We start from the raw sequence: 56,423 nt of genomic DNA on the forward strand, positions 1-56,423 counted from the left end.
CCTGGAAGCTCTACAAACCGATCGTTTCAATTGAGCTTTGGTGCCTTCCTGGGCCGGGAGGCCCCGTCTTCGGGCATCGCGCTGCTGCCTTCTTGCTATCCTCGTGCCTCGGATTGGCTCACGCCACCGCAATAAGTCAAAGGCGCTCAACCCAAAGACTGTGATCTTTCTACTATTTAACTGCAACAATAGTGTGAGACTGCTTGCTTCGACATTGATCGTGGTTATAGTTTCGTAGGGACAGGTCGCGACCTGTCCGTGGATAGGCTGCAACTATATAGTTATCCTTTCAACTATAGCAAAGGCTTAAACTCCCTCTCCTGTTAGGAGAGGGCTGGGGTGAGGTAAAACAGCACCTATAAAACTATAAACCCAACTATAGCCAAGACAGAAAACTCCCCTCTCGGGAGGGGCAGGGGTGGGTTGAAACGCTAACTATAGACCTATAGATCAAACTATAGCAATAGCAGTAAAAACTCCCCTCCATGGACTACCGAGAAGCGAATTTGAAGGTAGCGAGCGTAGCTCTGAGTGGGTAAGGGTGGTTTGACCACAGTAGCTTATAAAACTATAGCCAGCGCTATTGCAGAGCTTCTCCCTGCCGGGCCAGTTAAGTCAGAGACTCAACATTCACTATAAGCCACGAGTCTGGAGGCTCGCGCCAGCAAAATAATTGGGGGTTATAAACTCCCTCTTCTGTTTTTGGGAGAGGGCTGGGTGAGGTATAATCCTGAAAACCCTAAAAATCTTAGTCCTACTTTAACGGCACATACACCACTTTCTTCGTCTCAAAAAACTCTTCGGTAAAGTAATCGCTGAGGTTATATTGTTTTGAAATAAGGCCTGACTCGGCAATTTCTTCTTCCAAGTCTCCGCCTTTTAAATAATACAGCCCCTCAATTGGGGAGCCGGTCTTTTTAAAGCTGTTCATCACCCATGGCCAGAAATTAGCAAGACGGGTAACAGCACGGCTCACCACAAAATCAAATTTATCACGCACCTGTTCGGCCCGCACATGGCTGGCGGTAACATTCTGCAAATGCAGCTCACGGGCTATCTCCTGCACCACATGTATCTTTTTGCCTATTGAATCTACCAAATGGAATTTCACATCCGGGAACATGACAGCTAATGGCAGACCTGGCAAGCCACCACCTGTACCCACATCCAATACCGAGGTATGCGCCGGAAACTGAACCACTTTAGCTATACCCAGCGAATGCAGTATATGATGCTCGCCAATATGGTCCATATCCTTGCGCGAGATAACGTTTATCTTCTGGTTCCACTCCTGGTATAGTTCGCCCATGCGCTCATACTTTTGCAACTGGTCTTCGGTAAGGTCCGGAAAGTAACCTGATAGCAGTGTTCGGATAGCGGTCATGTTTATAGTTAGAAAGTTAAAAAGTTAGAAAGTTATACGGTGGTAAAATACAGCACTATAGTTACCAGCCCAACTACAGCTACTACGGCTAAGGCCATTAAAACATCAAACAGCAGCATAAGCCCGGCGTTACGGTACTGGCCTCCGTATTTTATAGTCAGCTCCCTTTCAACTGCAGATTTATTACGCAAGCGTAGCTGCAGGTATAGTTCTCCTGTTTTTGCCAGCAACCTTTCACCAATCCGAACTTTCATATCAACTATAGCTTACGAGCTGCAAAAGTATAAAATAAGTACGGGATAGGCATTAAAACTATAAAACCCCTGCCGCACTCAGGCAACAGGGGTCTTAAAACGAAATCAATATTTTAAATTCAATGGTTAAATGGTTGTATTGTTAAATGGTTAAAAAAATCAACAATCAAACAATTTAACCATCAACCATTAAATAAGGTGTTTCTTGTTCTTCACCATGTCATATAGCAATTCGCGGGCGCGGTGCAGCTGGGCTTTTACAGTTCCAAGCGGTGCGTTCAGCTCCGTAGCTATCTCTTCATAGCTTAGCTCGTTAAAGTAACGCAGTGTTACCAGGCGCTGGTATTTCTCGGGCAGCTTGGCCACTACGTACTGCATGATCTCGATCTTCTGATTTTTGATTGCTTCCTCCTGTGGGTTCAGGTTCTTGTCCTTAAAGTCTATGGTTATCTCGTCGCCATTATCAATTTTTATGGCTGAGTCGATACTCATCGTTTTAATGCGGTTCTTGCGGATAAAGTCGATACAGTTGTTTGTTGCGATACGGAACAACCAGGTACTGAAAGCATACTCCGGGTTAAACTTGTGCAGGTTTCGGAACGCCTTCGCAAAAGCTTCTATCGTTAGGTCTTCGGCATCATCGGCGTTGCGCACCATTTTAAGCACAACGTGGTATACAGGCTTTTTATAGATACTCATCAGCTCAGCATACGCTTTCTCGTCGTTGTCTTCAACGGCTGCTTGTATCAGCTTGAAATCGTGTTTAGCTTTCGCTGAGAATTGTTTATTTACTTCCATCTGATTCGTTTATACAGTAGTACAGATATACCAAGGAACAGGTAATTAAAAAAGTACACAATGTCTAGTACTGGCAATAAAAACAAGGAGAGCTTGTCGTTTAGTCTGCGTGCTACTGATGCATACGCGGTAAACATTACAATGTACCGCAAACCGACTATAGCGGCTAATATAGCTAAATGACTATTTACGACAAGAAGAATGATAGCTAATACGTAAAAAAAGATGTTAGAGATTACGAATGCGCCAATTTTTCTTTTATCATTTGCTTTATACTGCTTTCCTGCAGATAAGTGCCTTCTCTTCTGGATGATCCATTCCCGAAACGTCTTTTTGGGAATACTCCAGGTCTGAGCCTCTTTGTCTATAACAATATTTACTTTGCTATTGTTGACGGCATCTCTAACAAATAGGTCATCGTCGCCGCCGGTTGTTTTGATATGAGAGGCAAACCCTTTGTTTCTAAAGAAACACGTTTTGGTGTAAGATAAGTTTCTACCCACCCCCATGTAGGCGTGTCCTTTATTTGCCTGAGACAGATACTGAATAGCCGTCAGTAATGTTTCATATCGGATAAGATGATTTAAAAATCCTTTTAATTGTGCATACGGAGAGTAGCCAAGTACCACATCAGCCCCTGTTACGTACCCGCTCTGCATCTTTTCAATCCATTTAGGACTATAAGGCCGGCAGTCAGCATCGGTAAAAAGCATGTGCTCGTATTTGGCAGCCCGTATACCTAAGGCTAACGCATATTTTTTAGAATTAAGATATTCCGGCGTCTTTTTTATAGTTACCACCTTAAAGTTAGGGAACTGTTTTTCCAGTTCGTACAGGTAAAACTCGGTGTCGTCGTCGGAACGGTCGTTCACTACCAGCACTTCAAACTCAGGGTGCTCCTGGTCAAGCAACATGGGCAGTAGCTCAAACAGGTTGTCCTGCTCGTTATGGGCAGCAACTATAACCGATACCGGAACGTGCTGCGTTATGGCAGGGTCCTGGTGGCGGCTTAACGGGAAAAAATAAACTAGGGCAAAATATAACTGCACCAGCACACAAAGGCCGAGCAGCGCTAAAAGTACAAGTGAAATCAAAGTAAAAGTTTAATTATCAGATTATCGGATTTCTAAAATGAACAATAAGTAAAATTGACTCCTTTATCCTGCCCATACAAAGGCATCACTATAAGCCATTCTACAATTATATCTCAAAAATAGCTATTCTGTGGGCATTTCCGAATGCTGATTGTAATTAATAAATCTTTAAGGTTTGTACTGCACTTGTTCGTATCTTTGCGGCTTATTTCTTTAAATCATAATAATCTGCTGGTGAGCAACTATAGCCGGCAGCCGCTTCTTTAACCGGGGAGCATTTAGCGCACACTATGCAATTTTCGTTAGTAGTAACAGATAAACAATCCAAAGCACGCGCAGGCGTGGTGCAAACCGACCACGGCGCCATCGAAACGCCTATTTTTATGCCCGTTGGCACAGCCGGCACTGTTAAGGCCGTACACCAGCGCGAACTGAAAGAAGATGTTAAAGCTGAGATCATACTGGGCAATACCTATCATTTGTACCTTCGTCCGGGCCTGAAAGTGCTGGAGCAGGCTGGTGGCTTGCATAAATTTAACGGTTGGGATAGGCCCATTTTAACAGACAGCGGGGGTTACCAGGTTTTTTCGTTATCCGGCACACGCAAGATAAAAGAAGAAGGTGTAAAGTTCCGGTCTCATATAGATGGTTCTGCGCTTGATTTTACGCCTGAAAACGTAATGGATACGCAGCGAACGATTGGCGCTGATATTATCATGGCCTTTGACGAATGCACCCCCTACCCTTGCGACTATAGTTACGCCAAAAACTCGATGGAGCGCACGCACCGCTGGCTGCAGCGCTGTGTGGATAGGTTTGACAGCACCGAACCAAAGTATGGGTATAATCAAACGCTGTTTCCTATAGTTCAGGGTAGTACTTACAAAGACCTCCGTGTAAAGTCTGCTGAAACGATTGCCAGCTTTGGCCGCGAGGGCAATGCCATTGGCGGTTTGTCGGTGGGTGAGCCGGCCGAGATGATGTACGAGATGACCGAAGTGGTGTGCGATATACTGCCTGCTGATAAGCCGCGTTACCTGATGGGCGTAGGCACTCCGGCCAACATACTGGAGAACATTGCGCTGGGCGTAGATATGTTTGACTGCGTGTTGCCAACCCGTAATGCCCGCAACGGCATGCTGTTTACCACGCAAGGCATTATTAATATCCGGAACAAAAAATGGGCCGACGACTTTACGCCAATAGATGCGGAACTGGGCGGTTATGTAAGCACGTTTTACACCAAGGCTTATCTGCGCCATCTGGTGCACAGCACCGAATACCTGGCCGGCCAGATCGCCAGCGTGCATAACCTTACCTTCTATTTATGGTTGGTAAAACAGGCGCGCCAGCAAATTATAAACGGCACTTTCCGCGACTGGAAAGACGTAATGGTAAAGAAATTAATGACACGTTTATAGTTAGAAAGTTGGGAAGTTAGAAAGTTAAAAAGTTGTTCTTTCTGTTCCCGTAACTTTCTAACTTTCTAACCTTTTAACTTTCTAACTTTTGAAGATTCTCGACTGGTACATATTGAAGAAGTTTCTCACCACGTTTGTGTTCGCGGTGCTGATACTTGTATCCATTATCCTGGTAATCGACTTTACGGAGAAGAACGATGACTTTATACAGGAGAAGGTACCATTAGCCGAGATCATTTTCGATTACTACATCAACCTGATTCCGTTTTACGCTAACATGCTGAGCCCGATTACGGTGTTTATTGCTACGGTGTTTGTTACGGCAAAACTGGCCTCGCATACCGAGATTGTAGCCATGCTGAGCAGCGGTATCAGCTTCAGAAGGTTGCTGGTACCGTATGTGGTTGGTGCTGCGTTTATCGGGGTTTCTATTTTCGGGCTAATTGGCTGGGTTATTCCGAATGCTAACAAAAAGAGCGTAGCCTTCCAGGTAAAGTATGTTAAAAGCCCTTATACCTACGATAGCCGCAATATCCACATCAAAATTGCTCCCGATGCATATGTGTTTATGGAGAGCTATAACAACAATGCACATATCGGGTATAACTTTGCTCTCGAACAGATTGATGGTACAATCTTAAAAAGCAAAATCACATCCAACAGCGTGTCCTGGGACGAAGAGGCTGGCAAGTGGCACATGGATTTTTATACCCTGCGCACATTTAACGGCGAAAAGGAAACGATCTATAAAGGCCAGGACCTGGACACCACCCTGAACATGCAGCCCAAAGATTTTGAAAGCACTTACAAACTGGAGCAGACCCTTACCCTGCCCGAACTGAACAGCCTGATAGCAGAAAAAAAGATGCGGGGTGCCGATGATATCGAGATTTACCTGGTGGAGAAGTATGAGCGCTTCAGTTACCCGTTTGCTATTATTATACTTACTGTAATTGGTGTTATAGTTAGTGCCCGTAAGGCCCGTGGGGGGGTTGGGGTACAGATTGCGCTCGGTTTTTTCCTGGCGTTCGTATTTATAGTTTTCGTTATTACCAGCCGAAGCCTGGCACAGGTCGGCGATATTCCGCCACACATTGCAGCCTGGATCCCAACTATAGTTTTCACGGGCATCGGCTTTTTACTTTACCGTTACATACCGCGCTAATGCCACGCTTAAAAGATTTTATAGAGCTTCATTTTGTTATTTTTCTGTGGGGCTTTACCGCTATACTTGGTAAACTGATAACTATACCCGCTGTAGAGCTGGTAGCTATCCGTACATTAATTACCGCCATTGCGCTGGGCCTTATTATCTACAAAACCAAGGCCCCTTTCTGGCTGGGCAGGGCAACAGGCCTTAAAATGCTGGGTGTCGGTTTCCTGATAGCGGGGCACTGGATATTGTTCTTCGCAGCAGCACGCGTATCGTCGGTATCTATCTGTTTAATAGGTATGGCCACTGCCAGCCTCTGGACCTCGTTCCTGGAGCCTATGTTTACGAGTAAGAAAATAAAGCCTTACGAAGTGTTCCTTGCCTTGCTCATTATACTTGGCCTGTATATCATCTTCCGGGAGGAGACAGATTTTAAGAGCATCCTGGGTATAAGTATGGCGATAGGCTCCGCATTGCTGGCCTCTATTTTTACGATCATCAATGCGGGCTTGGTAAAAAAGATACCTTCCACCACGATAACCTGCTACGAAATGGGCGGGGCGTTCCTGGGCACTATTCTGTTTTTACCGGTTTATACCCTATATTTTGCGGAAGGCAACCAGCTTAACTTTAACCTTATCCCAATGGACTGGGTTTACCTGGCTATACTTATACTGGCTTGTACGGTGTATGCCTATACTGCCGGTGTACGGTTAATGCAGCGCATCTCGGCCTTCACCATGAACCTGACCGTAAACCTGGAGCCTGTGTACGGCATTATCCTGGCTATTTTTATTTTTGATGAAAGCAGCCAGCTATCGCGGGAGTTTTACATTGGGGCTGGTGTGGTATTGTTGAGCGTGTTTATTTACCCGGTCATCAATACTATAGCGGAGCGTCGCAAAAAACTACAGAAGGCCTTTCCAGACGAGGTAATTTTGCGGGAAGATTAAATCCGGGGCATCGCCTTTAAAAATACCATACACTGCAGAGCCCGATCCCGTCATGGAGGCATATGCTGCGCCAGCTTCGTACAAATTTTCTTTAAGCCGGGCCAACTCCGGGTACTTCGGGAACAGCGACTTCTCAAAATCGTTGTGCATAATGTCTTTCCATAGTTTAATATCCTGCTTCAGAACCATTTCCATGGTGCAGGTTGGCTTTTCGGGGGTAACGCCGGCATAAGCTTCGGCAGTGGTGATATGGATGCCCGGGTAAACTATAACACAACTATAGCCTTTCAGGTCAATAATAGCCGGCTCAAAAACATCGCCCCGCTCCACAGCAATTACCGGTTTGTTCTCCACAAAAAAAGCGCAATCGCTGCCCAACTTACGTGCATAGCCCTGCAGAGCATCTACTGCTAGTTTAAGGTCGAAAAGCTTATTCAGGATGCGTAACACAAAAGCTGCGTCCGAAGAGCCACCACCTAAGCCCGCTCCCATTGGTATAACCTTGTGCAGGTGCATGTGTACGGGTGGCAGGTTATACTCCTGTTCCAACAGTTTATAGGCTTTCAGGCAAAGGTTGGTTTCGGGGTTGCCGGGCACAGGCAGGCCACTCATGCTAAACCTGTTTTCCGGGGCAGGCAACATCTCGAGGGCATCGCACCACTGTACCGGGTAAAAGCACGACTCCAGGTTATGGAAACCATCGGGGCGTTTTGAGATAATCTGTAAACCTAAATTTATTTTTGCGTTCGGAAAATCAAGCATCGGTGTAAGTATAATTGCTGCAAGTAAGCAAATAACGGGTATTGTGTGTACTTGTTCTGAAGAGTTTTTAATTGATCCTGGTTTAAAAACTACTACGCCCAACCAAACATACTGAAAACTGAATACGTATCGGTTAGCTGCATGCCTGGCAAGTATACGCTTGTCTGATAAAAACACCATCTGTTTTAACAATAAAAGAACGTATAAACGTTGGCATAACTATAGTGCATGATTACCTTGCGTGCCGGTAACTTTCCGGTAGGCACTTCAACAGATTTTCGCTTACTTGTATAGCAGTAACTGCCACCACCCTCATGAAGCAACTAAATTACAGACCGGGTCGCATCTTTTTATCGGTGCCGCACATGGGCGGGCATGAGCGCAACTATGTGCAGAAAGCACTTGAAGATAACTGGGTTACCACTGCAGGCCCTAACATTCCGGGGTTTGAGCACGACGTATGCCAGCACACCAATGCGCAACATGCCGTAGCCCTGAGCTCCGGTACAGCTGCACTACACCTGGCCTTGCGTGTGCTGGGCGTTAAAGCCGGCGATGAAGTGATCAGTTCTACCTTTACGTTTGTGGCATCGGCAAACCCTGTACTATACCTGGGGGCTACGCCAGTTTTTGTTGACAGCGAACCAGAAACCTGGAACATGGACCCCGAACTGCTGGAGAAAGCCATACAGGATAGTATAACCCGTGGTAAAAAGCCTGCCTGTATTTTAGTAGTGCATTTGTATGGTATGCCTGCCAAAATGAAGGAGATTATGACTGTGGCAGACCGGTACGAGATTCCGGTACTGGAAGATGCTGCCGAAGCCCTGGGCTCCAGGTATAGCGGGCACCAGGTTGGTACGTTTGGGAAGATCGGGGTATTCTCTTTTAACGGAAATAAGATTGTAACTACATCCGGTGGTGGTGTGCTGGTAACTGCCGATGCTGCACTGGCAGAAGAAGCTGCTTATTTAGCGAACCAGGCCAAAGACCAGGCTCCCTATTACCTGCATTCGCAAATGGGCTACAATTACCTGCTAAGCAACGTGAGCGCCGGCATTGGCCGCGGGCAGCTGGAAGTGTTGGAGAAAAGGGTAAAACAACGCCGCGAAATCTATAGTTACTACAAAGAGCAGCTGCGCGATATAGAAGGGTTGACCTTTCTGCCGGAACCGAAAAGCTGCTTCTCTAACCGCTGGCTCACAACTATACTTTTACCCGAAGGTTTTAAACCGGAACAAGTTCGCCAGGAACTGGAACACGATAACATCGAAACCCGCCCCCTCTGGAAACCCATGCACCAGCAACCGCTTTTTGCGAACTATACTTACCACGGCAATGGCACCAGCGATCGCCTTTTTGAGCGTGGCCTTTGCCTGCCAAGCAGCAGCAGCCTGACCGAAGAAGATCTGGAGAAAGTAGTTAGAGCCCTGAAACAGGCACTGGAAGAATAACTATAGTTTATATTTTACTTAATCCGCGTTCCAGGTCTGTAAGCAACTCTTCAGGCTCCTCTATCCCTACTGATAACCGGATAACGCCAATTGTAATCCCTATTTTCTGTTGCTGCTCTGCCGTAAGCGCGCGGTGCGAGGTACCTAACGGGTAAGAAATGGATGTACTCACTCCCGCCAGCGACGGGGCAAACGGAATCTCTTCCAGGCCTTGCATAAACCGGTTTACAGCTTCAGCATTATCCTTTATCCGAAAACTCAGCATACCGCCAAACATGCCACAGCCCTGATCTTCAGCTAATGCATGTTGCGCATGCGCTTCTAAGCCAGGGTACCAAACCTGTTCTACCTTCGGATGCTGCTGTAGAAACTCAGCTATAGTTTGGGCATTGCTGCAGTGCTGCTTCATGCGCAGGCGCAGGGTTTTTAGACCGCGTGCTGCCAGCCAACTCTCAAACGGGCTTAGGTTCAGGCCATAGGTCAGCATTACTTTCTGTACACGTTGCAGGTCTTCCTCGCTCTTACAGATCACAACACCTGCTGTTACATCGCTATGCCCCGATAAATACTTTGTAACACTATGGATCACGATGTCAGCACCCAGGCTAAGCGGTTTGGTAAGTATAGGTGTGGCAAAAGTATTATCGATTACCAGCTTTATGTTATGCTTCTTAGTTTCTTCAGCCAGTCGTTTAATGTCGAAAACCAATAGCAATGGGTTACTCATCGTCTCGGCTAAGAACAGCTTTGTAGTTGGCTGTACCAGTGCGTCAAAACTATAAGTTTCAGCTGATGGCACATACGTTACACTTATACCTATCCGGCTCAGCTCCTGCGTCAGTAACGACGACGAACCACCGTAAATCTCTTCGGCACACAATACATGGTCGCCAGCCTTACACACCGCCAGTATTGCCGCCAATATCGCCGACATGCCCGACGAGGTAACTATAGCTCCTACGCCACCTTCCAGTTGGTTTACTTCATTGGCCAGCTCATCCGAGTTTGGGTTGGCATAACGCGAATACATGTAGCGCTGGCCCGGCTGTTCAAAGTATAGCTCCAGTTCGTTCAGGTCGTCAAACGTAAAAACAGAGGTCTGAAAAATAGGTGTGGCTTTGGGTTTTATGTGCGGCATAGGTCAGGTGTAAATCGAGCTTTAAGTTAAGCAGGAAATACCAAACTATAGAATACCGCTTCTCAATTTCTGAACCCGCATACCTTAAAATTTTAGCTTTCGTTTAATGATTTTATAGCCTGGTTATAGTTGCGTTAATCCGGCTACCTATTTTCTGTTCACACATCCATCAACTATAAAGCTTAAAACTATGGCAAAATCTGCAACCGATTTAGTAAAAGAAGCGAAACAAAACATCGAGAACCTGACGCCGCAACAGGTGCATGAAGAATTAAAAAATGGCAAGGCAACGCTTATTGATATCAGGGAAAGCGAAGAGCTGAGCCAAAACGGTAAAATAGATGGGTCGGTACATGCACCTCGCGGCATGATCGAGTTCTATGCCGATGAAACGCAGCCTTACCATAAACCGGAGTTCGATAAGAACAAACGATTGATACTGCATTGCGCCGGCGGAGGCCGTTCTGCATTGGCTACCACTACACTACAGCAAATGGGCTACAACAATGTGGCGCATTTAGATGGTGGCTACAAAGCCTGGAAAGAAAGCGGTTTCCCGGTGAAAGAATAACTATAGCCACATTAAATAAAAACGCCTTCTGCTCACTTAGAACAGAAGGCGTTTTTGCTATTGTAGATAGATCTCGTTACTCGATCACAGATTCGGCAAGTACAATAATCTTATTATTCAGTACTTCTACCACACCGCCATCCACGGTAAAGAACTCTTGTCCCTTTTTGGTAGTTACCCGGATTCTGCCTCTTTCCATGGTGCTGATAAGTGGAGCGTGCAGGTTCAGTACTTCAAAAGAGCCGTTAGCTCCCGGAAACTGGGCTGCATCTACCTCACCGGCAAAAACCTTTTTATCTGGTGTGATTATCTCTAAATACATCTTTATTAGTTAAGAGTTTAGAGTTAAGAGTTATAAGGTATAGTGGCAGAACCAACTTCTAACTTTTAACTCTTAACTTTTAACTATAAAATCTATTTTGCTTCGGCCATCAACTTCTCACCTTTCGCAACGGCATCTTCAATTGTACCTACAAGGTTGAAGGCAGCCTCAGGAAGGTGGTCATATTTACCGTCCATGATCTCGTTAAAGCCTCTGATAGTGTCTTTGATATCAACAAGTACACCTGCAAGACCTGTAAACTGCTCTGCTACGTGGAACGGCTGAGACAGGAAACGCTGTACACGACGTGCTCTTGATACAACCAGCTTATCTTCGTCAGAAAGTTCGTCCATACCAAGGATAGCGATGATATCCTGAAGTTCTTTGTAACGCTGCAGGATCTCCTTAACGCGCTGTGCTGTGCCATAGTGATCTTCACCCAGAACGTCAGCAGAAAGAATGCGTGAAGTAGAGTCCAGAGGGTCTACTGCAGGGTAGATACCAAGCTCAGCAATTTTACGCGAAAGTACTGTAGTTGCATCCAGGTGAGCGAAAGTCGTTGCTGGAGCAGGGTCAGTTAAGTCATCCGCAGGTACGTAAACCGCCTGTACCGATGTAATTGAACCACGCTTGGTAGACGTGATACGCTCCTGCATGGCACCCATTTCAGTTGCCAGCGTTGGCTGGTAACCTACCGCTGATGGCATACGACCAAGAAGAGCCGATACCTCAGAACCTGCCTGCGTAAAGCGGAAGATATTATCGATAAAGAAAAGGATATCACGACCAGCGCCGGTACCATCACCATCACGGAAGTTTTCAGCGATAGTAAGACCAGACAGGGCCACACGTGCACGCGCCCCAGGAGGCTCGTTCATCTGACCGAACACCAGTGTTGCCTGAGATTTCTCCAGCTCAGCCATGTCTACTTTTGTCAGGTCCCATCCACCTTCTTCCATCGAGTGCTTAAACTCTGCACCGTAACGGATGATGTCAGACTCAAGGAATTCGCGAAGCAAGTCGTTTCCTTCACGGGTACGCTCACCTACACCGGCAAACACCGAAAGACCTGAATAAGCCTTTGCAATGTTGTTTACCAGCTCCATGATCAATACTGTTTTACCTACACCGGCACCACCGAAAAGACCAATTTTACCACCTTTTACATAAGGGGCAAGCAAGTCGATTACTTTAATACCAGTATACAGGATTTCAGATGAAGTTGCCAGGTCTTCGAAACGCGGCGCAGCGCGGTGAATTGGCAAACGGGAAGTAGCAGCGGGCTGTGGTATACCATCAATCGCTTCGCCGATCACGTTGAACAGACGACCGTTGATAGCATTACCAGTAGGCATTGTTATTGGGCCACCCAGGTCATTTACCTGTGCACCACGGGTAAGGCCTTCGCTGGAATCCATCGCAATGGTACGTACACGATCTTCGCCGAGGTGCTGCTGCACTTCTAGCACGATGCGCTGACCGTTTTCTTTAATTACCTCAAGTGCATCGAGGATATTTGGAAGTTTTGCGTTTTCACCCGCAAAGCTAACGTCCACAACCGGACCGATAACCTGGGTAATTCTGCCAATATTCGCCATTTGACTTTTTATATTGATTAACTTGTATAACGGAGTTATTTCAGGGTGCAAAACTAATGTATAAATCTCTTATATCCATGCAACACCTCAAAAAGTTTTGCCTTGCTGGTATACTATAGTTCGATACAGCTAACATAAGCTATATTTTATTATTGCCGCTGTTAAACTTTAGGGCACTTTACCTGTCTAAAGCACGCTATTACTATTAAAAGTTGTTAAACTAGCTCTTTTTAAGCTGAGTAGCGCCTAAATACAAACCACCAACACACTTTATTATCTAATCTTTTAGCCTAACATGAGAAAATTTTACCTCCTGTCGCTTCTCCTGCTATTCTGCTTGGGGGCACAGGCACAGTCGCCAGCTAAAGGCAACTACCAGTTAGCGTCACGCTTCTCACCCAAAAAATTGCAAAAGCTTATTTTCAGTACAACTATAGACCCACACTGGCTAAAACAGTCAGACAGGTTCTGGTATGAGTACGAGACTAGCAATGGCAAGAACTGGTACATTGTAGACCCTGCCACCAAAACCAAAAAGCAGCTTTTCGACAAGGATAAGCTTGCTTCTGCCATCACCATGATCGTGCAGGACCCGTTTGATGCACAGCACCTGCCAATCGAGAACCTGAAGTTTTTACCGGGCGAGCAGAATATCCAGTTCGAAGTTAAAAGTACGCTGGATGAAGTAAAGAAAGACCGAATTGATAAGACCGCTCCGGATTCTTTGCAGAAAAAAACATTCTACTTCCGTTATAACCTTGTGACCGAGCAGCTGCAGGAGCTGAAAGACTACGAAAAACCAAAACCTAAAGCACGCTGGGCCTCCATCTCCCCGGATCAGAAAACAGTAGTATTTGCCCGTAAGCACAACCTGTACTGGATGGATATGGCCAATTACCAGAAGGCCCTGAAAAACGAGAAAGACACCACTATAGTAGAGCACCAGTTAACTAAAGATGGTGTAGAATACTATAGTTACGGTGATAGCAGAGGCGAAACCAACGCCGAGCGCGAGAAAAATAAAAACAACCGCAACGCGGCACGTGTACTTTGGTCCCCGGATTCTAAGTATTTTGCTTTTATCCGAACAGATGAGCGTAAAGTAAAAGACCTGTGGGTAATACACAACACGGCCAAAGGCAGACCCGAACTGGAAACCTATAAATACCAGATGCCAGGCGAAAAAGAAGCCCCTATCAGAGAGCTTATGGTGTTCGACTTTGCCGCTAAAACATCTAAGAAGATTAACACTGCTTCTTTTAAAGACCAGGAATTAGGTTTGTGGAATGCACCTGACCTGAAAAAGAACCGCGACGACGAACACCGCCCGGACATCTGGCATGGCACCAACAACAAACTATACTTTACCCGCACCAGCCGCGACCTGAAGAAGATCGATATCTGCGAGCTGGATGTAACTACCGGTAAAGTAACACCAGTTATTAACGAGCGTTTCAACACCTATGTAGAGGTACAGCGTGTTGGCCTGGTTAAAGGTGGCCAGGAGCTAATCCATTGGTCGGAGCGCGATGGCTGGGGACACTTTTACTTATATGATGCTGCCGGTAAACTTAAAAACCGCATCACAACAGGTTCTTATCACTGCGAAAGTATAGAAGGTATAGACGAGAAAAACCGTGTACTATACTTTACTGCCAATGGCCGTGAGACAGGCGAAGACCCTTACTTGCTGCACTTATATCGCATTAACTTCGACGGCTCAGGACTGACACTGCTGAACAAAGGCAACTTCGACAACTTTGCTAACCTGAACGATGGCAACAGCTACTTTGTAAACACAGCTTCCCGAGTTAATACAGTTCCGGTATCAGCGCTGTATAACAGCAAGGGCAAAAAGGTAATGGATTTGGAGAAAGCAGACCTGAGCCGCCTGATGACAACCGGTTACAAATTCCCGGAGCCGTTTATGGTGAAAGCTGATGATGGTATTACAGACATTTATGGTGTGATGTATAAGCCATTCGATTTCGACTCTACCAAAACGTACCCTGTTATTGCTTATGTATACCCTGGCCCACAAACCGAAGCAGTAAACAAATCGTTTGGTCGCAGCATGGACCGCATTGACCGTTTGGCGCAACTTGGTTTTGTAGTGATAACAGTTGGTAACAGAGGTGGCCACCCGGCCCGCTCTAAGTGGTACCATACCTATGGCTACGGCAACCTACGCGACTATGGCCTGGCCGATAAGAAAGCAGCTATTGAGCAGCTGGCAGACCGCCACAAATTCATCAACATAGATAAAGTAGGTATAACCGGGCACTCTGGTGGTGGTTTTATGTCTACGGCAGCTATGCTGGTTTACCCTGATTTCTTTAAGGTAGCTGTATCAGGTGCTGGTAACCATGAGAACAACATCTATAACCGCTGGTGGAGCGAAAAGCACCATGGTGTAAAAGAGATGATCTCTCCAAAAGGCGACACCTCTTTTGTATACAACATCGAGAAAAACCCTGACCTGGCGAAGAACCTGAAAGGCAACCTGCTATTAGTAACCGGCGACGTGGACAACAACGTGCACCCGGCCAACACCATCCGCATGGCAAACGCCTTGATCAAAGCTAACAAGCGTTTTGATTTTATGCTGATGCCAGGGCAGCGCCACGCTTTCGGCGACATGACGGAATATTTCTTCTGGCTGATGGGCGATTACTTTACCAAACATTTGCTAGGCGACTTCTCGCAACCTGTGGATATACAGGAAATAAACCGGGAGATTGAGAACGGTGGCGAGAAAAAGAAAGGCGCCATTACCGGCACAGGCACAGGAGGTGGCCGAATTGCCGAAGAGTAGCCAAACTATAGTTTAACGTAAAAACAAAAGATCGCAGCCAGGACTAACCTGGCTGCGATCTTTTGTTTTTTACAAAGTGTAGATTGCCTGCTACACGCCTGCCACCTGGCTATAGTTGCTTCAGCAGCTCTATCTGGTCATCGTTAAGCAAAATGTACCTGTTGTTAAAAGGGTTGGCGTAAAACTTCTCTGCAATTACGTACTCGCCGGTTTTTAGCTTATGAATGTTGTAGCTGAACAGGCTGTTGGAACGTTCAATTACCCGTTCTGTCGTGCTCAGATCGAGTTGGCGACCACAGGTTGTTGTGATCATTTCGCGGTTAAATGTTGTAGTAGGCATAATAATAAGGATAAGGGAGTTCCTACTTTACGAAACTGCTAGCAGTTGGTGACACTTCAGAAAAAATAAACCGGATTTTTTTTCCTGGGTTAGCCGATTGTTACTGCAGGTCTGCTTTCAACCCCACAAAAGTACATCAACTATAAAATCCGTAATTCTGCTGTGCTCTTAAACTATAAGTTCCTACTTTTGCTAATCCGTTACATCAACCCAGACAAAACGTGGAAAATCAACTGACAACAGTCGAAACTGCTCAGAAGCTTGGCCTTCTGGAGGAAGAATTTGAAAAGATCAAACAGATTCTGGGCCGCACGCCCAATTTCACCGAGTTAAGTATCTTCTCCGTAATGTGGTCGGAGCACTGCTCTTACAAAAACTCCATTGTCTGGCTTAAAACGCTGCCAAAAGACTCGCCACGCATGCTGGCAAAAGCCGGTGAAGAAAATGCCGGCCTTGTCGATATCGGCGATGGTTACGCCTGCAGCTTCAAAATAGAATCGCACAACCACCCGTCAGCCATAGAGCCTTACCAGGGCGCTGCAACCGGCGTGGGCGGTATAAACCGTGATATCTTTACGATGGGTGCCCGCCCAATTGCGCAGCTTAACTCCCTGCGTTTCGGCAACCCTAATTCCGAGAAAACAAAAGGCTTGCTACGCGGTGTTGTAAAAGGCATCAGCCACTATGGCAATGCTTTTGGTATACCTACTGTTGGCGGCGAGCTTTTCTTTGACGAATGCTACAACATAAACCCGCTGGTAAATGCTTTCTCGGCAGGTATAGTTAAAGTAGGCGAAACGGCTTCGGCTACCTCTTATGGCGTAGGCAACCCGGTGTTTATAGTTGGTTCTGCTACCGGTAAAGATGGTATACACGGTGCCGCATTTGCATCTAAAGACATCAACGAAGATTCAGCCAAAGACCTTCCATCTGTGCAGGTGGGCGATCCGTTCCAGGAAAAACTGTTACTGGAAGCTACATTGGAGATCATCCAGTCGGGCCACGTAATTGGTATGCAGGACATGGGTGCGGCCGGTATCACTTGCTCTACTTCTGAGATGAGTGCCAAAGGCGAGCACGGTATGGATATCTGGTTGGATAAAGTTCCTACCCGCCAGGCCAACATGATGCCTTTTGAGATTTTGCTTTCTGAGAGCCAGGAGCGCATGCTTATAGTTATGAAAAAAGGCTATGAGCAAACTATAAAAGACATCTGTGATAAGTGGGACCTGTACTGTGAGCAGATAGGTGTAGTAACTGAAGGTGGCCAGTTACGCTATTACCAAAACGGTGAGTTAGTAGCTGAAGTACCTGCCAATGACCTTGTGTTAGGTGGAGGTGCGCCAGTATATCATCGTGAGTATCGCGAACCAGCTTACTTTGCTGAAAGCAAGAAATTTAACATCGACCAGGTTGCTGAGCCAGAAGATTACCAGAAAGTAGCTGAGTTTTTAGCCACACACCCGAACATTGCCTCTAAGCGCTGGGTATACCGCCAGTATGACTCTATGGTGGGTACTGCCACCATGACGACGAACGCCCCTGCTGATGCCGCTATAGTTAAAGTAAAAGGCACTGATAAATCGATTGCGGTAACCGTGGATTGTAACAGCCGCTACGTGTATGCCGACCCGGAAGAGGGAACCGCTATTGCTGTAGCCGAAGCTGCCCGCAACATCGTTTGCTCTGGCGCCGAGCCGGTAGCCATAACCAACTGCCTTAACTTCGGCAACCCCTACGTGCCGGAAGTATACTGGCACTTTGTAGGCGCCATTAAAGGCATGGGCAAAGCCTGCACCGCATTTGGTACGCCGGTTACAGGTGGTAACGTAAGTTTCTATAACCAGTCATCCGACGAAGGCCCTGTGTTCCCGACGCCAACTATAGGTATGCTGGGTATACTGGAAGATAAAGCAAATAAAATGACGCTGGCTTTCCAGAACACTGGTGACATCATCTATATGATCGGCGATGCACAGAATAACATTGCTTCTTCGGAGTACCTATACTCTTACCACAACGTGAAACTCTCTCCTGCTCCATACTTTAACATGGACGAGGAAGTAAAGCTACAGGAAACTATAAAAGAGATCATCGCAAACAAGCTGGTTAATTCGGCGCATGACGTAGCAGATGGTGGTTTATATATCGCGTTGTTAGAGTCGGCGATGCCAAACGAATTGGGCTTTGATATCGAAACAGATAAAAATTTCAGAAAAGACGCATTTTTATTTGGCGAAAGTCAGAGCCGCGTAGTGGTGTCGGTTTCGCCGGAACAGCAGGCTGCTTTTGAAAGTGCGCTAAAAAATAACGGTGTGAATTTCACTAAATTAGGTGCCGTAACTACCCACGATTGCCACATTGATGGTGAACTTTTCCATGGCATTACAGTAGCCAAAAAGCACTACGATACCGCGCTGGAGCAGATTTTAGACTAATTTTTTTCGATTTTTTTTCGGGAAATGTTTGCAGTTTAAAATCGTCTCTCTATCTTTGCATCACTGAACGACGAAGGGGCTTCCACCCTGAAATCTAGTAAGTAACTTGTCCGATGGTGTAACTGGCAACACGTCTGATTTTGGTTCAGAAGAGTCCAGGTTCGAAACCTGGTCGGACAACGTTTAAAAAGCCCTTAGCAAACGCTAAGGGCTTTTTTGTTTTACAGCTTTTTTACTTTACTCTTCTGCCTGTTAACTATAACCGGTTCGTTTTATAGTATGGCTCCAGCAAGGCACCTGTTGCTTTTGTGCTACGTTACAGTTTATAAATTATAGCCCGTACTTTAAACTATAACTGCTGCGTTACTAAAATACAAGGGTACTAAGCGTTATAGTTTTAGAAAATTGCCTGCATAATTATCCGTATAATCAGGTATCGCTAACAAGTTATTTCGTAGCTTTGCAGGCATATTAATCTTAACCTAAACCCTTCATTTAGCTTTAAGTAAGACTATGCCCCAGGTAAAAATCTTTTCCGGATCGGCCTCCCAGTATTTAGCTGAGAAAATTGCTACTGCCTACGGCACTAAGCTCGGCGACCTAACTATTTCCCGCTTCAGCGATGGTGAAATTGGCGTACACTATAACGAGTCGGTGCGTGGTGCCGAAGTCTTTATAGTTCTCTCTACGTTTCCGCCGGCTGATAACCTGATGGAACTTATGTTGCTGGTAGATGCTGCTAAGCGTGCATCGGCGCACAAGGTAATTGTGGTAATGCCTTACTATGGCTATGCCCGCCAGGACCGTAAAGACAAGCCACGTGTTTCTATCGGGGCAAAAGTGCTGGCCAATGCCGTGCAGTCCTGCGGTGCCGACCGCCTGATGACCTGCGACCTGCATGCCGGCCAGATACAAGGTTTCTTCGATATTCCGGTAGATCATCTGGATGGATCAGCCATATTTGTGCCTTACCTGCGCAGCCTTAACCTGGGCGAGAACCTTATCTTTGCGTCTCCGGACGTGGGTGGTGTGGTACGTACAAGATCATTTGCCAAGAACTTTGGTGCCGAAATGGTAGTTTGCGACAAGCACCGTGTGCGCGCCAACGAAATTGCCTCGATGCAGGTGATCGGTAACGTGGAAGGCCTGGATGTAGTGTTGGTGGATGACATGGTAGACACTGCCGGAACGATAACCAAAGCAGCGCAGCTGTTAAAAGAAAAAGGTGCCAGATCAGTTCGTGCTATTGCCACGCACCCGGTGCTTTCGGGTCCGGCTTACGAGCGCATCGAGAACTCGGTACTGGAGGAACTGGTAGTTTCTGATACCATTCCACTTAAGCAGGCTTCTTCTAAAATAAAGGTGCTTACGTTCTCCGAACTGTTTGCACGCGCTATTAACAACGTAGTTACGCACGAGTCTATAAGCTCGCTGTTTATATAAGCTGAATTGTTAAATGGCTGAATGGTTAAATTGTTAATATTTTTTTAGAACAAATTTCAACAATTAAACAATTTAGCCTTCAACAATTAAAATAAAAGGTCTACCTTTGTGGCTCGAAAAATTTTAACAAATTCATTTTATGAAAACTTTAGAGATTATAGGGTTTAAAAGAGCAAATCTCGGCAAAGCGCAGACAAAAGAACTGCGTAATGAGTCTTATGTACCAGGTGTATTATATGGCGGCGCTGAGCAAGTTCACTTCTATGCACCAGCTATCCTGTTCAGAGACTTAGTTTATTCTCCGGAAGTATACGAAGTAGACTTAAATATTGAAGGGACACACTACAGAGCAGTAATGCAGGATGTACAGTTCCACCCGGTTAACGAAATGCTGTTACACGTTGACTTCCTGGAGCTACAGGATGACAAGCCAGTGAAAATGGAAATTCCGGTTAAAATGGTTGGTACTTCTCCAGGTGTTATAGTTGGTGGTAAACTTGTAACGAAGCTGCGTAAGCTTAAAGTAAAAGCGCTTCCTGCAAACCTGCCAGACTATATCGAAGTTGATATCTCTGAACTTGAGCTTGGTAAGTCAATCAAAGTTAGCAAGATCAACACTGGTGGTAACTACGAGATCCTTACAAACGCATTAGCACCAGTTGCAACAGTAACTATCCCTCGTGCGCTTAAGAGTGCTCAGATGGAAGAAGCCCGCGCTGGTAAAAAATAAGCTTTGCTTCTCAGCAATCAAATCCTGCCCTGCTCCAAAGCGGGGCAGGATTTTTTGTTTATGATGAGAGGTTTAATTGTTCAATGGTTTAATTGCTAAATTGCTGTTTGTTGATTGGTAATTGCTGGTTGTTGCCTGAACCTGGATAAATAGAGAATTTTATGATTAACAAGGTTTATAGAGATCGTACTTCTCACGATTGAAGGTTTGTCTGAACTATAGTTTACAGAACCATTTAACAATTAAGTCATCAACAAGTTAACAATCAAGCAATTGAGCACTTCAACTATAGATACTATAAAACAATGGCTGGGGCTGGCACCAAAAGCTCCTGCCCTACCCGAAGATACAAGCATGAAATACCTTATAGTTGGCTTGGGCAACATAGGTCCCGAATACGCCGAAACACGCCACAACATCGGATTTATGGTGCTGGACTATCTGGCTAAAAAGCATGATGCCAAATTTGATGTGAGCCGCCATGCATTTGTAGCTGAATTTAAAGCGAAAGGCCGCACCTATGTGCTGGTAAAACCTACTACCTACATGAACCTGAGCGGCAAAGCTGTAGGCCATTGGCTAAACTCTTTAAAGCTAAGCCCGGAGCAAATGCTGGTGATAACCGATGATATTGCCTTGCCATTTGGCACCTTGCGCATCCGGATGAAGGGCAGCGCCGGTGGGCATAATGGTTTAAAGAATATTGAGCAGACGCTGGGCCACAACAACTACCCACGCCTGCGTTTTGGGGTGGGCGATGCGTTCCATAAAGGCAAGCAGGTAGACTACGTCCTCAGCAACTTCAGTAACGACGAACAGGCCGAACTACAGACCCTGATCGAGAAATCAGCGGATGCGGTGCTCTCTTTTGGCACCATCGGGCTGGAGCGTACTATGAATACCTTTAACACCAAGTAAGCAGCTCAACTATAAAATGGCAGTGCAGCAACTCAAACAAGCTCCCTCCAGAGTAACCTCACTCGATTATGTGCGGGGGTTGGCTGCATTTGGTATTTTGCTGTACCACTTCCAAAGCTGGACACTGGGGCACATGGAGGCTGAGAGTTTCTGGGGACGCATTGGCTTGTATGGTGTTGCTATATTTTATGTACTGAGTGGCCTTACCCTTTACCATGTGTACGAAACCCGCCTGCAACTACAGAAAGCCCCGTTAACAGACTTTTACCTGAAGCGCATTTTCAGGCTATTCCCGCTACTATGGCTCATCATGCCGGTATACTTGCTCATCGACCCTACCCTGCGCGACTGGGACCGGATAGTGCTGAATTTTACTGGCCTTTTCGGTTTTGTGAACTGGGACGAGCCGATTGGGGTTGGCGTTTGGTCTATTGGTAACGAACTGGTGTTTTACCTTTTCTTCCCTGTTTTCCTGTTTGCGGCAAAGTATAGCCGTTGGGCATTTGCTTTGGAGTGTTTGCTTATAGTTGCCATTGCCATATACTTTGCTTTTTATAGTATAGATGATGCTGCCCCGCTCGCTCAAGAGTGGCGTGATTATGTAAACCCTTTTAACCAGATCTTCCTGTTTTTAGGAGGCGTGGCCATTGGCTATTTCACAAAGTATAAGCAACTACCCTCGCTACCATTAGTGTTGCTATTAATTATGGCTGTAGCTGTATTTACCTATTACCCGGCTGACGGCAACACCATAACCCTGGTAACCGACTGGAACCGTTTTATTTTCGCGGGCACCTGCCTGGCGGTTTGCTTTGCCATGTATAAACTACCGCTAACCTTACCCAACGTGCTGCATGTACCTTTGCATACCTTGGGCGAGATCAGTTATGCGGTATACTTGCTTCATCCCCTGGTACATAAGGTCGTAAAGTATCTGGCAAAACAACTTCACTTTTCTCCCTGGGTCACCATTCTCCTGGCTATAGCTATTACCCTTATACTAAGTTACCTGGTGTACCAGTATTACGAGAAGCGCTTTATCAGGCTTGGGCAGAAGGTTAGCGCAACTATAACCGGCAAAATGGCAGCTTAATTATAATGCTCCTCTCAAAAATTCCTGTAGCCAGCCTATAGTTTACAGCTTATTTTATACCTTGTCTCTAATCGCATATTTTACCGCTTGTTCATGAAAAAGGTGCTCCAACTTTACCGTAACGCATTTGGTGGGCTGTCGCAGCAGGCCTGGATGATGTCGGTGGTAATGCTGATAAACCGGAGCGGCGCCATGGTTATACCCTTTTTGGGGGTTTACCTGACAAAGGAGCTAAACTATAGTTTAAAAGAGACCGGCGCTATACTTAGTATTTATGGTTTAGGCTCGGTGTGTGGCTCTTTTCTGGGTGGGTGGCTCACCGATAAAGTAGGGCATTTTAAAGTACAGTTTGTGAGCCTTACGCTGGGTGGCGCACTATACTTTATACTGCTTAATTTACGTCAGTTCGAGTACATGGCAGCCGGTGTTTTTATACTTAGCCTGGTAAACGACATGTTGCGACCGGCCAACGCATCCTCTATCGCCTACTATTCAAAACCTGAAAACGTAACCCGTGCTTTTTCCCTGAACAGAATGGCCATAAACCTTGGCTTTTCTATTGGTCCGGCACTTGGCGGCTTACTGGCAGCGTTATCGTATAAATGGTTGTTCATTGCCGATGGCGCTACGTGTATGGCGGCCGGCATTTTCTTTTTTTTATACTTCCGGGCACAGAAAGGGCACCAGCCTGTAAAAGCTAAACCTTCCCAAGAAGCTCCTGCCGTAAAATCACCGTACCGCGATGGCTGGTTCATACTTTTTGCGGCCTTATGCAGCTTGTTTGCTATCATTTTTTTCCAGCTGTTTGCTACGTTGCCGCTCTATTATACCCAGGTACACGCCTTATCCGAAACGCACATTGGTTTGCTAATGGCCCTGAACGGCCTTATCGTTTTTTCGCTGGAGATGATCATTGTTTACCTGTTAGGTGAGCATGCAAAAAAGTCTGTGCTAGTAGCCAGCGGCTTGCTCATGCTTGGATTTTCTTTCGTGTTGCTTAATCTTTTCCCGCAGGTAAGTGTGCTTTTTGTATCGATGTTACTGCTCAGCATTTCGGAGATACTGGCCATGCCGTTTATGTCAACTATAACCGTAGAGCGATCGAATATAGATAACAGGGGTGCTTACATGGGGCTTTATACGATATCGTATGCAGCGGCACATGTTATATCGCCATACCTGGGCACCAGCATTATTGCAGCCTATGGATTTGATATGCTTTGGTGGGCGTCGGGCGGTTTATCTATAGTTGCTGCTGTAGGTTTATACCTGGTCATCCACCAGATGGAGAAGCAGCGGTTCGCAAGGCAGGCTATAGTTGCCGGGTAAAGGTGAGAGTCAACCTATTTAGTCTATACAAAAAGCCCCACAACTATAGTAGCTGCGGGGCTTTTTCATTTAATTTAAACTATAATTTACGATACTGTACCTCCAGGCTTTACCTCTTTGCTTGGCTGCACAAACGCTAGGGAGCCATCTGCATTCTCAGCCATCAAAATCATGCCCTGGCTGGTAATGCCTTTGATGTCGCGCGGTGCCAGGTTAACCAATATGCTTACCTGCTGGCCTACGATCTCGTCTGGGTTAAAGAACTCTGCAATGCCGCTCACTATGGTGCGCTGGTCTATACCAGTATCTATAGTTAACTTCAGCAACTTTTTGGTTTTGGCTACTTTCTCGGCGGCAAGTATAGTTCCGATACGGATATCCATTTTAGAGAAGTCCTCGAACGAGATATTCTCTTTGGCTGGCGCTACTACCGCATTTGCTGCTTCGTTTGCCTTCTTCGTATCCAGTAACTTTTGCACCTGCGCTTCTACGGCTGCATCTTCTACTTTTTCAAACAGCAATGCAGGAGTACCAATCACGTGTCCTTCTTTCAGCAGATCGTCAGCACCGGCATCTGTCCAGCTGTTACCTAAGGCCATGTTCAGCATATTGCGCAGCTTCTCTGCAGAATCCGGAAGGAATGGCTCCATAAGTATAGCCAGGCTACCAGAGATCTGAAGCGCGATATTCATGATGGTTTTTACACGCTCTTCGTCTGTTTTTATCAGCTTCCAGGGCTCTGTGTCGGCCAGGTATTTGTTGCCCAAACGTGCCAGGTTCATTAGTTCGCCTAAGGCATCGCGGAACTTGTAACGCTCTATGTGCGCAGCAATTACCATAGGCATACCGGCTAATACTTCCAATACTTCTTTATCGTAATCGGTTAATTCGTTGCGAGTTGGTACAGCGCCGTTGTAATACTTTTGGGTAAGCACTACCGCGCGGTTTATAAAGTTACCTAGTATAGCCAGCAACTCGTTGTTATTGCGGGCCTGGTAGTCTTTCCAAGTAAAGTCGTTGTCTTTGGTTTCCGGGGCATTGGCACACAGTGCATAACGCAGCACATCGCCTTTACCTTTAAAATCCTCCAGGTACTCGTGCAGCCACACCGCCCAGTTACGCGACGTGGATATCTTATCGCCTTCCAGGTTCAGGAATTCGTTGGCAGGCACGTTGTCTGGCAAAATGTAATCGCCGTGCGCCTTCAGCATGCTCGGGAAAATGATGCAGTGGAACACGATGTTATCCTTACCAATAAAATGTACCAGCTTTGTATCTTCGTCTTTCCAGTATTTTTCCCAATCCGGCGTCAACGCTTTGGTGGCTGAGATATAACCGATCGGTGCATCGAACCATACATACAATACTTTTCCTTCTGCACCTTCAACCGGAACAGGCACACCCCAGTCCAGGTCACGGGTTACGGCACGTGGCTGCAAGCCCTGGTCTATCCACGATTTGCACTGCCCGTACACGTTTGGTTTCCAGTCAGATTTGTGGCCTTCTACTATCCATTCGCGCAGCCATTGTTCGTACTCGTTTAGTGGCAGGTACCAGTGCTTTGTTTCGCGCATTACCGGCACGGCTCCACTTAATGTACTTTTCGGATTGATCAGGTCTGTTGCATTGAGTGTAGAACCGCAGCTTTCGCACTGGTCGCCGTAGGCATTTTCGTTTCCGCACTTAGGGCAGGTACCCACTATGTAACGGTCCGCTAAAAATTGCTTTGCTTCCTCGTCGTAATATTGTTGGGTGGTCTGCTCTATAAACTTACCGTCGTTGTATAGTTTCAGGAAGAAATCAGAAGCTGTTTCGTGGTGTATTTTAGAAGAAGTACGGTCGTAGATATCAAACGAAATGTTGAAATCGGCAAACGATTGCTTGATCAGCTCATGGTATTTATCTACGGCTTGCTGCGGCGTAATTCCTTCTTTTTTAGCGCGTATCGTTATCGGAACGCCATGCTCATCAGACCCGCAAATAAATTTAACATCGCGGTTTTGCAGGCGCAGGTAGCGTACGTAAATATCAGCCGGCAGGTACACCCCAGCCAGGTGGCCGATATGTACCGGGCCATTGGCATAAGGCAAAGCTGCCGTTACAGTATAGCGTTTAGGAGTAGTTGTTGTCATTTTTCTTCTTAAAAAAAGCAAATATACGAATAGCAGCCACAATGCGCCCAGCTATAGTTTCACATCCTATAAAATCAGAAAACTATAGTTACCTATGGCGGCTTCTTCCGTAAACGGAACATCACCTACTGTATACTTTAACATGAAGCAGAAAGATAATGCCCATACCAAAAAAGGAGACGGCGACACGCTGGGCGAAACTAAAAAAAGAAAGCTAAGTGATAACCCGGCTCCTACAAATGCCGACCGTGAATCGGAAACCACCCCACCCGACCACGAAGTATACGTGGACCTGGAACCCGACGAACTGCATGTAGGAGACGTAGACCAGGAACCCGAAGATGTAAGTAAATAACGTGTAGCAACTATAGCAAAGCGGGCGCAGCATTTAATGAATGCTGCGCCCGCTTTGCTATAGTTTAATTGCCGCCTTTTCGGCGATTTACCGGCCTTGGGGTATGCTTGGTAGTATCAACCGGCGAATTGGGTAACTGCTCAGGCCTTACTTCCGGTGGTTTAGATGCCGGGCCGTTACGGTTTTCTTCTATGTTCTTTTTCCGGTTAATGTCGCTCGACTGTTCATCCATGCGGTCGCGAAGGTCGGCGTCTGCATTGCCGCGTAAGCGTATGCGCCGGTTCTGCTCCACTCCTGCCGCTCCTTCCTCACCTTCCGACAAAGAGGTACATCCTACCAAGCCCAACACCGCCAACCCAACTATAGCGCTTCTATACTTTTTCATAGCTTATTATTTTAACCGGGCACGCAACTACAAATCATGCACTTATAGTTTAAAGTATACGGCAGAAAACTATAGTTTAACAGAAGTAAAGCAGGTTTATAGCAAGTTTACCTTTCAGTTAATGATCTGTAACCGATCTGGGTCAGCATCAGTCCATCGGGTGCCGGGTTTACGTAAGCTAGTTTTGCCAGATGCTGCTCTGCCTCTTTCTGCACATCTTTATATTTAGGGTACTTGTCCTGCAAAATCGGGTAAAGGTCCTCGTAGCGCAACACTTCGCCTTCACTAATGTTGTTTGTGTTAAAGGCATCCATTATAATCTGCGAAAGGTTCTCAATATTCTCAGCCTCTGAATGTAGTTCTGTCATCGTTTTATAGTTTATAGTTCAGGTTAACAGGTACGGCAGGCTGGGTTAATTGTTAGTTGTTGATTGCTGATTGTTGATTACAGGAAAGGTTGAAAGGCATATTTGCTAAACTGAAGATAGGTACACTATGCTATTGTAATTGTACTGCCGCGAGCGTCCTGACTCGTAATTTGGGGTGGTGTCGTACCTCCAGATACAACTGGCCGACACCGACAGGCATGGCAAAGGCGCTGGCTATAGTTCTATAGTTAAGTTATAGTTTATAGTTGAAGCAAAATCCAGATTCAGACAAACTTTACTTAGTGGCCTTAAAATCTAATGCAGCGGAGTTGAGGCAGTAGCGCAGGCCGGTCGGTTTGGGGCCATCATCAAACACGTGGCCAAGGTGGCCACCGCAACGGGCGCAAACAACTTCGGTGCGCACCATGCCGCCGCTTGTGTCTTTCACTTCCCTTATTCTATAGTTGGCAATGGGTTTCCAGAAACTGGGCCAGCCGGTACCGGACTCAAATTTGGTTGCTGAGCTGAAAACCGGGTTGTGGCAAGCCGCGCAATAGTAAGTGCCTTTAGCTTTGTTGGCGTTATACTTGTTTCTGAAGGCCGGCTCGGTGCCTTTTTTACGGAGTACAAAATACTGCTGTGGCGTCAGCACTTTTTCCCATTCGGCATCAGTTTTATAAACGGTGTCGCGCTGTGTTTGGCTGTTCAGTTCTGCTGTTTTGGCTTCGGGTAAAGGAGCTTCGCCGGAAGTAGCGGTAGTGTAAGCGGCATTTGCTGGTTGGTCCTGCTGGTTGCAGCCCACTAAGGTAAATGCCAAAGCTGTAGTTAAAATATGGAATACGTTCATAGCTATAGTTACGCGTTAAAAGAGGCCAGGGCTTAATACACTGCATTATTTATACCTCAATTGAACAAAGATGCCCTACCTTATGTTTGCCCCTTAATCAGCGTCAGTTCAACGATCCTGAGGAAATAATAAAAACATAACCTCTTTATTTCGAGCAGGCTACTAAATTTCAAAGGTTTTTTAGTAATTTTGCACCTCGAAAAATCAATTCAATGCAGAACATTCGTAATATCGCGATCATCGCACACGTAGACCACGGCAAAACAACGCTCGTGGACAAGATCATCCACGCTTCAAAGCTTTTTGCTGAGCACCAGCACTTTGATGACCTTATCCTGGATAACAACGACCTGGAGCGCGAACGCGGTATCACGATCGTTTCCAAAAACGTGTCAGTTCGCTACAAAGGTGTAAAAATCAACGTTATAGACACCCCTGGCCACGCCGACTTTGGTGGTGAAGTAGAACGCGTACTTAAAATGGCCGATGGCGTACTACTTTTAGTAGATGCTTTTGAAGGTGCCATGCCACAGACACGTTTCGTACTGGGTAAAGCGATACAACTTGGCCTGAAGCCGATTGTGGTGGTAAACAAAGTAGATAAAGAGAACTGCCGTCCTGATGAAGTACACGAGCAGGTATTTGACCTGATGTTTAACCTGGATGCTACCGAAGACCAGCTTGATTTTACAACGCTATACGGTTCTTCTAAGCAAGGTTGGATGAGCACCGACTGGACGCAGCCAACTGACAACATCACGCCTCTTTTAGATGCTATCATTGACGTGATTCCAGCAGCTCCGTTCCGTGAAGGTACAGCCCAGATGCAGATCACATCCCTTGACTATTCTTCTTTCGTGGGTCGTATCGCTATCGGTCGTGTGCACCGTGGTACGCTTAAAGAAGGTATGCCAATCGCGCTTTGCAAAGCAGATGGTTCTATTACAAAAGGCCGTATCAAAGAACTTCAGGTATTTGAAGGACTTGGCAAGAAAACAGTACAGGAAGTATCAGCTGGCGAAATTTGCGCTGTAACTGGTATTGAAGGTTTCGATATTGGTGATACTATTGCTGATGCGGAGAATCCTGAGCCACTTACCCGTATCTCTATCGATGAGCCTACGATGAACATGTTGTTTACGATCAACAACTCTCCTTTCTTCGGTAAAGAGGGTAAATTCGTAACATCACGTCACCTTCGTGATCGTCTTTTTAAAGAAACAGAGAAAAACCTGGCCCTGCGCGTACAGGAAACCGACCGTGAAGATACATTCCTGGTATTTGGTCGTGGTATCCTGCACTTGTCTGTACTTATCGAAACCATGCGCCGCGAAGGCTATGAATTACAGGTAGGTCAGCCACAGGTTATCTATAAAGAAATTGACGGCCAGCGCCATGAGCCAATCGAGCATCTGGTAGTTGACGTTCCGGAAGAAACTGCCGGTAAAGTAATTGAACTGGTAACGCAGCGTAAAGGTGAACTGACCATTATGGAGCCGAAAGGCGACCTGCAGCATCTGGAGTTCAACATTCCTGCGCGTGGTTTGATCGGTCTGCGTAACAACGTACTGACTGCTACTGCCGGTGAAGCCATCATGAACCACCGTTTCCAGAGCTACGAGCCATACAAAGGTGCTATCCCAGGCCGTAACAACGGTTCTATCATCTCTATGGAAACTGGTCCTGGTACAGCTTACTCTATCGATAAACTACAGGACAGAGGTGTATTCTTCGTTGATCCGGGTGTAGATGTGTACATGGGTCAGGTAATTGGTGAGCACAACCGCCAGAACGACATCACGGTAAACATCCAGAAAGGTAAGAAGCTGACAAACATGCGTGCTTCCGGTTCTGATGACAACACCAAGATCGCTCCTGCTAAAAACTTCTCTCTTGAGGAGGCCATGGAATACATCCAGAAGGATGAGTACCTGGAAGTAACGCCAAAGAGCCTGCGTATGCGTAAGATCTATTTAGACGAGAACGAGCGTAACCGCATGAGCAAGAAAGAAGAAGTAGCGTAAGCTATAGTTTAAATAACTTAAAATCCCCGGTCAGGTAATGCTGGCCGGGGATTTTTGTTTTGTGGCTAAATGAGTTGCTGTTTCGGCAGTTATAACCATCTTCTTACCCAATAGATTACCAACCGGTTACAACTCAGATTACAACTATAGTTTATAGTGCGTCTAACTATAGTTCAGTAAAATTAACTATAAAACTGCCTTTACTGGTTATAAAATCCTATTTACGGAGCCTAACTTTTGCTTTAAGTGTAAACAATATATCTGATTTACGTTAGATAGTGACAAGATTATATTCTTGAACTATGAAACTGATATACCTGCAGGCTTTGCTTGCATTGATAACTATAAGCATAAGCGGGTGTGCCCGTAAAAATTTCTACGCAAAAACACCCGTTACCGACCCTGCCGTTTACAAACAGCTCCTGCAAAATCCGGCAACTATAGATAGCGTAACTATACAGGCTGGCAAACATTACAAACGCGGTGCCTTGCACCGGCTGTTCTGGGGCACACACTACCGTTCGGTCTGGAATGAGCCTGTAACGTTGCCTGTTTTTGATAAGACCAGGATTAAAGGCGGCCTTGAATTCGAGAAACTTGGCGGTGGTTTTCAGACGACCAGCATGACTCTGACTGACAGCACAGGCTTTACCTACGCACTCCGCTCCATTGATAAAGACCCTGTAAGCGTGGTGCCGGGCATCTGGCGCAAGACCTTTGTAGCCAATATTCTCCGCGACCAGACCTCGGCCATTAACCCGTATGGTTCGCTGGTAGTTGCTCCGCTTGCACAGGCAGCCGGAATCCCGCATTCTACACCCGTGTATTATTATGTGTACCCCAACGATACCACTTTCGGCGAGCATAACGAACGCTTCAGTGACAACGTGTTTATGCTGGAGGAAAAATACGACGGAAAAGATGCCATAACTCCTGCATTAGGCGATGCCGAAGACCTGGTTGGATCGGAAGATGTGCTGAACAAACGCTATACCGACGACGATCATTTTATAGATCAGCCTGCCTTTGCCAAAGCCCGTTTGCTTGACCTGCTCATAAATGACTGGGACCGTCATGAAGGGCAATGGGACTGGGCCGAGTACAAGAAGAACGGCAATACTATTTATAAACCTATCCCCAAAGACCGCGACAATGCCTTTTACCGTTTCCAGGATGGCATTATTCCCTGGTTGTTCAGCCGCAACTGGGCCATCCGGAAATTTGAGTCTTTTGATGAGGAGTATAACGATGTGTATGCCCTTACCATGAACTCCAGTTTTATAGACCAGCGCGCACTGGCACAGGTTACCCGTCAGCAATTCGATTCGCTGGCCCTCGAAATGCAGGCTGCTTTATCCGACCAGGTAATAGAAAATGCTGTAAAACAATTCCCGGCATCGGTTTATAAACTGGAAGGAGAAAAAACAACCCACAAACTAAAAAGCCGCCGCGACCAATTACCGGAAGCTGCCGCCGAGTTCTACAAAATATTAGCTAAAGTACCGTTAGTGGTAGGCTCTGATAAGGAAGAAGAATTTAAAGTAAAACGCCTGAACAGTAACGAGACTGAAGTAACAGTAACCCGCAAATCAGATGACGCCATTGTTTTCAGGCGCACATTTTATACTTCTGAAACAGAAGAAATAAAACTATACGGCCTGGCCGGTGACGACGAATTTGAAATAGAAGGCGAAGTAGACAAAGGTATAAAGGTAACTATAGTTGGTGGCCGGGGCGAAGACGAGATCAAGGATAAATCAGAAGTTAAAAGTGGCGGAAAAAAAACCTGGGTATACGATACCAAGCGCGGCACAGAACTGGAAAAAGGCCCAAATACTAAAGATAAAACCACAAACGACGTAAGAGTACATGCTTTTGACAGAGAAGGATACTAGAGAGTTTAGGAGTTAAAGAAACACTACATTTTGCCTTTACTGAGGGCATATCCCATTATAATGGCTTATAAAAATATCATTCCCTTAACTATAACCTTGCCAATGCATCGCTTACTCTTCGGACTGTTTTGTGCTATAGTTGTGGCGGGTTGCCAGCGCTATGGCCATACCGTAAAGCAGGTACCCGATGCGCCGGCCAATGCTAGTACGGTAACCAACTACGCCGACAGCACCATAACACTACCTGCCGGAGTACACTATAAACGGGGCGCCCTGCACACGTTTTTTTATGGCAAACACTACCGGCCTGTGTGGTACACGCCTGTTACCGTAAAAGTGCTGGATATTGGTACCGCTTATGGTGGGCTAAAACCAGTACAAATGGGTGGGAGCCGTCAAACTATAAGCCTGCGCACCGAAACTGCCAACGGAACAGAATATGTATTGCGCTCTATAGATAAAGAACCGGCCGGCGCATTATCGCCTGGGTTACAGAAAAGCTACATTGCCAATATTGCCCGCGACGCTACATCGGCTACGCACCCGTATGCGGCGCTGGCATTACCGCACATGGCAAAAGCTGTAGGCATCTACCACACTTCGCCCGAACTGGTGTATGTACCACATGACCCGCGCCTGGGCAAGTTTACCCAAACTATAGGTGGCACGGTAGTATTAATGGAGCGCAGACCTGATGGCAACCAACAGGATAACCCGGATATGGGCAACGCTGAAAAGGTAAAAAGTACACGCTCGATGTTAACGGAACGCCTCTCTGATAACGACACAAAAGTAGATGCACGCAACTACCTGCGCGCCCGCCTGTTTGATATGCTGATAGGAGACTGGAGCCGCCACGAAGATAACTGGCGCTGGGCCGAACTGAAACACGACAAAAAAGCCTATACCTACCGCCCTGTTCCGAGAGACCGCGACAATGTATTTTATAAACTACACGATGCCCCTATCCCCTGGATAACGCGGCTGTTTAACTATAAGCCCCATTTCCGGACATACCGCACCCACATCGGCAATCTGAAAAAACTGAACTATAACGCCCGCCACCTCGATGCACTTATACTTGCAGAATTGGAGCAAAATGACTGGAAAGAAGTAGCCGACAGCGTTAAAACAGCCTTAACCGACGAGGTAATAGAAACAGCGTTCAGAAAGATGCCAGATAACATTTATACGTTGTCTGCCGGGCCTATCATAGCCAAACTAAAACACCACCGCGACCACCTTAACCAAATAGCCGAAGATTATTATGCCATACTTGCTAAGGAGGCTATAGTTGTAGGCAGCGACAAACACGAACAGTTTATAGTTAAACCCCTGAACGACAAAGAAATACAGGTACAGGTTTATAAAATAAATAAAGACAAGGAAGTTGAGGACCTGTTGTTTGAGCGCACTTATACTGCCAGCCAAACCGATGAACTTATACTATACGGGCTGGATGGAGATGACCAATTTGTGCTGGAAGGCGAAGCTACCCCGTCCTTAAAAATCAGCATTTGGGGAGGCGATGGCGCAGATACCTATACTGCAACCTATAAAAAGAAGATAACCAATCGTATTTGCATCACAGATAGTACCTACGGCAATGAGTACGAAGTTGGAGACCGTGCAAAGGTAAAACCGAATGATAATATCAGAGCCAAAGATTTTTCAGGTTCGGGCTGGCTGCTGCACTTTTACCTAGATTAAGGCTATAAACTATAGAAATAAAAAGAGCAGTACTCCGGTACTGCTCTTTTTATTTCTATAGTTATAAGCTATTTAGTTTTAACGGTTACTTCTGTCAGAATCCTGTCCGCCACTTTCGCTGCCGCTACGCTTGCTGGAGTCTTTAGCGTTTTGCGCGCCCTGCCCCTGCTGCTGACTTGAGGTAGCGTTGGTGCCTTTCATACCTGTGCTGGTAGCACCGGTTCTGTTAGCCTGGTTCGGGTCGTTCAGGTTTTGGCCGGATTGCCCACTACGCTGCTGACTACCTTGCTGCTGCTGGCCCATTCCTGAGCTTTGGCTGCCTTGCTGTCCGCTGATACCGGAGCTCTTGCTACCCTGCTGGCCACTCACACCCGAACTTTGGCTGCCAAACTGCTGGTTTCTGTTTTGGCTTTGGTTGCCTTGTTGCTGGCTACCTTGCTGGCCCTGGTTACGGTTTTGTTGCTGGCTACCCTGCTGCTGGCTGCCCTGCGGTTGCTGAGACTTGCCCTGCTGACCAGATTGCTGGTTCTTGTTTGTGTTCTGATTACCTTCCTGTCCCTGATTTCTTTCCTGATCTTTCATAGCTTTTAAGAATTTTGTATAACATAAGTAGCGTCTGCTTTGTGCAAACCCCATCTTATTTAATACGTTTCTCAGCTACTTTGGTCTGGAGTGAAGCTAATTAAAGGTTTTTGTTGATGATAGTGGCAGAAGCCTGAGCTGCTGGCAATATCATCACTTCGGCAAGGTTTACATGTGGTGGCCGGGTAACTATAAATGCAATTAAGTCAGCCACATCTTCAGATCGTAAGGCCTCGTAGCCCTGGTATACACTGGCAGCACGTTCCTTATCGCCCTTAAACCGCACTTCAGAAAATTCTGTTTCCACAGCGCCCGGGTTCACCTCCGATACTTTTATACCAGTCTGCACAAGGTCAATACGCATGGCTTTGGAGAGGGCATCAACTGCAAACTTAGAGGCGCAATAAACATTTCCATTGGCATACACTTCTTTACCAGCTATAGACCCAATGTTAATGATATGGCCTTTGCCGCGCTGCTTCATAAACGGGATAACGGCATGGCTCACATACAACAACCCTTTTACGTTGATATCCAGCATCGCATCCCAATCCTCTAAAGATCCATCCTGTATCGGGGCCAGGCCATGCGCATTACCGGCATTGTTTACCAGCACATCTATTTGCTGCCACTCGGCAGGCAACGAGGCAATGGCATATTGCACAGCTTCTTTATTGCGCACATCAAACAAAAGCGGCAGAACGGTTGTAACGCCCTCCAGTTCCTGCTGCAGTTCTTCCAGGCGCTCTTTGCGGCGGCCTGCAGCAATAATCTGGTATCCCTGTTTTGCCAGTGCAACGGCTGTAGCGCGGCCTATGCCGGAGGTAGCTCCGGTTACAAGTGCTATCTTAAACATCAGTTTTATTCAAAGAAAAGGATGAGTGAAATGTTATGATTGGTCTGTTTCTGTAACATGCGGCTATACTGGCTTTCGGTTGGCTTGTATTGGTTTAGTAACCCATGCGAAAACCGGATCTCTGGGGCAAACTTAAAAAATGGGTAAAACATATCCACACCAAAGCCATACTCCAGCGCCAGGTCAAATTTCTCCACAGCCAGCCCCTGGTCCGGGTTCTCGTCGCTTTTGCCACTGCCTAGGTCAATGCCGGGCTTAATACCGCCCACTAAATACATACGCGCATTAGACCGACGCTTTGCTTTATATTTTAACAGCAACGGCAACTCCACCATCGTAGAGCTTATCGTTTTATCTACGGTCTGCACTTCGCCATTCTCCTGCGGCGCATTGGTGTACTCAATTTTGCGGCTATAAAAACCAACACCGGGCACAAAGCGCGCATCCAGGTAATCGGCAATGCGCACGTTAAGCACCAGCCCGGTATAAAACCCGGGGCTAAATTTGGCATTTGCATTTATGGCTCCTTCGCCGCCATTGGGGTCGGCAGCCAGTTGGTCGGCGTACTCCTGCGAGTGCTGTATGCTATACCTTGTTAGCGGTGCCGCCAGGTAAAAACCGTAATGGATAGGTTTGGTATCGTAGTCCGGTTTGTTCAGTGTGTTTATTCTTTTCTGGGCCTGCGCTGCCGGGGCAACTATAACTATAGCCAGTAAAGCAAACAGGGTTATTTTCGACCGGTGTAGATGGAGCTTATGCCAAATGTAAGTGAATGCCATTTTGTAGATTTAAAGCCAACTTTTTCGTAGATGTTGAGGAATGCGTGCCCATCCGGGAAAGCCTGCACCGACTCGGGCAGATAGGTATACGCAGCATTGTCCTTAGAAACGAACTTACCTATCATAGGTAGTATATTCCGGGAATAAAAATGGTACAATTGTTTCATCGGGAAGCTGCGTGGGTTACTGAACTCCAGCACTACAGCCATGCCGCCCGGTTTTAACACACGGTACATCTCTGCCAGGCCTATTTCCAGGTTCTCGAAATTGCGCACCCCAAAGGCTACGGTAATTGCATCAAAGGAGTTATCAGCAAACGGCAGATTTTCCGAATCACCATACAGTAATTCTATCTTATTTGTAAGTCCTTTTTTAACCAGCTTCTCACGCCCCACGGCCAGCATCCCTTCCGAAATATCTACCCCGGTAATTTTGTCCGGGTTAAGGCGTAGTGTTTCAATCGCAAAGTCGGCGGTGCCGGTGGCAATATCCAGTACCTGTTTTGGTTTGAGGGGTGCCAGCAGGCTCACGGCTTTTTTACGCCAGATAATGTCAATACCAGCGCTCAGGAAGTGATTCAGGAAATCGTATTTACCGGCTATGTTATTAAACATTTTAGCCACCTGCGATTTCTTGTCTTCGTTCTCGTCTTTGTAAGGTACTACTGCCATAGTTGCAAGTTAAAAGTATAAGGCAAAAATACGCTACCTATACTTATAATACATGGTTTATATAAAAAAAACAGGCCGGGCAAACACCCGGCCTGTTTTGGTATAGTTTAACTTGGCGCTAAAAGGGCCAAACTATAGTTTATTATTTTGCTGGCTGATCAGCTCTTGGTATTACTCTGAACTCTGTTCTTCTGTTCAGCTGCATGTTTTCAGCAGATGTGTTTGGTACAGCTGGCTTGCGCTCGCCGTAGCTAACAGTTACTAAACGCCTTTCAGAGATGCCTTTGCTCTTCAGGTACTCGTAAGCGGCAACAGCACGGTTCTCACCAAGTTTCAGGTTATACTCATCGTTTGCACGCGAGTCGCAGTGGCCTTCTATACTTACGTTAACTAGCGGGTTAGCTTTCAGGTAAGCAACTACTCTGTCCAGCTCGTTTACTGACTGTGGTCTCAGGTTATACTCATCCGTATCAAAATAGATCGGTTTCATAGCCATCATGCCGGTACGGGTAGCTGTAGTATCTACGTAATCGATGTAGAAGTTACGAACTATAGTTGTGGTGTCGTTTAAAGACATCGGCACTTCCAGTTCTTCCATCGTGATCTGCTTGCCATCTTTGGAAACCTGTACCTGGAAATTACGGCCAGAAAGAACATCAACCTGGTAGAAACCTGAATCAGGACGTGTTACATCGCGGTAAGAGATCGGGCGCTTATCAGCCTGCAGACCGTTAAAGATCAGCTCCACACCTGGTATTGCCATGCTATCTACTTTAGAGAACACCTGGCCCTGCACACGCACGTTACGGATATAGTTGATCGTATAGATATCTTTTTCACCGTAACCGCCTATTCTGTAAGACGATAAATATGCGTAGCTGCCATCCGGGCTTAAACGATAATAAGTATCATCATCCGGGGTGTTTACAGGCGAACCCATGTTAACAGGCTTAGCCCATCTTCTGGCTACTGAGTCGTATTTTGAAGCAAAGATATCGTAACCGCCCATGGTGTTGTGGCCCATAGAAGCAAAGTATAACGTACCGTTGTCCGCAAAGTAAGGGCTGTCATCATCGAATGGCGTATTGATCGTGCTGCCTATGCTTTTCGGAGCTGCCCAGCTACCATCTGCATTGCGCTTCGATACATAAATATCCAGGTCGCCGTTTTCAGAGTAAGCACTTGTAGAGAAGTATAAGGTCTGGCCATCTTTTGTGATGAAGGCATCAGACTCATAATCTTTCGTGTTTATTTTATCGCCGATGCTTTTTGGTGCACCCCATGTACCGTCAGCCTGACGCTCAGCCACCATAATGTCGCCGTTGTTATCAGCACGGTAAAGCAGTAACTTGGTATCGTTATCAAAAAGCTGGATAGAAGCATCGTGGCTTGTGCTGTTCAGTTGGCCTGCAACTATTTTGGTCGGAGACCATTCGTCTTCGCCAATACGTGTAGACTCAAATATATCTTCATAATATTCGCCGTCAGCAGCTGGCTTGCCGCCTGTTGCTTCAGAGCTACGCGAAGTATAAAGCAGGTAGTTATCATCAGATGAGATAACCGGGCTGTGCTCTGAGTAAGCGGAGTTAACAACGCCACCTAAGTTCTTCACAAAAATATCTTTCGGGTTCTCCACTTCGCGCTTGGCATTGCGGGCATGCTGGATTAGCATGGCAAGTTCCTCACGGCGCTCTTCGTCGCGGCGGCGCAGGTTTTTCTGTGCTGCCTGGAAGTGCTCGATCGCGCTGTCGAAACGGTAGTTGATATGGTCGGCACGGCCCAGCCAGTATTCCAGGTCACGGTCTACGTTTGGCTTAATTTTCTGGGCACGGTACAGATAATCTGCCGCTTTTTCTTTGTCGAAGGTCATGTAACTGATACCCGCGAAGTACAAAGCATCCGCATTGTTAGGGTCGTTTGCTAAAACCTGCTCGTAAAAAGGAACAGCCGCCCTGTAGTTTTCTTTAGCGAATAGCTTGTTTCCACTACGAATCAGCTTTCTGTTGCTTTGCGCTGATGCCGAAACGGCTAACAAACACAAGAGGGCGAACAGTAAAGAAAATCGTGAAAACGATTTGGCTAATTGATTCATGTTGTAAAGGTTTGTTATACTTTATTGGTTTGACTGAAGTGTGAAATTGGTAAGCGAAAAGCACTGTGTGCCTTTGTTTCGCATCTATACGAGCAATATTAAAATTGGTATATGTTTGTATATAATTAATTCCTGTTTAACGCAAAAAACTGGAGTATACCCCATGTTGTAGCCTTTGCAAGACACCGGAATAAACTATAAAACGATACAGCAACTATAATATTACTAATATACAATTGAATAAAGGCAAATATATAAAAAATATAGTATTTATATATGTTCAGCTTTTGTTTTATAATTTAAAAACAAAAAAATGCCTCGTTATTTTAGTAACAAGGCATTTTTGTTTGCTTAAAGCAAGTAATTATTTTTTCAGCAACACGATCTGGTAGATGTCCTGCGACCCCATACCGCCCGGCCTGTCTGATGAAAAGAAGGCTGAAGTACGGTTACGGTCTAAGGTAAAGTACAGGTCATCGTGGGGCGAGTTGATCGGGAAGCCTACATTCTGCACATTCTGCCACGTTCCGTCGCGCATGGTAGCTTTAAAAATATCGAAACCACCCATTGAGTTGTGGCCACGTGAGCTGAAGTATAGCGTTTTGGTCTTGCTGTCTACAAAAGCAGCGTCTTCGTCGTAAGCGGTGTTTATGGCTGCTCCCAGGTTTATGGCCGCACTCCAGGTCCCATCCGGAAAGCGCTGGCTCACATACAGGTCAAGGCCCCCGAAACCGCCCGGCCTGTCGCTGGCAAAAAAGGCAAATGTACCGTCCTCAGTAATATGCACTGACGTTTCGTTGGCCAGCTGGCTCAGCGGGATCGGTAATGGTTTTGGGTTTACCCATGCCCCTTTTGTCTGGTCAAAACTGCGCAGGCCTTCTGCGGCCGCATAAGTATACAACTGGTTACCGTTAGGCGATATAGTTACAATGGCATGGCCACGTTTTGTATCATGCGCCGGCAAATATTCTTTGGATGGTTGCCACTCCCCTTTTACTTTTCTTGATATTCGGATCTGTTCCGGCCCTTCAGGGGCATCGTGGGCGGTAAAAAGTAAAACCGAGTCGTTGGCAGTAAGTACAGGTACATATTCCACTTCTTTTGAGTTTACAGCTGCGCCCAGGTTCACTACCTGTGCTACCGATGGCTGCACCATCAATGCCTGACCTGCATTGCACTCATCAATCCGCTTCCGGATCACTTCTACATAATTCCAGTCGGCGCGGCCGGTGCTGTAAATTTCCTGCTGGTAGTATTTTTTGGCTTCCTCAAACTCATAGTTCTGGTGCAATGCCTCTGCCAGGTTAACTATAACTTTCTGCCCAAACTTAGGATCCAGTTCATACACTTTCTGCAGGCATAGTTTGGCTTTGCGCGGGTCACGGAGCTCCAGCCAACTGATGCCCAGCCTGTAAAGTGCCTGCACATTATTCGGGTCTTTTTCAAGCGCTTTCTGGTACCATTCTGCAGCTTCAGCAAAATCGGCTTTCGCATACGCTTTGTCGGCGCGGCGCATTGTTGCATCCGGCGTGTTCATGCTGCTGCAAACTATAACCAACAGCAATAGCAGGCTGTAAATAGCTTTAGGAGAACAGAACCTATACTGTTTCATTTTTTTAGGCGTTATAAGGGATATGCCCGGGTTAAAAGCACATTCTTCAAATTTGGCAAATAAAATGTACCTTTGTTAGCGCTTAAGTTTCTGTGATCAGTTGCTTAAGTTAACAGTTTTATACATTTTGGAACCCCTATATTACAAATTTCCGGGCACCAGAACAAATCAGAAGCAGTAGGATGGTAATTAAAGAAGCAAAATTTTTGATGAGCAACACCCGGGTAGAGGAATGCCCGGCTCCGGATAAACCGGAATATGCCTTTATTGGCCGTTCTAATGTGGGAAAATCCTCGCTTATCAATATGCTTACCGAGCACAAGGGACTTGCCAAAACATCTGCTTCGCCAGGCAAAACGCAGCTCATCAACCACTTCCTGATAAACGACACCTGGTACCTGGTGGATTTGCCGGGTTATGGGTATGCTAAAGTCAGCAAAGGTTCGCGCGACGACTGGCGCAAAATGATCAATTATTACTTCCAGAAACGCGAGAACCTGACCTGTGTGTTTGTGCTGATCGATTCGCGGCATGAGCCCATGAAAACCGATCTGGATTTTATAAATCACCTGGGCCAACTGGGTGTGCCATTTGTGCTGGTTTTTACCAAAGCAGATAAGCAATCTTCGGTAAAAACGGATTCAACTATAGCTGCGTACAAGCGTACATTGCTGCAAACCTGGGACGAGCTGCCGAATATCTTTGTAACTTCGTCAGAGAAAAGAGTTGGCCGCGACGAATTGCTGGCATTTATAGATGGCGTAAACGCGCAGGTACAAACGCAGCAATAGCCCTGTTATATTTAATTTTAAAGCGAAACCCCTTATGAAAACTAAAATCTCATTATTGTTTCTTTTATTTGCCTTTACGGCCATTACTACTGCCAGCGCCCAAACGGCTGCCAGCACCGAAAAGAAGACTGAAAAACCAGCTTATTGGGTATCTGATAAAGTATTGCCGGCAGCTGAGCACTATGAAGGTGGCAAAGAAGCCATGTATGAATTTATCGGTAAAGAGCTGAAATACCCGGCCCTTGCCAAGCGCAACCGTGTGCAGGGCGAGTGCATTATAGGCTTCACAATTGAAGAAGATGGCTCTACTACTGGTTTTAAAGTGCTGCGCAATGCAGGTGCCGGTACCGGTGAGGAAGCACTTCGTATTGCCAGATTGCTTAAATTTAAAGCGCCAGGCTACGCCATGAATGTGAGCGTGCCCATTATGTTTAAACTATAATAAAAAGCAATAATCCTTATTATGCCTATTGATTTAAGACAAGTTGCAGCCATTTCCGGCATGAACGGCCTGTACCGCGTGGTAGCCCCTACCCGTACCGGTGTTATCGTAGAATCGTTATCAGACAAGCCGCAGCGTTTGGTGGCCCAGGCGCGCCAGCGTATGTCGTTGCTTGACGAGATCTCGATCTATACAACCGACGAGGAAACAACTGTACCACTAGCCGAAGTGTTTGACCGCATAAACGAAAAATTTGGCGACAACCTGCCATTAAGCGAAAAACCAGCCGATAGCGAGTACAAAGCATTTCTGGAAGCGGTAATGCCTGATTTTGATGAAGAGCGTGTTTACGTTTCGGATATGAAGAAACTGGCCAACTGGTATAAGATAGTGAAACAGCACATTGGTTTTAAGGAAGCTGAGAAAGCAGAGAAACCAAAGAAAGCTGAAAAAGCAGAAAAGCCAGCCAAAGCCGCGAAAGCTGAAACGGAAGCCACTGACGCTAAACCAGAGGCAGAAGAAGGAAAAAAAGCGACAAAGAAAAAATAGCAATTAACGTACAAAGGCCTTCTGATAAAGAAGGCCTTTTTGTTTTTTAGCAACTATAGTTTCGGAAATGGAATACGCAGCAGTTATACTATCGGGGGCCGCACAGCAATTGCAAAAGTTGTTTCAGACGGATGAGCTGCAACCAACCCATAACCTGCAGGAGCTGCAGCAAAGAGTAGCTAAAGCTGTGTTATACTTACTGCAAACAGACCTTAGCCGCCTGCTGAATATACTTTACCGAATTGATGTAGAAGAACAACAGGTAAAGCAGGCCATGTTGGCCCCATCAGAACCCGAGGTAGCCGAACGCATTGCCCGGTTAATAATAAAGCGGGAACTGCAAAAGGCGCAGACCCGCTTTATCTATCGTGCTAATTAAAGTATAGCTTATACTGCAGCTACTTCACTTTTAATAAACTCCTCTACTTTATCTACCATCTCCGGCGAGCCGATAATTAGCGGGCAACGCTGGTGCAGTTCGGTAGGCTCAATTTCCATAATGCGGCGGTTACCATCAATTGCTTTACCACCTGCCTGCTCTACTATAAAAGCAAGTGCATTACACTCATACATCAGGCGCAGCTTGCCGTTTGGCGCTTTGGCCGTTGCCGGGTAAATATAAATCCCCCCTTTTAGTAGGTTTCTGTGGAAGTCAGCTACCAGGGAGCCGATGTAACGGGCGGAGTAATTGTTGTCTTTGCAATAGCTCAGGTACTGCTTAATGCCTTCCGGGAAACTATTGATGCTGCCTTCGTTGCAGGAATAAACAGTACCATTTGCCGGTGTTTTAATATCAGGATGCGACAGGAAGAACTCGCCCAGCGAAGGATCATAAGTAAAGCCATTTACGCCGTGGCCGGTAGTATACACCAACATCGTAGATGAGCCATAGATCACATAGCCGGCTCCTACCTGTTGTGTTCCGCTCTGCAGGCAATCCTCCATAGTTCCGTCGCAGCCTGTATCTGATTTTCTTCTGTAAATAGAAAAAATCGTTCCAATAGAGACGTTCACATCAATGTTAGAAGAACCATCTAAAGGATCTATTGCTACAATGTACTTGCCTTTCTTGTTACCGGTCTGAATTACCTCATCTTCTTCTTCCGAGATAATGGTACAAACCTCGCCGCCATTGCGCAGCGCTCTTATAAAACGTATGTTGGCAATCACGTCCAGCTTCTGCTGGTCTTCTCCCTGCACGTTCTGTTGGCCGTAGGCTCCGGTTACATCCAGCAGGCCGGCACGGTTAATTTCCCTATTCACGATTTTACCTGCAAGAGCAATATCACGCAGTAATTGAGAAAGTTCTCCGGTCGCAAACGGGAAAGCTTCCTGTTTTCTCATAATAAACCTGTCCAGGGTAGTGCCTACAGGTAAAGCAAGATTGAAATTCATAAGGGAAGTTGAGTTGGGTTGATCTATATATAGTAGTACAAAAATATCATTTTTTGATTCATAAACGAAGGCTACTTATTTTTACGAGTTATAAACCTTAAGGGAATGAAAATATATAAGTTTGGTGGTGCATCCGTAAAAAATGCCGACGCTTTCCGGAACCTTGCTCAGATTGTGCAGACCTATGGCGGCAATAAACAATTGCTTATAGTTGTATCTGCTATGGGCAAAACTACCAATGCCCTTGAGTTGGTTTTTGACCTGGCGTATACTTACAAAGACTATAGCGAAGCTTTGCAGCAAAGCCGTGCTTACCACCAAGAAGTAGTACAGGCTTTGTTCCCGAACACTGGCAACCCTGTATACGAAGAGTTGGAGCACCTGTTTTCTAAATTAAACTATAGCTTACAAAACCTGAACCGGCAGGTTGGCTACGACCAGCTTTACGACCAGACAGTAAGCTACGGGGAACTGCTGGCTTCTACAATTCTGCATCATTTTTTACAGGAACAGGGCCTTACCAATACCTGGGTTGACAGCCGCAAATACATACAAACCGACACTACCTGGCGCGAAGCTAAAATAGACTGGGACTGGAGCGAACGGCTTATAAAACGCGACCTGCCAACTATATTAGACGAACAGCTTATAGTTACCCAAGGCTTTTTAGGTGGCACTAACAACGGGCTGACCACAACGTTGGGCCGCGAAGGCTCTGATTTTAGCGGGGCTATTTTTGCTTATTGCCTGCAAGCCGAGGCCATGTATATCTGGAAAGATGTGGAAGGATTATTGAATGCGGATCCGAAATACTTTACTGACACGGTGCGCTACGCCGAAATATCATACCAGGAAACTGTTGAAATGGCTTACTATGGCGCTTCAGTTATACACCCTAAAACTATAAAACCCTTAGCCAACAGGTTAATCCCATTGTATGTAAAGTCTTTCCTGCACCCGTCCGGCGAAGGCACTAAAATATGCGACTGCCGATACCAGAAGCTGGCACCTGCTTATATTATTAAAGAGAATCAATGCCTTATATCCTTCAGTGTTAAAGATTTTACCTTTATTTCTGAAAAAAACCTGGGTACCATATTTAATGCACTTTCCGAACTTCGGTTAAAGATCAACCTAATGCAAAATTCGGCTATTTCTTTCTCGGTTTGCACCGATTGGAATGAAAACCGCTTGCAAAAACTTTTACAAACCCTGCAGGATCAGTTTGTTATACACTATAACACAGGATTAGTATTGTATACTATAAAAAACTATGACTCTGAAAGCTTAAATAAAACTATAGCAGGAAAGGAAATTTTACTGGAGCAGCGCACCCGCACAACATTTCAGTTTGTGTGCAAGCAATAGCACGAAAGCTATATTTTTTAGATAACTTTGTAGAAGGAATAGCAGAAAATCTACTATTTTTACAGCAACCAAAAATATAGGCTGCGTATATATAGGCTCTTGTCACGGCTATCATCCTCTACGTTATGCAACCAGTTGAGAAAGTAAATAAGCTTTTTGTAGTAAAACTATTCCTGCTGTCAGGTTTATTATACTTAGGCTTTATACTGAAGGTGCCCCAATTTGTGAAGCCTGCCGAGGCCAGACCCTTAGAACAGTTTGCATTGCCTAACGAAAAACAAGAACCAAAACAAATAAAGAAACTATACTATAGGATGATCTCGGATACAGAACCGGAAGAGATCGCCATTTAAAATATAAGCCCCGACCTACGCCGGGGCTTTTTTTATGGCCTCTCCGCAAAAAGCATTAAATTCGCCAGTACATCAATCATGCTTTACCAACTATGGAATTTATACTTGTAACCCCGCAGGCACAGCCGCATGTTGCCCTCATCCAACTAAACCGCCCGAAAGAACTGAACGCCCTGAACCTGCAACTGATGGGTGAATTGCGCGATGCCCTTAAGCAACTGGATGAAGACGAGAACGTGCGGGCTATAGTAATAACCGGTAACGAACGTGCTTTTGCAGCTGGCGCCGACATAAAACAAATGGCTGGCAAAACAGCTATCGATATGCTGAACATTGATCAGTTCTCTACCTGGGACCAGATCCGTAAAACCAAGAAGCCAATTATTGCTGCCGTATCGGGGTTTGCGTTGGGTGGAGGCTGCGAACTGGCTATGACCTGCGATATGATCATCGCCTCAGAGACAGCCATGTTTGGGCAGCCTGAAATTAAGATCGGGGTGATGCCGGGCGCCGGCGGTACCCAACGCCTTACCAAAGCCATAGGCAAGGCAAAAGCCATGGAAATGGTGTTAACAGGCAAGTTTATGCCCGCAGAGGAAGCTGAAAAGCAGGGTCTGATTAACCGTGTAGTGCCTGTAGAACTGTACCTGGAAGAAGCCTTTAAACTTGCTGGTGAGATTGCTCAGATGTCTCCGGTAGCGGTGAAGCTGGCAAAAGAATCTGTGAACCGCGCTTTTGAAACACAACTGGATGAAGGCTTGTACTTTGAGCGCAAGAACTTTTATCTGTGTTTCGCCTCCGAAGACCAGACCGAAGGCATGAATGCTTTTGTGGAGAAACGCAGGCCGGAATTTAAGGGAAGATAGGTTCAAGTTAGAAAGTTAGAAAAGTATAAGTTAGAAAGTTTCTACACTCGTATTGTCATTTCGGACGGAGCGAGAAATCTGGATCATAACGTGATTCAGATTTCTCGCTCCGCTCGAAATGACATTTTTTAGTTACCACTACTTCTTTAACCCCTAAACTCTCTAACTCTTAAACTATAAGTAACTTTCTAACTTCTAAACTTTTTAACTTTCTAACTTATTCCTACCTTTGCAGCATAAATTCCTAGTTAGGAATAATTCTTACTTAGAAATGCAGCAACTTACACGGCAGGAACTACACAAACATATTGCAGCTTCGGGCTTAAAGGCCACAAGTCAGCGCATGGTGGTGTACGAAGCTATAGTTGCACTGCACGGCCACCATCCTACCGCCGAGGAAGTGTATCAGCACCTGAAGCCAGCAAACCCAAGCATCTCCTTAGGTACCGTTTACAAAACCTTAGACACTTTTGCGGAAGCAGAATTAGTGCGCCGCGTGCTGACTGAAGAAGGTGGGAAACGGTACGACACCAACACTACAACGCATAGTCACATTTACTGCAGCAATACCCGCGAGATCATCGATTTTGAAGATCCGGAGCTGGAAAGTGTGTTGCGTGATTTTTTCAGTAAACGGCAGGTAGAGAACTTTGAGATAAAGAGTTTTGCAGTGCAGCTGACAGGCAAAAGGGTGGAGCCGGATAAACAAATCAGCATTTCGGGAGTTAGTAACCAGAATCTTTAAAACTAAATAAATATATAAAATGGCAGTATTAGTAGGTAAAAAAGCACCTTCGTTTAAAGCAATGGCCGTAGAGAATGGCGAGTTTGTAGAAAACTTCTCTCTTGACCAATATATCGGCAAAAAGCACGTGATCTTCTTCTTTTATCCAATGGACTTCACGTTTGTTTGCCCAACTGAGATCATTGCCTTCCAGGACAGAATGGAAGAATTTGAGCGTAAGAACGTAGCTGTAGTTGGTTGCTCAACTGATACACACTTCTCTCACTTTGCATGGCTGAACACGCCACGTAACCAGGGTGGTATTGCGGATGTTAACTATCCGTTAGTAGCTGATGCAGCTAAAACTATTTCTCAGAACTACGACGTTTTGGCTGGCCACTACGAGTACAACGAAGATGGTGAAGTAGAATTTGTTGGTGAGCCGGTTGCTTACCGTGGCTTGTTCCTGATCGACAAAGAAGGTGTAGTTCGTCACCAGGTTGTAAACGACCTTCCGCTTGGCCGTTCTATTGACGAGGCGCTGCGTATGGTTGATGCTCTTCAGTATTTCGAAACTAAAGGCGAAGTTTGCCCTGCAAACTGGGAAGAAGGTAAAGAAGCCATGCAGGCTACAAAAGAAGGTGTATCTAACTACCTTGCAAAGCACTAAGCTTTAAAAGCAACTTATTGATAAAAAATCCCCGGCAGTTTTTGCCGGGGATTTTTGTTATTATCATTCTATAGTTAAGCTTACTGCTTTAGCCACAGCGCACCGTTCTTGGAGGCATATTTTCCAATTTCACCTTCTTCGTATAGTTTCTGCAAATACATTTCTGCTTCACTCTTTTTCATGCCAGCTAGCACTGCAAACTCTTTGGTGGTAAGCGTGCTATAGTTGGCGAAAAGTGAACTATAAGCTTTATCATACTCCTGTTTCCTTGCTTCCGGATGCAGCTGTAAAAGCGCCTGCTCATACTGCTCGTATGGCCTTGAGCCGTACACCAGCACGCGGTTATCATTCTCATCTGTCACAAAAATGGTCGGGAAGCCACGCACTCCCAACTGTCGCGCCATAGCCAGATCCTGCTGGAACAACTCTACTGCTTTGCCTTCAAAATCAGCTTTCAATTGCGCTACATCCAGTCCGGTTTGTTCTGCAACCAGTGCCAGGTTTTCCCAGCGGGCAATGTTTTTCTTCTCCAAAAAGATCATCTCTTTTATTCTACGCAGGAATTTCACAGCTTTCGCTTCGCCTTGCAGTTGGGCAGCTTTAAAAGCTATAGATGGCGGATAAGATGATGGTAGCGGATCTTCCAGCCACAGGTCGCCGTCTATCGGCATTTCGTAGTAGGCGCCGGCTTCTTCCCAGTGCTGGGCTACGCTGGTTGGTCCGTTCACGTCGCGACCGCCGTACGTATCCCAACTCCTAAGCAGGCCGCCCATGCGGTATTCTACTTCAAAGTAGGGTCCGTACTCCAGTGCCAGTTTCTTCAACTGCGGATCGATGCCCCAGCACGAAGAACAGATCGGGTCGGTGAAATATAAAAGTTTGATCGGTTTCTTAGTAGCGGCAATATTGGTATCTTCTATAGTTGCTTCTGAAGTTGGTATTTCGCAGATACCTGTTTCCATATCGCAATGCATGATTGGTTTTGTCTCCATGGTTTTATTTATCGTTAAACATTGTAAAAAATAACCTGTTAATGTAGTAGCTAACAGGCTGCATTGAACTACTTTTACAAAGGTCGAACTATAATAAGGGAGAGTCAATTAGTCAAAAAAACATGACTACCAACAATTTTTCACAAGGCGATCCGAGCTGCCCCGCCGAGAACATTTTAAAGCAATTATCCGGAAAATGGAAGCCGCAGATCTTTAGATTGGCGTTGGAAGGACCGGTGCGGTTTAACAGTTTACTGCGCCAGTTGCCGGGCTCCAACAAGCAGTCGGTGGCTACAGCGCTGAAGGAAATGGAAGAATCAGATATCCTGGTGAAAACTATAGTTCAGGAAAAACCGCTGCACATTGAATATACCCTGTCGGAAAGAGGGCAGGCCATGGTGGCTGTATTCCGAAGTATGGAAGGTTTTCTGAACTGATTTTTACGCTAGCTTAACTAACCACAACCCTAAAAATGTAGCCAGCAACCCGAGCAATACGCTTGCCAGTACATAAATGATAGCCGGCCAGTACTGACCGCCTTGTAGCAAGCTTATCGTTTCGCCGGAGAAAGCCGAGAACGTGGTAAAGCCACCCAATACGCCGGTCACCAGGAAAAAGCGCCATTCATCTGATAAAGTGCCTTTGGTAAAAAGGCCAAACACCACCCCGATCAGGAAACAGCCAAGTATATTTACTACCAGCGTACCAACCGGAAATTGGGTCAGGCTTTTTGATTGTATAAGCTGCGATAACAGGTAACGCCCAACGCCACCTATAAAACTGCCTGCCCCAATTACCAGTAGTATCTTCATTGTAAACTATAGTTTAGTGTTTCTGCTCGTAGTCATAGTTCACCATCCACTGGATACCGAATTTATCGGTGAACATACCGAACAGCGCACCCCAGAATGTTTTGTTCAAAGCCATCGTTACATTTCCTCCTTCTGATAAGCCATCAAAAAGGCGCTTGGCTTCGTCTTCGTTTTCGGCGTTGATGGAGATAGAGAAGTTGTTGCCCATTACCGTGGCATGGCCAAACGCTTCGGACGAATCTGATCCCATTAAAGTAGTTTCCTTGCTGATCGGTAGCGAAATGTGCATGATCTTGTCGCCTTCTGATTCCGGAATTGGCTGCTCAGACGGCATGTCTTTAAAGCGGCCCACGTACGGGAAATCGCCACCGAAAACAGATCTGTAAAAATTGAATGCTTCTTCGCAGTTGCCTGCAAAGGTCAGGTAAGGGCTGATGGTTGCCATGGTATAGTTTATATGGTTAGATGATCGTTCTGTTTCCAAATATAGAACATTTAATATCTATCCCCATCAGGTAAACTATAGTTTAGGTCTGCTTTTTATAGGGTTTTAGCTCTCCATCTTTTACCAACCAGGCTTTGTCGGCTTGCTTTACAATTTCTTCTTTGTCGTCGGAATAAGCTTCTACAATTCTATACTTTTTATCCCCGAAATGCTCATCTAAACGAGCAATCTTTTCTTCATTCTTGCAGGCTTTGCCATCCACCAGATACGTGTTGTCAGTATAGTTTGCCTTCGTCCCGAAGAACCCATCAATCTTGTATAGTTCAAACAGCGGCTCGACATAAATTTCCAGCCCGCCGGTAGCACAGAAAACCTGTACACCATCCTTTTTCAGTTTATCCAGTCGTTCCTTTATTTCCTGGTTAAAATTCTCTGGGTACTCCTGCTCCCAGAACTCTCTGGCATAAGCTTTCACCTGCTTGGGTGGGATGTTATCCAGGTAATTAAAAAAGTTCTCTTTAAACTCTGTTTGCCTGATCTGGTGCATTTTGAGCAGTGCTTTATAGTAGAGCATCTGCACATAATAAGCGACTTTGTGCGGCTTTTTAGTGCTGATAAACTTAAAGAATTCGTCTTTGGAGCTCTTGTTATAGAAGGTCTTGTTCAGGTCGAAAACTGCTATTTTTATTTCCTTGTTGCTATTGTCTGCCATGCTGCCACTGCTGTTTAGGGTAAGCATAGTACGCAACTATAGTTGGCCGAGATGGCGCCGGGCTAAACTATTGCCGCCTAAACCGCTATATTTGCAGCAGAACACGAACTATAGTTTTGAAACTACTCTACGACATCGGGCTGAAAGCTTACAACGGACTACTGACCGTGGCGGCACCTTTTAACCAGAAGGCGAAACTGATGCTACAAGGCCGTGAAAACCAGTTTGAAAAGTTGCAGCAGGCTTTTGTCGGTAACACAGCGCCGGTGGTGTGGTTTCATTGTGCGTCGTTAGGTGAGTTTGAGCAAGGCCGCCCGGTAATTGAAGCGTTTAAAGCCGAGTTCACGGAGTATAAAGTGCTGCTAACCTTCTTCTCCCCTTCCGGTTACGAAGTGCGCAAAAACTATAGCGGTGCCGATTTTATCTTCTACCTGCCGCTGGATAGCGCTGCTAATGCCCGTAAGTTCATTTCTATAGTTCAGCCGAAACTGGCAGTGTTTGTAAAGTACGAGTTCTGGCATTATTACCTGCAGGAGCTGGAGCAGCGCCATATTCCGATACTTTCTATTTCAGCTATTTTCCGGGAAGAGCAGGTTTTCTTTAAACCTTACGGAGAGTTCAACCGCAATATGCTGCGCCGCTTTACGCACATTTACACCCAAAACCAGACATCGCTGGAGCTGCTGCAAACGATAGGTATAACCCAGGCAACTATAGCCGGCGACACGCGCTTCGACAGGGTGCTGCAGACAGCCGCCACTATAAAACCAATACCGTTGGTAGATGCCTTTACCCGTGGTAGCGAGGTGTTTATGGTGGGCAGCAGCTGGCCAGCGGATATTGAAGTACTGTTACCGCTTATCCGGAAGCATAAACCAACTATAAAGTTTATTATTGCGCCACACGAGATCCACGAAAATGGCATTGCAACCCTGATGCAAACTATAGGTGAAGGTGCTGTACGTTTCTCTCAGGCTGACGCGACAAATATAGCCAACAATAGCGTGCTGGTGATCGATAACATTGGGATGCTGTCGGCGCTCTATAGTTATGGCACGTACGCTTACATTGGCGGTGCTTTTGGCAAAGGATTACATAACACGTTAGAAGCTGCTGTGTTCGGGTTGCCGCTGTTTTTCGGGCCAAAGTATGGCAAGTTTCAGGAGGCCGTGGACCTGGTAAAACTGGGTTGTGCCTTTCCGGTAAATAATTCGGATGAGCTGCTGGCTGCTTTTGAAAAAGTACATACCACACCCAGAGCGCGCCAAACTATAACCGACACTGAAAAACAATACGTACAAGAGCAGGCAGGCGCCACCACACAAATTATGGCCGATATACAGCGCCTGTTAAAAAGATAAAATGAAAGGAGTTGTAGTTAAATCGACGGGGTCGTGGTATTTGGTTCGGGATGCGGAAGGCAAGCTGCACCGTGCTCGTTTGCGCGGTAAGTTTAAGATAAAAGGCCTGAAAGTTAGCAACCCGCTGGCCGTCGGCGACCGCGTAGAATTTGACGTGGAGACAACCGGCGAAGACACTGCCGTGATCCATAAAATTGAAGAACGCGAAAACTACATCATCCGCCAGAGCACGCACAAAACAGCCTACTCGCATATCATCGCAGCCAACCTGGACCAGGCGCTGCTTATAGTTACCCTGGTTTCGCCCCGCACATCCTTCGGTTTTATAGACCGCTTTTTGGTTACCGCCGAAGCTTACGACATCCCGACGATACTTGTCTTCAACAAAACCGACCTGTACGACGAAGAGATGCGCGATTACCAGCGCCAGATCAGCCACATGTACCAGCAGATCGGCTACAGCAGCATAACAGTTTCGGCTAAGACCAACGAAGGCATAGAGGAAATGAACAGCCTGCTCCACGGCAAAACAACCTTACTTTCGGGTCACTCCGGTGTAGGCAAATCCACGCTTATCAACCTTATAGTTCCGGACCTGGAGCTGAAAACTTCTGAAATTTCTGATTTCTCTGATAAAGGCGTGCATACCACCACGTTTGCTGAAATGTTTGAGATCGACAATGAGACCTTTATTATTGATACACCTGGTATCAAGGAGCTGGGTATAGTTGATATCCCGAAAAGCCAGCTAAGCCATTTTTTTCCGGAGATGCGCGAACGTATGAACCAGTGCCGCTTTAATAACTGCACACATTTTAACGAACCCGGTTGCGCTATAGTAGAGGCCGTACGCCACAACGAAATTTCCCTGACCCGCTACGAGAGCTACCTGAGCATGCTCATGGGCGACGATAATCGGAAGTGATTTTGGAGTTAAAAAGTTAGAAAAGTATAAGTTAGAAAGTTAAAAATGCAGAAACGCAAAATTTTGCGTCTTATTTCCAGTTGCAAGGCCCTAAACTATAAGACATATAAGCTCCCTCGACTGACGCTTGGGATGACAAGAAAGGGATTTCGAACTTAAGGACAAGATACCTCAAGGCCTTGATCCTGCCCATCCTTTTAAATCCTGAGGATCCTGATTCAGACAATTTAACCCTCACCCACACAATGCGTTAGCAGTTTATATAAGCAACTATAAACTATAGCTATGAAACTGAACAACGCAAACATACTGATAACCGGCGGCACACTGGGCATTGGTTTTGCTACGGCCGACCTACTTATTAAAAACGGTGCAAATGTAGCTATAACTGGCCGCGACGAAAAGCGGACACACAAAGCAGCGCACACACTGGGCGCCTTGCCCATTACCGCCGACGTTGCCGATATTGGCGATATAAGACACACTTTCAGAACTTTTACCCAGGAATTTGGCAAACTGGATGCCCTGATAAACAATGCCGGTATCGGAATTTACAAACCCCTGGATGAGCTGACCCCGGAAGACTTTGAGCAGGTATACCGGGTAAATGTGATCGGGGCGGCCATGATGGCTTCAGAGGCAGCCAAGATCTTCAAGAAACAGAACTATGGCAATATCATAAACATTGGGTCTACGGCTGCAACCAAAGGCTACGAAGGCGGCTCGGTATATGCCTCATCTAAAGCGGCATTACGCAGCATGACCCAAAGCTGGCAGGCCGAACTCCGGAAGCATAATGTGCGCGTAATGCTCATAAACCCCAGCGAGGTAACTACTGCTTTTGGCAACCAGAACAGGGAAGAACGCCATGCACAACCTAACAAACTACGCGGCCAGGAAATAGCATGGGCAATTAAAAGTGCTTTGGAGATGGATAACAGGGGCTTTATACCTGAACTGACCGTGTGGGCAACGAATCCTTTTTAGCTATAAGGTTTACTGCTTTTCAGGTACCAGTACCTTATCTATCATATGGATTACACCGTTGCTGCTTAAAATATTGGCTTTCTTTATTTCAGCTCCGTTTATCATCACCAAATCCTGCTGCTTCGAAACCTCCAGTTGCTCATTACCAAGCGTTTTTATTTTAGAGCCATGCTGTAAGGTAGCAGTATCGAGTTTGCCGGCTACAATGTGGCTGTTAAGTATAGCAGCTAGTTGTTGTTTGTTTTCGGGTTTCATCAGGTCATCTAACGTACTGCCCGGCAAAGCTTCAAACGCCTCGTTAGAGGGCATAAAAACTGTATAAGGTCCTGTGCTGTTTAAGGTTTTAGCAAGGCCAGATACTTCAAATGCCTTCGCAAAAATACTTAATTCAGGGTCAGCGGCTGCCTGGTCTGTTATAGTTTTCAGCGATTTGTTTTCGGTATCGGTAGTTACCGGTACTGGCTGGTTGGCCAGGGCCTGGGCTGTTTCTTTAGCACTGGCTTCGCTCATGGTACTGTTTTCGCGCTGGCTCTCAGAGCCGCACCCCGACAAAAATATACTTAATAGTAAGCAGCAGGCTAACTTACTTATAGCTATAGTTCTCATAGAATGTTTGTTTTCTGAAGATCCTGCCACCGGATCAATTCCCTTTAACATCAGGGTTTATGGTCTTCTTAAACTATAAAATCCGTACTTTTGTTTTTAGATCATGTTTTACAATTAAACAGCAAATCGCATGAAAACCGCAGAAATCCATACTGGTAAAGGCGTAATGAAAGTAGAATTCTACGAAAAAGACGCCCCTAAAACAGTTGACAACTTTATAAAACTAGCGAAAGACGGCTTTTACGATGGCCTAACGTTTCACCGGGTTATTCCTGATTTCGTGATACAGGGTGGCTGCCCTAACTCGCGTGAAGGCGCAAAAGGCGTGCCAGGCACTGGCGGACCGGGTTATAAAATTGATTGTGAACTAACCGGCGACAATCAGTTCCATGACCGTGGTGTGCTGAGCATGGCGCATGCAGGCCGCAACACAGGTGGCTCGCAGTTCTTTATCTGCCACAGCCGTAAAAACACCGCACACTTAGACCGTAACCATACCTGCTTCGGTAAAGTGGTTGAGGGCCTGGACGTGATCGACCAGATCAAAGCCAACGATAAGATTGAGAAGATTGTAGTAACTGAGGAATAATCCTTCGCTTACGAAACTAAAAAGCTGCTCTTAACCGAGCAGCTTTTTTTATGGCTTATAAGTTCGGTCAGGCTAAACTATAGTTAGGATAGGGATTAAGTATAGAGAATTTACTATTTTAGCTAAGTATAAACTATAGCTACTACAGATATAGTGCAGATAAGTGTATGTTTTCGTTTATCTGGTAGTTAGGTGAGACTATAATGAAAAAGCTCTTTCTTGATGATATACGAACAATTGAAATGGTCTATGATAAGGCTATGGATAAAGAATTTATAATCGTTAGGACATACTACGAATTTGTAAGTTACATCCAGTCTAAAGGACTGCCTGAATTTATAAGCTTTGACAATGACTTAGGGTTAGAGGAGACCGGAGAATTAGCACCTGATGGATATGCCGCTGCAAAGTGGTTAGTTTATGAATCGGGACTTGATTTAAGAAATTTGAAATTTAAAGTTCATTCTGCCAATCCAATTGCGGCTCAACAAATCAAAGGCCTTTTGACAAACTACATACAGTATTTAAAAGAGAATGGAATTGGCGATTAACAGCTAACGCATGTTGAACCCTTTATAATCTTATAACATGCGACATCGGTGCTTCAAAATGTAACTTCAGTTAATGCTTGAGTATAATCAGCAAAACTTATCTTATGAAGCGCTTAAAAAGAATTAGGAAGTACCATAGACTTAGCAAAAGGAATAAGGAATTCTTATATGAAGATAGCTGGCATCATAATGAATTCTTGTACATGGATAGCTTTTCTCAAAATGAAACAGGAATAGAAAATCTGATAGTATGGACTGGGCCGAATCCAAATGGTTTTAGAATAAAAGTAAGTAACATTCCTAATCGTATCTCTAGCAATTACTTTTTTGTTATGACTCTTCCAGATTACCAAGTGATTGGTCAAATTAATGAGGAGTTTATAACACCAATCATAATAAATCAGATAAAAAAATGGTGCGATATTAACATGAAAGAGATTATCAAATACTCCAAAGGTCTAACTACTACAAGTAAATTCTTGATGAAACTTAAGCAAGTATAACTCTATAATTTTAACTGATTTTCAAATACAAATGGAAAAATATACTACCCTCTTAGATGATGCCACGAAAAAATTAATTGAGTTAGGCAAGCAGCAAGAACTCGTGAATGAACTTTTATCGAAAGCACCGCCTGTTTTGTGGTTTGGGAACAACCTTTCACCAAAGGAAAAGATAGTGACCATCGGTGCAAACCCATCAAGGGAGGAGTTCTTGAAGGAGAATAAGTTTAAGGCTCAAGAACGACTTAATAGCGGTGGCAATCTGGAATATATTGATGAAAGATTGAGCAGGTTTAAGGTTTTAAGCAATGAACAAGACTGGACACATATACTTGAGAACCCCTCTCTTAAAGAAGAGATATTCATCAGTTACAACGATTATTTCAAAAGGAACCCTTATAAATGGTTTGGGAAAAAAGCATCTGGGAACGATTCATCTTATAATGTAGAAGGATTCATTAATGCT

General features: G+C 45.7%; 58 protein-coding genes and 1 tRNA gene (1 of these 59 running past the window's edge). 34 read left to right on the forward strand and 25 right to left on the reverse strand.

All coding sequences use genetic code 11. The annotated features are described in order from the left end of the window. Nucleotides 1-754: 754 nt before the first annotated feature. From rsmG to GWO68_RS13975, 4 genes are all read right to left on the reverse strand, one after another. Nucleotides 755-1,384: a 16S rRNA (guanine(527)-N(7))-methyltransferase RsmG gene (rsmG, locus tag GWO68_RS13960; protein WP_162347083.1), complete on the reverse strand. Its 630-nt coding sequence runs from the start codon at nucleotides 1,382-1,384 to the stop codon at nucleotides 755-757. A 32-nt stretch (nucleotides 1,385-1,416) separates the two neighbouring features. Further along, nucleotides 1,417-1,638, reverse strand: a complete 222-nt coding sequence (locus GWO68_RS13965; RefSeq protein ID WP_162347084.1) for a hypothetical protein — start codon at nucleotides 1,636-1,638, stop codon at nucleotides 1,417-1,419. 189 nt (nucleotides 1,639-1,827) lie between these two features. Beyond that, entirely contained in the window at nucleotides 1,828-2,436 is a 609-nt protein-coding gene (locus tag GWO68_RS13970) for an RNA polymerase sigma factor (protein ID WP_162347085.1), read from the reverse strand. Further along, complete coding sequence (locus tag GWO68_RS13975; protein ID WP_162347086.1) at nucleotides 2,427-3,530, reverse strand: glycosyltransferase; 1,104 nt, start codon at nucleotides 3,528-3,530, stop codon at nucleotides 2,427-2,429. Before GWO68_RS13975 ends, GWO68_RS13970 begins: the two co-directional genes overlap by 10 nt. Nucleotides 3,531-3,820: 290 nt before the next feature. Between GWO68_RS13975 and tgt the strand changes: the two genes are divergently transcribed. From tgt to GWO68_RS13990, 3 genes are all read left to right on the forward strand, one after another. Continuing rightward, nucleotides 3,821-4,951 (forward strand): tRNA guanosine(34) transglycosylase Tgt, encoded by a 1,131-nt coding sequence (gene tgt / locus GWO68_RS13980; protein WP_162347087.1) that lies wholly within the window; start codon nucleotides 3,821-3,823, stop codon nucleotides 4,949-4,951. Nucleotides 4,952-5,039: 88 nt separating this feature from the next. Beyond that, entirely contained in the window at nucleotides 5,040-6,116 is a 1,077-nt protein-coding gene (locus GWO68_RS13985; RefSeq protein ID WP_162347088.1) for an LptF/LptG family permease, read from the forward strand. After that, entirely contained in the window at nucleotides 6,116-7,057 is a 942-nt protein-coding gene (locus GWO68_RS13990; RefSeq protein WP_162347089.1) for a DMT family transporter, read from the forward strand. The genes GWO68_RS13985 and GWO68_RS13990 overlap by 1 nt, the downstream gene beginning before the upstream one ends. On the opposite strand, the gene ispE is transcribed toward GWO68_RS13990, so the two are convergent. Beyond that, on the reverse strand, nucleotides 7,013-7,819 hold the full coding sequence (gene ispE, locus GWO68_RS13995; RefSeq protein WP_162347090.1) for a 4-(cytidine 5'-diphospho)-2-C-methyl-D-erythritol kinase: 807 nt from the start codon (nucleotides 7,817-7,819) through the stop codon (nucleotides 7,013-7,015). The two genes, GWO68_RS13990 and ispE, sit on opposite strands and share 45 nt — an antisense overlap. A gap of 314 nt (nucleotides 7,820-8,133) precedes the next feature. Between ispE and GWO68_RS14000 the strand changes: the two genes are divergently transcribed. Continuing rightward, on the forward strand, nucleotides 8,134-9,273 hold the full coding sequence (locus GWO68_RS14000; protein ID WP_162347091.1) for a DegT/DnrJ/EryC1/StrS family aminotransferase: 1,140 nt from the start codon (nucleotides 8,134-8,136) through the stop codon (nucleotides 9,271-9,273). Nucleotides 9,274-9,280: 7 nt separating this feature from the next. Here the strand turns inward: GWO68_RS14000 and GWO68_RS14005 are convergent, their stop codons facing one another. Further along, complete coding sequence (locus tag GWO68_RS14005; RefSeq protein WP_162347092.1) at nucleotides 9,281-10,411, reverse strand: trans-sulfuration enzyme family protein; 1,131 nt, start codon at nucleotides 10,409-10,411, stop codon at nucleotides 9,281-9,283. Nucleotides 10,412-10,601: 190 nt separating this feature from the next. Here GWO68_RS14005 and GWO68_RS14010 point away from each other — a divergent pair, with 190 nt between their 5' ends. Continuing rightward, nucleotides 10,602-10,982 (forward strand): rhodanese-like domain-containing protein, encoded by a 381-nt coding sequence (locus GWO68_RS14010; protein WP_162347093.1) that lies wholly within the window; start codon nucleotides 10,602-10,604, stop codon nucleotides 10,980-10,982. A 76-nt stretch (nucleotides 10,983-11,058) separates the two neighbouring features. Here the strand turns inward: GWO68_RS14010 and atpC are convergent, their stop codons facing one another. Continuing rightward, complete coding sequence (gene atpC, locus GWO68_RS14015) at nucleotides 11,059-11,304, reverse strand: ATP synthase F1 subunit epsilon (RefSeq protein WP_162347094.1); 246 nt, start codon at nucleotides 11,302-11,304, stop codon at nucleotides 11,059-11,061. A gap of 92 nt (nucleotides 11,305-11,396) precedes the next feature. Further along, nucleotides 11,397-12,902 carry a F0F1 ATP synthase subunit beta gene (gene atpD / locus GWO68_RS14020; RefSeq protein ID WP_162347095.1) on the reverse strand — a complete coding sequence of 502 codons (1,506 nt, stop codon included), beginning with the start codon at nucleotides 12,900-12,902 and terminating at the stop codon, nucleotides 11,397-11,399. A gap of 295 nt (nucleotides 12,903-13,197) precedes the next feature. On the opposite strand from atpD, the gene GWO68_RS14025 reads away from it, so the two are divergent. Then, nucleotides 13,198-15,717 (forward strand): S9 family peptidase, encoded by a 2,520-nt coding sequence (locus GWO68_RS14025; protein WP_162347096.1) that lies wholly within the window; start codon nucleotides 13,198-13,200, stop codon nucleotides 15,715-15,717. Nucleotides 15,718-15,826: 109 nt separating this feature from the next. Here GWO68_RS14025 and GWO68_RS14030 read toward each other — a convergent pair whose 3' ends face one another. Continuing rightward, nucleotides 15,827-16,057, reverse strand: a complete 231-nt coding sequence (locus GWO68_RS14030) for a hypothetical protein (protein WP_162347097.1) — start codon at nucleotides 16,055-16,057, stop codon at nucleotides 15,827-15,829. Nucleotides 16,058-16,278: 221 nt separating this feature from the next. Here GWO68_RS14030 and purL point away from each other — a divergent pair, with 221 nt between their 5' ends. From purL to GWO68_RS14065, 7 genes are all read left to right on the forward strand, one after another. Then, nucleotides 16,279-18,495: a phosphoribosylformylglycinamidine synthase subunit PurL gene (gene purL, locus GWO68_RS14035; RefSeq protein WP_162347098.1), complete on the forward strand. Its 2,217-nt coding sequence runs from the start codon at nucleotides 16,279-16,281 to the stop codon at nucleotides 18,493-18,495. A gap of 107 nt (nucleotides 18,496-18,602) precedes the next feature. After that, nucleotides 18,603-18,675 (forward strand) — tRNA-Gln (locus GWO68_RS14040). 333 nt (nucleotides 18,676-19,008) lie between these two features. After that, entirely contained in the window at nucleotides 19,009-19,938 is a 930-nt protein-coding gene (locus tag GWO68_RS14045; RefSeq protein ID WP_162347099.1) for a ribose-phosphate pyrophosphokinase, read from the forward strand. A gap of 139 nt (nucleotides 19,939-20,077) precedes the next feature. Next, a complete protein-coding gene (locus tag GWO68_RS14050; RefSeq protein WP_162347100.1) occupies nucleotides 20,078-20,668 on the forward strand; it encodes a 50S ribosomal protein L25/general stress protein Ctc in 591 nt (196 codons plus the stop codon). Between the two features lie 354 nt (nucleotides 20,669-21,022). Then, a complete protein-coding gene (gene pth / locus GWO68_RS14055; protein WP_162347150.1) occupies nucleotides 21,023-21,586 on the forward strand; it encodes an aminoacyl-tRNA hydrolase in 564 nt (187 codons plus the stop codon). A gap of 16 nt (nucleotides 21,587-21,602) precedes the next feature. Beyond that, the gene (locus GWO68_RS14060; protein ID WP_162347101.1) at nucleotides 21,603-22,679 is read left to right on the forward strand and encodes an acyltransferase family protein; all 1,077 of its coding nucleotides are present in this window, start codon (nucleotides 21,603-21,605) and stop codon (nucleotides 22,677-22,679) included. 93 nt (nucleotides 22,680-22,772) lie between these two features. Beyond that, a complete protein-coding gene (locus tag GWO68_RS14065) occupies nucleotides 22,773-24,008 on the forward strand; it encodes an MFS transporter (RefSeq protein WP_162347102.1) in 1,236 nt (411 codons plus the stop codon). 86 nt (nucleotides 24,009-24,094) lie between these two features. On the opposite strand, the gene metG is transcribed toward GWO68_RS14065, so the two are convergent. After that, a complete protein-coding gene (metG, locus tag GWO68_RS14070; RefSeq protein ID WP_162347103.1) occupies nucleotides 24,095-26,140 on the reverse strand; it encodes a methionine--tRNA ligase in 2,046 nt (681 codons plus the stop codon). A gap of 94 nt (nucleotides 26,141-26,234) precedes the next feature. On the opposite strand from metG, the gene GWO68_RS14075 reads away from it, so the two are divergent. Beyond that, on the forward strand, nucleotides 26,235-26,495 hold the full coding sequence (locus GWO68_RS14075) for a hypothetical protein (RefSeq protein ID WP_235942074.1): 261 nt from the start codon (nucleotides 26,235-26,237) through the stop codon (nucleotides 26,493-26,495). A gap of 64 nt (nucleotides 26,496-26,559) precedes the next feature. Here GWO68_RS14075 and GWO68_RS14080 read toward each other — a convergent pair whose 3' ends face one another. The 3 genes from GWO68_RS14080 to msrB all read right to left on the reverse strand — a co-directional run bounded on the left by GWO68_RS14080 (nucleotide 26,560) and on the right by msrB (nucleotide 28,095). Beyond that, entirely contained in the window at nucleotides 26,560-26,880 is a 321-nt protein-coding gene (locus GWO68_RS14080; RefSeq protein ID WP_162347104.1) for a hypothetical protein, read from the reverse strand. A 107-nt stretch (nucleotides 26,881-26,987) separates the two neighbouring features. Beyond that, nucleotides 26,988-27,248 (reverse strand): hypothetical protein, encoded by a 261-nt coding sequence (locus GWO68_RS14085; RefSeq protein ID WP_235942075.1) that lies wholly within the window; start codon nucleotides 27,246-27,248, stop codon nucleotides 26,988-26,990. Between the two features lie 295 nt (nucleotides 27,249-27,543). Beyond that, nucleotides 27,544-28,095 (reverse strand): peptide-methionine (R)-S-oxide reductase MsrB, encoded by a 552-nt coding sequence (gene msrB / locus GWO68_RS14090; protein ID WP_162347105.1) that lies wholly within the window; start codon nucleotides 28,093-28,095, stop codon nucleotides 27,544-27,546. Between the two features lie 212 nt (nucleotides 28,096-28,307). On the opposite strand from msrB, the gene typA reads away from it, so the two are divergent. The 3 genes from typA to GWO68_RS14105 all read left to right on the forward strand — a co-directional run bounded on the left by typA (nucleotide 28,308) and on the right by GWO68_RS14105 (nucleotide 33,724). Beyond that, nucleotides 28,308-30,119: a translational GTPase TypA gene (typA, locus tag GWO68_RS14095; RefSeq protein ID WP_162347106.1), complete on the forward strand. Its 1,812-nt coding sequence runs from the start codon at nucleotides 28,308-28,310 to the stop codon at nucleotides 30,117-30,119. A 302-nt stretch (nucleotides 30,120-30,421) separates the two neighbouring features. Further along, a complete protein-coding gene (locus GWO68_RS14100) occupies nucleotides 30,422-32,014 on the forward strand; it encodes a hypothetical protein (protein ID WP_162347107.1) in 1,593 nt (530 codons plus the stop codon). 102 nt (nucleotides 32,015-32,116) lie between these two features. Next, nucleotides 32,117-33,724 carry a hypothetical protein gene (locus tag GWO68_RS14105; protein ID WP_162347108.1) on the forward strand — a complete coding sequence of 536 codons (1,608 nt, stop codon included), beginning with the start codon at nucleotides 32,117-32,119 and terminating at the stop codon, nucleotides 33,722-33,724. 78 nt (nucleotides 33,725-33,802) lie between these two features. Here GWO68_RS14105 and GWO68_RS14110 read toward each other — a convergent pair whose 3' ends face one another. From GWO68_RS14110 to GWO68_RS14135, 6 genes are all read right to left on the reverse strand, one after another. Next, entirely contained in the window at nucleotides 33,803-34,306 is a 504-nt protein-coding gene (locus tag GWO68_RS14110; RefSeq protein WP_162347082.1) for a hypothetical protein, read from the reverse strand. 100 nt (nucleotides 34,307-34,406) lie between these two features. Continuing rightward, complete coding sequence (locus tag GWO68_RS14115) at nucleotides 34,407-35,162, reverse strand: SDR family NAD(P)-dependent oxidoreductase (protein ID WP_162347109.1); 756 nt, start codon at nucleotides 35,160-35,162, stop codon at nucleotides 34,407-34,409. 5 nt (nucleotides 35,163-35,167) lie between these two features. Then, nucleotides 35,168-35,941 carry a type IX secretion/gliding motility protein PorT/SprT gene (gene porT, locus GWO68_RS14120; RefSeq protein ID WP_162347110.1) on the reverse strand — a complete coding sequence of 258 codons (774 nt, stop codon included), beginning with the start codon at nucleotides 35,939-35,941 and terminating at the stop codon, nucleotides 35,168-35,170. Beyond that, nucleotides 35,890-36,612, reverse strand: coding sequence for a bifunctional demethylmenaquinone methyltransferase/2-methoxy-6-polyprenyl-1,4-benzoquinol methylase UbiE (ubiE, locus tag GWO68_RS14125; RefSeq protein WP_162347111.1), 723 nt, complete (start codon nucleotides 36,610-36,612; stop codon nucleotides 35,890-35,892). The genes porT and ubiE overlap by 52 nt, the downstream gene beginning before the upstream one ends. A 142-nt stretch (nucleotides 36,613-36,754) precedes the next feature. Beyond that, a complete protein-coding gene (locus GWO68_RS14130) occupies nucleotides 36,755-38,704 on the reverse strand; it encodes an OmpA family protein (protein WP_162347112.1) in 1,950 nt (649 codons plus the stop codon). 364 nt (nucleotides 38,705-39,068) lie between these two features. Beyond that, on the reverse strand, nucleotides 39,069-40,316 hold the full coding sequence (locus GWO68_RS14135) for a tetratricopeptide repeat protein (protein ID WP_162347113.1): 1,248 nt from the start codon (nucleotides 40,314-40,316) through the stop codon (nucleotides 39,069-39,071). 182 nt (nucleotides 40,317-40,498) lie between these two features. Between GWO68_RS14135 and yihA the strand changes: the two genes are divergently transcribed. The 4 genes from yihA (at nucleotide 40,499) to GWO68_RS14155 (ending at nucleotide 42,477) form a co-directional block, all read left to right on the forward strand. After that, nucleotides 40,499-41,107, forward strand: a complete 609-nt coding sequence (yihA, locus tag GWO68_RS14140) for a ribosome biogenesis GTP-binding protein YihA/YsxC (RefSeq protein WP_162347114.1) — start codon at nucleotides 40,499-40,501, stop codon at nucleotides 41,105-41,107. Nucleotides 41,108-41,141: 34 nt separating this feature from the next. Next, the gene (locus GWO68_RS14145) at nucleotides 41,142-41,549 is read left to right on the forward strand and encodes an energy transducer TonB (protein ID WP_202923767.1); all 408 of its coding nucleotides are present in this window, start codon (nucleotides 41,142-41,144) and stop codon (nucleotides 41,547-41,549) included. A 21-nt stretch (nucleotides 41,550-41,570) separates the two neighbouring features. Beyond that, nucleotides 41,571-42,098, forward strand: a complete 528-nt coding sequence (locus tag GWO68_RS14150; protein WP_162347115.1) for a DUF5606 family protein — start codon at nucleotides 41,571-41,573, stop codon at nucleotides 42,096-42,098. Nucleotides 42,099-42,165: 67 nt separating this feature from the next. Beyond that, nucleotides 42,166-42,477 (forward strand): hypothetical protein, encoded by a 312-nt coding sequence (locus tag GWO68_RS14155; RefSeq protein ID WP_162347116.1) that lies wholly within the window; start codon nucleotides 42,166-42,168, stop codon nucleotides 42,475-42,477. 8 nt (nucleotides 42,478-42,485) lie between these two features. On the opposite strand, the gene fbp is transcribed toward GWO68_RS14155, so the two are convergent. Next, nucleotides 42,486-43,493, reverse strand: a complete 1,008-nt coding sequence (gene fbp, locus GWO68_RS14160) for a class 1 fructose-bisphosphatase (protein ID WP_162347117.1) — start codon at nucleotides 43,491-43,493, stop codon at nucleotides 42,486-42,488. A gap of 105 nt (nucleotides 43,494-43,598) precedes the next feature. Here fbp and GWO68_RS14165 point away from each other — a divergent pair, with 105 nt between their 5' ends. The 5 genes from GWO68_RS14165 to GWO68_RS14185 all read left to right on the forward strand — a co-directional run bounded on the left by GWO68_RS14165 (nucleotide 43,599) and on the right by GWO68_RS14185 (nucleotide 47,474). Continuing rightward, nucleotides 43,599-44,861: an aspartate kinase gene (locus tag GWO68_RS14165; RefSeq protein WP_162347118.1), complete on the forward strand. Its 1,263-nt coding sequence runs from the start codon at nucleotides 43,599-43,601 to the stop codon at nucleotides 44,859-44,861. A gap of 125 nt (nucleotides 44,862-44,986) precedes the next feature. Then, nucleotides 44,987-45,214: a hypothetical protein gene (locus tag GWO68_RS14170; RefSeq protein ID WP_162347119.1), complete on the forward strand. Its 228-nt coding sequence runs from the start codon at nucleotides 44,987-44,989 to the stop codon at nucleotides 45,212-45,214. Between the two features lie 92 nt (nucleotides 45,215-45,306). Continuing rightward, nucleotides 45,307-46,080 (forward strand): enoyl-CoA hydratase-related protein, encoded by a 774-nt coding sequence (locus GWO68_RS14175; RefSeq protein ID WP_162347120.1) that lies wholly within the window; start codon nucleotides 45,307-45,309, stop codon nucleotides 46,078-46,080. A 271-nt stretch (nucleotides 46,081-46,351) separates the two neighbouring features. Beyond that, nucleotides 46,352-46,825 (forward strand): Fur family transcriptional regulator, encoded by a 474-nt coding sequence (locus GWO68_RS14180; RefSeq protein WP_162347121.1) that lies wholly within the window; start codon nucleotides 46,352-46,354, stop codon nucleotides 46,823-46,825. A 19-nt stretch (nucleotides 46,826-46,844) separates the two neighbouring features. Further along, nucleotides 46,845-47,474 (forward strand): peroxiredoxin, encoded by a 630-nt coding sequence (locus GWO68_RS14185; RefSeq protein WP_162347122.1) that lies wholly within the window; start codon nucleotides 46,845-46,847, stop codon nucleotides 47,472-47,474. Nucleotides 47,475-47,554: 80 nt separating this feature from the next. On the opposite strand, the gene GWO68_RS14190 is transcribed toward GWO68_RS14185, so the two are convergent. Continuing rightward, nucleotides 47,555-48,466, reverse strand: a complete 912-nt coding sequence (locus GWO68_RS14190; protein ID WP_162347123.1) for a ClpXP adapter SpxH family protein — start codon at nucleotides 48,464-48,466, stop codon at nucleotides 47,555-47,557. A 122-nt stretch (nucleotides 48,467-48,588) separates the two neighbouring features. Between GWO68_RS14190 and GWO68_RS14195 the strand changes: the two genes are divergently transcribed. Next, the gene (locus GWO68_RS14195; protein ID WP_162347124.1) at nucleotides 48,589-48,903 is read left to right on the forward strand and encodes a winged helix-turn-helix transcriptional regulator; all 315 of its coding nucleotides are present in this window, start codon (nucleotides 48,589-48,591) and stop codon (nucleotides 48,901-48,903) included. A gap of 3 nt (nucleotides 48,904-48,906) precedes the next feature. On the opposite strand, the gene crcB is transcribed toward GWO68_RS14195, so the two are convergent. The 3 genes from crcB to GWO68_RS14210 form a co-directional block, all read right to left on the reverse strand. After that, nucleotides 48,907-49,278: a fluoride efflux transporter CrcB gene (crcB, locus tag GWO68_RS14200; protein ID WP_162347125.1), complete on the reverse strand. Its 372-nt coding sequence runs from the start codon at nucleotides 49,276-49,278 to the stop codon at nucleotides 48,907-48,909. 13 nt (nucleotides 49,279-49,291) lie between these two features. Then, nucleotides 49,292-49,723 carry a VOC family protein gene (locus GWO68_RS14205; RefSeq protein WP_162347126.1) on the reverse strand — a complete coding sequence of 144 codons (432 nt, stop codon included), beginning with the start codon at nucleotides 49,721-49,723 and terminating at the stop codon, nucleotides 49,292-49,294. 82 nt (nucleotides 49,724-49,805) lie between these two features. Next, nucleotides 49,806-50,435: an HAD family hydrolase gene (locus GWO68_RS14210; protein ID WP_235942076.1), complete on the reverse strand. Its 630-nt coding sequence runs from the start codon at nucleotides 50,433-50,435 to the stop codon at nucleotides 49,806-49,808. 116 nt (nucleotides 50,436-50,551) lie between these two features. Here GWO68_RS14210 and GWO68_RS14215 point away from each other — a divergent pair, with 116 nt between their 5' ends. The 3 genes from GWO68_RS14215 to GWO68_RS14225 all read left to right on the forward strand — a co-directional run bounded on the left by GWO68_RS14215 (nucleotide 50,552) and on the right by GWO68_RS14225 (nucleotide 53,708). After that, nucleotides 50,552-51,796, forward strand: a complete 1,245-nt coding sequence (locus GWO68_RS14215) for a 3-deoxy-D-manno-octulosonic acid transferase (RefSeq protein ID WP_162347128.1) — start codon at nucleotides 50,552-50,554, stop codon at nucleotides 51,794-51,796. 1 nt (nucleotide 51,797) lies between these two features. Beyond that, the gene (gene rsgA, locus GWO68_RS14220) at nucleotides 51,798-52,721 is read left to right on the forward strand and encodes a ribosome small subunit-dependent GTPase A (protein ID WP_162347129.1); all 924 of its coding nucleotides are present in this window, start codon (nucleotides 51,798-51,800) and stop codon (nucleotides 52,719-52,721) included. A 285-nt stretch (nucleotides 52,722-53,006) separates the two neighbouring features. Next, nucleotides 53,007-53,708, forward strand: a complete 702-nt coding sequence (locus GWO68_RS14225) for an SDR family oxidoreductase (RefSeq protein ID WP_162347130.1) — start codon at nucleotides 53,007-53,009, stop codon at nucleotides 53,706-53,708. 9 nt (nucleotides 53,709-53,717) lie between these two features. On the opposite strand, the gene GWO68_RS14230 is transcribed toward GWO68_RS14225, so the two are convergent. Then, complete coding sequence (locus GWO68_RS14230; protein ID WP_162347131.1) at nucleotides 53,718-54,365, reverse strand: fasciclin domain-containing protein; 648 nt, start codon at nucleotides 54,363-54,365, stop codon at nucleotides 53,718-53,720. 79 nt (nucleotides 54,366-54,444) lie between these two features. Here GWO68_RS14230 and GWO68_RS14235 point away from each other — a divergent pair, with 79 nt between their 5' ends. The 4 genes from GWO68_RS14235 to GWO68_RS14250 all read left to right on the forward strand — a co-directional run. Beyond that, nucleotides 54,445-54,903, forward strand: coding sequence for a peptidylprolyl isomerase (locus tag GWO68_RS14235; RefSeq protein ID WP_162347132.1), 459 nt, complete (start codon nucleotides 54,445-54,447; stop codon nucleotides 54,901-54,903). A gap of 203 nt (nucleotides 54,904-55,106) precedes the next feature. Continuing rightward, complete coding sequence (locus GWO68_RS14240) at nucleotides 55,107-55,454, forward strand: cyclic-phosphate processing receiver domain-containing protein (protein ID WP_162347133.1); 348 nt, start codon at nucleotides 55,107-55,109, stop codon at nucleotides 55,452-55,454. Nucleotides 55,455-55,558: 104 nt separating this feature from the next. Beyond that, nucleotides 55,559-55,957, forward strand: coding sequence for a hypothetical protein (locus GWO68_RS14245; RefSeq protein ID WP_162347134.1), 399 nt, complete (start codon nucleotides 55,559-55,561; stop codon nucleotides 55,955-55,957). Between the two features lie 31 nt (nucleotides 55,958-55,988). Beyond that, nucleotides 55,989-56,423, forward strand: partial view of a hypothetical protein gene (locus tag GWO68_RS14250; protein ID WP_162347135.1) — the 5' portion only. 426 nt of this gene lie beyond the right edge of the window; only the first 435 of its 861 coding nucleotides appear in the window; it begins with the start codon at nucleotides 55,989-55,991; its stop codon lies off the right edge, out of view.

Source organism: Pontibacter fetidus, assembly GCF_010119545.1.
GTDB classification, from domain to species: domain Bacteria; phylum Bacteroidota; class Bacteroidia; order Cytophagales; family Hymenobacteraceae; genus Pontibacter; species Pontibacter fetidus.

Excerpts from the sequence above, each read along its gene's own strand:
- rsmG (WP_162347083.1), bottom strand. The coding sequence starts at position 1,384 with ATGACCGCTATCCGAACACTGCTATCAGGTTACTTTCCGGACCTTACC.
- GWO68_RS13965 (WP_162347084.1), bottom strand. The coding sequence starts at position 1,638 with ATGAAAGTTCGGATTGGTGAAAGGTTGCTGGCAAAAACAGGAGAACTA.
- GWO68_RS13970 (WP_162347085.1), bottom strand. The coding sequence starts at position 2,436 with ATGGAAGTAAATAAACAATTCTCAGCGAAAGCTAAACACGATTTCAAG.
- tgt (WP_162347087.1), top strand. The coding sequence starts at position 3,821 with ATGCAATTTTCGTTAGTAGTAACAGATAAACAATCCAAAGCACGCGCA.
- GWO68_RS13990 (WP_162347089.1), top strand. The coding sequence starts at position 6,116 with ATGCCACGCTTAAAAGATTTTATAGAGCTTCATTTTGTTATTTTTCTG.
- ispE (WP_162347090.1), bottom strand. The coding sequence starts at position 7,819 with ATGCTTGATTTTCCGAACGCAAAAATAAATTTAGGTTTACAGATTATC.
- GWO68_RS14000 (WP_162347091.1), top strand. The coding sequence starts at position 8,134 with ATGAAGCAACTAAATTACAGACCGGGTCGCATCTTTTTATCGGTGCCG.
- GWO68_RS14005 (WP_162347092.1), bottom strand. The coding sequence starts at position 10,411 with ATGCCGCACATAAAACCCAAAGCCACACCTATTTTTCAGACCTCTGTT.
- GWO68_RS14010 (WP_162347093.1), top strand. The coding sequence starts at position 10,602 with ATGGCAAAATCTGCAACCGATTTAGTAAAAGAAGCGAAACAAAACATC.
- atpC (WP_162347094.1), bottom strand. The coding sequence starts at position 11,304 with ATGTATTTAGAGATAATCACACCAGATAAAAAGGTTTTTGCCGGTGAG.
- atpD (WP_162347095.1), bottom strand. The coding sequence starts at position 12,902 with ATGGCGAATATTGGCAGAATTACCCAGGTTATCGGTCCGGTTGTGGAC.
- GWO68_RS14025 (WP_162347096.1), top strand. The coding sequence starts at position 13,198 with ATGAGAAAATTTTACCTCCTGTCGCTTCTCCTGCTATTCTGCTTGGGG.
- GWO68_RS14030 (WP_162347097.1), bottom strand. The coding sequence starts at position 16,057 with ATGCCTACTACAACATTTAACCGCGAAATGATCACAACAACCTGTGGT.
- GWO68_RS14045 (WP_162347099.1), top strand. The coding sequence starts at position 19,009 with ATGCCCCAGGTAAAAATCTTTTCCGGATCGGCCTCCCAGTATTTAGCT.
- GWO68_RS14050 (WP_162347100.1), top strand. The coding sequence starts at position 20,078 with ATGAAAACTTTAGAGATTATAGGGTTTAAAAGAGCAAATCTCGGCAAA.
- pth (WP_162347150.1), top strand. The coding sequence starts at position 21,023 with ATGAAATACCTTATAGTTGGCTTGGGCAACATAGGTCCCGAATACGCC.
- GWO68_RS14060 (WP_162347101.1), top strand. The coding sequence starts at position 21,603 with ATGGCAGTGCAGCAACTCAAACAAGCTCCCTCCAGAGTAACCTCACTC.
- GWO68_RS14065 (WP_162347102.1), top strand. The coding sequence starts at position 22,773 with ATGAAAAAGGTGCTCCAACTTTACCGTAACGCATTTGGTGGGCTGTCG.
- metG (WP_162347103.1), bottom strand. The coding sequence starts at position 26,140 with ATGACAACAACTACTCCTAAACGCTATACTGTAACGGCAGCTTTGCCT.
- GWO68_RS14075 (WP_235942074.1), top strand. The coding sequence starts at position 26,235 with ATGGCGGCTTCTTCCGTAAACGGAACATCACCTACTGTATACTTTAAC.
- GWO68_RS14080 (WP_162347104.1), bottom strand. The coding sequence starts at position 26,880 with ATGAAAAAGTATAGAAGCGCTATAGTTGGGTTGGCGGTGTTGGGCTTG.
- GWO68_RS14085 (WP_235942075.1), bottom strand. The coding sequence starts at position 27,248 with ATGACAGAACTACATTCAGAGGCTGAGAATATTGAGAACCTTTCGCAG.
- msrB (WP_162347105.1), bottom strand. The coding sequence starts at position 28,095 with ATGAACGTATTCCATATTTTAACTACAGCTTTGGCATTTACCTTAGTG.
- typA (WP_162347106.1), top strand. The coding sequence starts at position 28,308 with ATGCAGAACATTCGTAATATCGCGATCATCGCACACGTAGACCACGGC.
- GWO68_RS14100 (WP_162347107.1), top strand. The coding sequence starts at position 30,422 with ATGAAACTGATATACCTGCAGGCTTTGCTTGCATTGATAACTATAAGC.
- GWO68_RS14105 (WP_162347108.1), top strand. The coding sequence starts at position 32,117 with ATGCATCGCTTACTCTTCGGACTGTTTTGTGCTATAGTTGTGGCGGGT.
- GWO68_RS14110 (WP_162347082.1), bottom strand. The coding sequence starts at position 34,306 with ATGAAAGATCAGGAAAGAAATCAGGGACAGGAAGGTAATCAGAACACA.
- GWO68_RS14115 (WP_162347109.1), bottom strand. The coding sequence starts at position 35,162 with ATGTTTAAGATAGCACTTGTAACCGGAGCTACCTCCGGCATAGGCCGC.
- porT (WP_162347110.1), bottom strand. The coding sequence starts at position 35,941 with ATGGCATTCACTTACATTTGGCATAAGCTCCATCTACACCGGTCGAAA.
- ubiE (WP_162347111.1), bottom strand. The coding sequence starts at position 36,612 with ATGGCAGTAGTACCTTACAAAGACGAGAACGAAGACAAGAAATCGCAG.
- GWO68_RS14130 (WP_162347112.1), bottom strand. The coding sequence starts at position 38,704 with ATGAATCAATTAGCCAAATCGTTTTCACGATTTTCTTTACTGTTCGCC.
- GWO68_RS14135 (WP_162347113.1), bottom strand. The coding sequence starts at position 40,316 with ATGAAACAGTATAGGTTCTGTTCTCCTAAAGCTATTTACAGCCTGCTA.
- yihA (WP_162347114.1), top strand. The coding sequence starts at position 40,499 with ATGGTAATTAAAGAAGCAAAATTTTTGATGAGCAACACCCGGGTAGAG.
- GWO68_RS14145 (WP_202923767.1), top strand. The coding sequence starts at position 41,142 with ATGAAAACTAAAATCTCATTATTGTTTCTTTTATTTGCCTTTACGGCC.
- GWO68_RS14150 (WP_162347115.1), top strand. The coding sequence starts at position 41,571 with ATGCCTATTGATTTAAGACAAGTTGCAGCCATTTCCGGCATGAACGGC.
- GWO68_RS14155 (WP_162347116.1), top strand. The coding sequence starts at position 42,166 with ATGGAATACGCAGCAGTTATACTATCGGGGGCCGCACAGCAATTGCAA.
- fbp (WP_162347117.1), bottom strand. The coding sequence starts at position 43,493 with ATGAATTTCAATCTTGCTTTACCTGTAGGCACTACCCTGGACAGGTTT.
- GWO68_RS14165 (WP_162347118.1), top strand. The coding sequence starts at position 43,599 with ATGAAAATATATAAGTTTGGTGGTGCATCCGTAAAAAATGCCGACGCT.
- GWO68_RS14170 (WP_162347119.1), top strand. The coding sequence starts at position 44,987 with ATGCAACCAGTTGAGAAAGTAAATAAGCTTTTTGTAGTAAAACTATTC.
- GWO68_RS14175 (WP_162347120.1), top strand. The coding sequence starts at position 45,307 with ATGGAATTTATACTTGTAACCCCGCAGGCACAGCCGCATGTTGCCCTC.
- GWO68_RS14180 (WP_162347121.1), top strand. The coding sequence starts at position 46,352 with ATGCAGCAACTTACACGGCAGGAACTACACAAACATATTGCAGCTTCG.
- GWO68_RS14185 (WP_162347122.1), top strand. The coding sequence starts at position 46,845 with ATGGCAGTATTAGTAGGTAAAAAAGCACCTTCGTTTAAAGCAATGGCC.
- GWO68_RS14190 (WP_162347123.1), bottom strand. The coding sequence starts at position 48,466 with ATGGAGACAAAACCAATCATGCATTGCGATATGGAAACAGGTATCTGC.
- GWO68_RS14195 (WP_162347124.1), top strand. The coding sequence starts at position 48,589 with ATGACTACCAACAATTTTTCACAAGGCGATCCGAGCTGCCCCGCCGAG.
- crcB (WP_162347125.1), bottom strand. The coding sequence starts at position 49,278 with ATGAAGATACTACTGGTAATTGGGGCAGGCAGTTTTATAGGTGGCGTT.
- GWO68_RS14205 (WP_162347126.1), bottom strand. The coding sequence starts at position 49,723 with ATGGCAACCATCAGCCCTTACCTGACCTTTGCAGGCAACTGCGAAGAA.
- GWO68_RS14210 (WP_235942076.1), bottom strand. The coding sequence starts at position 50,435 with ATGGCAGACAATAGCAACAAGGAAATAAAAATAGCAGTTTTCGACCTG.
- rsgA (WP_162347129.1), top strand. The coding sequence starts at position 51,798 with ATGAAAGGAGTTGTAGTTAAATCGACGGGGTCGTGGTATTTGGTTCGG.
- GWO68_RS14225 (WP_162347130.1), top strand. The coding sequence starts at position 53,007 with ATGAAACTGAACAACGCAAACATACTGATAACCGGCGGCACACTGGGC.
- GWO68_RS14230 (WP_162347131.1), bottom strand. The coding sequence starts at position 54,365 with ATGTTAAAGGGAATTGATCCGGTGGCAGGATCTTCAGAAAACAAACAT.
- GWO68_RS14235 (WP_162347132.1), top strand. The coding sequence starts at position 54,445 with ATGAAAACCGCAGAAATCCATACTGGTAAAGGCGTAATGAAAGTAGAA.
- GWO68_RS14240 (WP_162347133.1), top strand. The coding sequence starts at position 55,107 with ATGAAAAAGCTCTTTCTTGATGATATACGAACAATTGAAATGGTCTAT.
- GWO68_RS14245 (WP_162347134.1), top strand. The coding sequence starts at position 55,559 with ATGAAGCGCTTAAAAAGAATTAGGAAGTACCATAGACTTAGCAAAAGG.